Consider the following 57,671-nt stretch of genomic DNA (forward strand, 5'->3'; position numbering starts at 1 on the left):
TATGGATTTTTGAATTTTTTATACGAGGAAAAAATAATTAAGGTACCCATTACTAAAATTGGCATAATACCTAATTCCCAATTGATACCGGTATTATGATAAGTAAAACTATTTACAAATTCTATGATTGAGAAAAGTAAATAAATAAATATAGGTAACCCATCTTGATTAATGCTAAAGATAGCAAGAAATGATATTATATTTATATGCTTTAAAATCTGCATATAAAATTTACTTTTTTTACGGTGCATTTCCATTTGTGTATTGTGCATGACTCGAAATTATATTTATAACAGTATTTGGAGTGTCGATACCTGATGTAGGTGCATTAACTCCCACAACTTGTAATGCATATAGAGCAAAATCACTACAATTATTCATTAGAATATTATAGTCACTATGAGAAAAAGCAATTGAATTGCCAATAATTTGTTGGAGTTGTGTGGACGAAATAGTTCCAAGATTCCAACCAAAGGTATAGGGGAAACCTGAATTATTTCCAAAAATACCTGGTCCATTGGTATTGGCGGGAAATCCTAATTTTGGATAAAATCCATATGTTCTAACATTATTACCTTGGCTAATAGAAATAAAAGCATGACCAACACCATTGCCTCCAAACATTTTTTGAGCATAAACCGTCAGATTTGCTGATTGATGTATGTCAAAAACACTTAAAAAATCTTGGATATTAGGAATAGCTGTATGTGGAGGCGGAAAGGTAATAAACTCATTTTGAAATTGCAACCATGAAATAGTGGGGTTTTGCAACATAAAATCGAAAGCAAAATCTTGTATTGTGCTTATGCTTGTCCATTCATTTGGATTTTGATTTTTGTATGCTACTGCAGATGTGAAAATTGGATTAAAACTAGACCAAGCTATATTCTTTTTGGTAACATATTCTAAAACAGAAGTAATGAAACCTTGGTGCTTGGGAGCTAATCCATTTTGTGAAAAATAGTTGATTATATCGGTTAGTGCGCCAATGTTTTCTGTGATATAGGCATGAGAAGATGGAGATAGAAATGCTATGAAATTATTAATCTGTTCTGTAGTAGGTACATTGGGCACTGTACCACCACCTCCTCCTCCTGATGGTGGCCCACCAGTATTTCCGCCCGAAGATCCACTGCCACCTCCTGTTGTACAAATATCCATTATATAATAGGTTACTCCATTATAATCACTACATGGGCAACCCGCACCAAAACAAGGGACATGCATTTCTACCATACATGTAGTAGAATTCTTTGCATGGTTTTCTGTTTTGTTATTTCCATTAATATCCGTTATTTTTAAAACACCTTGATAATCTCCTTTTTTATTAATTATATAATTTTTTAACCATTGAGCATCTGGTATATAATTATAAATATATTCTTCTATATTGCCGTTATGTACATTAATTACAAGATTTGAAAATGTAAAGTCTTTATCATCTACTGTGTTAACTTTTAACGTGAAAGAAGTAATATCGTTATGTACAACTTTAATAATATCTGCTGTGTCAATAGCAGTAATATATTGTTTTGTATTTTTATTTAGATTATTGGGTTTTAAATAATCTGGAAGAGTATTTTTTGCATTTTTTTGAATAAAATTTTCCATTTCCTCAAAACTTACTTTATTCACTCTTGAATTTGAATGAAATTGAATTGTGTCATTAGACTCCATAAGATATTCTCTTGTACACGAGAATAAAAATAATAAAGCAAGCATTGTTAAAAAATAATTCTTTTTCATAAATTTTTGTTTTTAAAATTAATAAAATTTTTCCATTAGTTTTAACACAAAGTTTGGGAACACTTTCTGCTAACGGAAAAAGTATTGGCGAAGTGCGGGCTTAATTTGAACGAAAGTTCAAGTTCAGACCAATCGTAGCCAATATTTTTTCAATGGAACTAAGTTAAACAAAAATGTGGAATTGGAAAATATTGGCGGCTAAATATTACAAAAAGTTCAACTAAGACTTCTCCCCGCATTTTGCCAATACTATGTGCTTGTTGCACAACTCAAATATACAAATAAACTTGTATAAAAACGGGATATTTCGTAAATTGATGTATGCAAGGAAAGAAGAGTTTTACACCACAATTATTTGTTTCGGTCAATTTATTAGACCTAGTTCCAGAGGATAATTTTTATAGAAAAATGTTATCCGAACTCAATTTAGATTTCATTTATAAAGCAACTCAAAAGTATTATGGTAAGGAAGGACAGGAGAGTATAGATCCTGTTGTTTTCTTTAAGATATTATTGGTGGGATATTTAAACAATATCAATTCAGATAGACAGTTGATAGCTTTTTGTAGTGATAGCTTGTCGATAAGATTGTTTTTAGGTTATGATGTACATGAGCAGCTTCCTTGGCACAGTACCATTAGCCGAACTCGCGGTTTGTATGGCGAAGAAGTCTTTTTAAACTTGTTTAAAGAAGTCTTGAGAATGTGCGTTTCTAAAAATATGGTTCGTGGTAAACGACAAGCGGTGGACAGCGTTTTCATCAAAGCTAATGCTTCTATGGATAGCTTGGTAGAGAAAGAAGTTTTAGAAGACGCCAGTGCTTTTGTAAACGAACTAGAAGAAAACAGCGAATACAAAGTAACTACCACCCGCAAGAAACTCGTTGAACGCCACCATGATTGGAAAGCAGAAGCGTATAAAGGAATGCCAGCAAATAGCAATAGTAGACAGATAGATGAAAACGGCAATCTCATCCGTCCCAAATACCTATCTAATCACACCCATTATTCTCCCACAGATAGCGATGCTAGAGTGAGTGTAAAACCCGGCAAAGCGCGACAATTAAATTATTTTGGACAAATCGCAGTTGACGATGCGCACCATGTCATTACAGGAGCGTGTTCAGATTTTGCGGATAAACGCGACAGTCAGTGTTTAGAACAAATTGTAGAACTCACAGAAGAAAACCTAAAGGAAAACGGAATAGAATTACAAGAACTTTTAGCCGATGGTGGTTACAGCAGTGGCGAAGCATTGGCGTATTTGCACGAAAAAAACATCAACGCCTACATCCCTAACTTCGGACAATACAAATCAGAGCGAGAAGGTTTTACTTACCACAAAGAAGAAAACTATTATCAATGCACAAAACCCGAAGGTAAGCAAGCTAAACTGCTTTTCAAAGGCGAAAAAATGGATAGTAAAGGCTACACCAAACGAACGTACCGAAGCAGTGAAACAGATTGCAAAAACTGTCCACTAAGAGAACAATGCTGTGGCAAAAGCACCAAGTTTAAAAAGCTAGACGACAGCATCCACAAAGAACATTACGACCGTATGCATCAAAAACTCACCCAAAACGAGAAATATGCCAAGAAAATGGTTAGAGTGCGAAGCAAAACGGTAGAACCCGTCATTGGAACGTTGATCAACTTTACCAACATGAAACGAGTCAACACTCGAGGCATCAAAAACGCAAACAAACATGTACTGATGGCAAGTTTAACCTACAACTTGAAGAAATACATGCGTTTTACCATTAAAAAACCAAGTATTTTAGCCCAAGTTCTATCTCTAAAACAAGGGAAGAACTTTGCTTTTTCAAAACGCGCCTTTTCAGTCTATAAAAACTCGATTTTAAGCTATTCAAATTCTAGAATTTTGAACTACAACTAAAAAAAAACCTCTCTAAAATTGCTTCTAAAGAGGTCAAAATTTCATGTTTTTGAAAACTATTTTCTAAAAAAAAGGAGTTGTGCAACAGTTACCTATGTTAGCAGAAGTGCTTTTTATTTTTATTTTGATTTTCTTCTTTCATCAGTCATTTTTATTGGATTTTGTCTTCCATCAAAAATGTCATTGATGATTATTTTAGTATCCACAATTTTGTAAATGACTTTATAATTTCCACAAACAATATATCTATGCTTTTGATTTAGTTTTTCTAGATTTAATTCAATTTGGCCAGATTTAGGATTATTGATTAATTGTTTTGTCGAGGTCAAAATTTGCTTCCGAATTTTATGAGCAACTTTTTTATTTGCTTTATTTGAGTAATAATCAAAAATATCTTTAAGATTTTCTATTGCAAAATCGGTCCAAATAATTTTCATTTCTACCAATTTGCTGATAATTTTTCCAAATCTTCTTGAGATTTATATTTTCCATTTTTAAAATCTTGTTCAGATTTTTCAATTCTGTTAATAAGTTCTTCAACAGTAAATGGTCTGAATTCAGAATGATCTTCTTTTTCGAATTTTCTTAAAATATAATTTTCGATTTTTTCAAAGAAACTTTCATCCTGCAATTGAGCAAGGTATGTGATTAAGTTTAATTTTCTATTTTCTAAATCCATTGTAATAATATTTGAATCAAATTTACTGAATTATTTTTGGATTTTGAATTTGAACACGAATTTTTGTAGCATTTCTGCTAACGGAAAAAGTATTGGCGAAGTGCGGGCTGGATTGGACGAAAAGTTCAATTCAGAACCGAGCGTAGCCGATGCTTTTTTCGGATTGTTAAATTACAAAAAAAATCAATACGGAAAAGCAGCGGTGGATAAATGCTACAAAATTTTCAACTTGCGTTTAACCCCGCATTTTGCCAATACTATGTTATCGGCAGTTTTTTTCTAAGTATTCCCAAATAAATTGCATATCTGGATAAAAACATCCTTCAAGTTCTTTTTGTCTTAAATCTTTATTTTTAATATTTCTTAAATCAAAAGGACTTAAATCTGTATCGTTTAATATTTTTAAACCTATTATTATTTCTCGTTCAATTTTATCACTTTTTGTCCAAGGATAATAGTTAAAACATACCTTTAAGCAGTCCAAAGTAAACATAATTCTCTTTGTTTTTGACCAAAAAGATTTATCATATTTCTTATTCAATGCTTTTAATTTATTAATATTAACTCTATTAAAATCATTTTCAATAAATTGCGGTTCATAAAAAATATTAATTTCAATATCTCCAAAACTTAGTGGACCTTCTGCTGTTTTATTCCAATTATAAAAAATTCTAATTGTCCTTCCATTTTCTGTTTTTATTAGACCTTCATATTTACCAATTTTTTCTTTTTCAAAATTTCTTAATCTCAAATCTTTAAAGATTTTTTTTTCAAAAATTTTGTGATGAAATTTTTTCCCAACATAGTCACTTATCTCAATAAAAATTGATATAATAATACCAAAAATAATTACGCATAAAAATGCGAAAATAGAATTTTTTGTTGGAAAATATATTAATGGAAAAATTAAAATAAATGAAATAATAAAATTTATCAAATATTTATGAAGATCAAAAAAATATCTCCCATTTTCTAATTTTTTAAATGTAATTAATTTGTTTTCCACTGGTTTGTATAAAATTGCTGATAACGGAAAAAGGCTTTGCGAAGTGCGGGAATTCGAAGAACTGGAATTTCAAGAATTCAGAAACGAAGCAAATGCTTTTTCAGATTGTCTAATTTAAGAAAAAAAACAATATGAAAAGCAGCGGCGTATAAAAAAGTAGAGTAGTTCAATTTAGCCATAAACCCCGCATTTTACCAATACACTGTTATCGGCAGTTTCTTTATTATTTAAATTGATTCATATCCGTCAAGTTTTCTCCATAATATGAAAACTTATATGTTCTGTTTTCAAAATCTTTTACACTTAAATATTTGTCGGAAAGAATTACGTTGTTTTCATCATTTAGGGATACGAAAATATCTGCACCAGAATTTGACCACAATATTTCTCCATTTGAACTTAGTTTTGATATTTCTAATTCACCGTGAATTATATAATCTTCTTTATGTTTCAAGATTTCTATGCAAGTAATTTCGTCAGCTTTTGTTTTCCATTGAAGTTCTAAATTAGGAATTGAAAGACAAAAAATAGTGCAACCACAACAAATTAAAATTTCATAATCTTTTAAAACGAAAGAATTTTCATAAATTCCTGTTGCTCCTCCTTCTGAAATAATTATTGCAGATTTAATTTCAAGATGATTTTTAAAAATTTTAATTCCAATTTTTGTTAAAGGCTGATATTCTGAATTATTTGCATAAATATTTTTGTAACAATTTATATTATCCGAAGAATTTTCTTCAAATAAATTGTCAGGAAATAGCTCAATTTCGAAGTCGTTTTGTTTTATGCGCATTTTTGTGAAATTGCCGATAACGGAAAAAGTATTGGCGAAGTGCGGGAATTCGAAGAACTTCAGTTCAAGAATTCACAAACGTAGCGAATGCTTTTTCAATGAAACTAAATTACAAAAAAATGCAGAATTGAAAAGCATGAGCGGCTAAGAATTTCTGCTTTTCAACTCTGTACTTTCTCCCGCATTTTGCCAATACAATGTTACCTGCAGTCTTTTTTATTTCTTAATTTCTAACAATGTAAATCCTAAATTTTTGTCAAATTGATAAAAAAGTTCATAAGTTATTACTTGTACAATTCCATAGTCTTTAACACTTTCTTGACTTTCGTTTCTTCCCCAACCATCTGTGTTTAAAAATATTGATTTAAAATTCTTATTTGCAGTAAAAATTGCAGGTGGTGACATAAAATCTTTTTTTGCAATTTTTAGAGTTTGACCAAGTTCATAATTTATAGAGTCAAATCCTGCAATTGGAAGAGTTTTTAATTGTCCGTTTAATTTGTAATACCGTTTTTTCTTTTCACTCAAATTGTCACTGCCAAAAATGTAAATTTTATTTTCTTCTTCATTCTTTCTATTTTCAAACAAATATTTATCGTCAGAATAATAAATGTCAAAAAAGATTTTTATCATTTTATCATTTTCTTCTTTTTTTATGTATTTAAAAGAATTGGCTCCAAGATTTTGAGATTTAAATTTAGCAATCTCAAAAATATTTGAAAAAGCAGATTTTTCTCCTTCACAACTTATACTTGCTAAATATTTTAAATTTTCCACAGAAGTTTTATTGTTGATAAATTCAAAAATTTGATAATTCTTTTTTTCAGGAATTGAATCTTTAAATGTAATAATCTTATATTCCTGTCCGAAAAATATATTGTAAATTAACATTAAACTTATTGTTAGACTTCTTTTCATGTGCGATTTTTTATAAGATTGCAGGTAACGGAAAAAGTATTGGCGAAGTGCGGGCTTTCGAAGAACTAAAAGTTCAATTTTCGACCAAACGAAGCCGATATTTTTTCCGTGAACTAAATTACAAAAATATCGTGAACGGAAAAATATTCGGCGGAATATTTTTCCAAATTTTCAACTTTATACTTCCTCCCGCATTTTGCCAATACAATGTTATATGCAGTGCTTTTTTGTCTTTTGAATTGGAAATATGCAGGAGTTAGCTTGGGAAATTTATTCTTTTTTAGCGGAGGGGAAAAGATGGAAGGGAAAAGTTCTTTTGCAAACTTTGGTTTTGCGATGGGTGGAGCAGTTTGCAAATGTGCTTTTTCCTAAGCGGTGGTTTTTTTTCTTTGTTTTATGATTGTTTGTGACAGAATACTAAACTCCGATGGTAGTTTTCTAAATGTTTGTGTTAAAAAACTAAAGTGTGGTGCTATTTTTCTAAACTCCGACGCAAGAATACTAAACTCCTGCGGTAGTTTTCTAATTGTTGATGCTAAAATACTAAAGTATGGTGCTTACTTTCTAAAATATCTCGGAAGAATACTGAATACTGTCGAAAGTTTTCAAAAATATGGTGATAGAATACTATTTTTGGGCTGTTGAATGCTTTTAAATGAAAAGAGTTGTCTCGATTTTGGAAACAACTCTTAAAATTTCGATTTCAAATATTGATTATGAAACTCGGTTTGTAAATTTTATTCCACTTACTTGCTTGTATTGTGGGGATGTTGCGCCAAATATGGATTTTACATAATTTTTTACGTCTTGTGCGATTTCTACTAAACCCGTATCTTTTGCATAGAGTAGGTTGTCTCTTGAAATTCTTGCGTTGCTGTAAGCTACTTCGGAAGTGATGACATTGGTATTTGCAACCACTAAACTATCTCGGAAAGTGGTAAGCGATGCAACACTTAAATCTGCTTCGTTTGGTGTATAAGATGGAACAGACGAGACCAAATCTATTAATGATGAAAAGTTTTCGGTAAGGCTATCGTAACTTTGACGAGATACGGAAACGGTATTTGTAGGAGGTGTTCCATTTTCGGGAGTGGGATTTTCTGTAATTTCTTTTGCTCTTTTGCCTTGCAATTTATTATTAATCGTTTTGGCATCTGCAAGTGTTTGTGCAGTAGCATCGGTAACAGAAAGGGCGTTATAGACTTTTGTTGCTAATGGTTTTAGGTTTTCAAATGCTAATTGGCGGTCTCCAGTAGTGGTATCGAAAGCATTTTTTGCTGTGGTTACGTGGGCGATTTCTGTTTGTGCGGAGGTAAGTAAAGTGTTTAAAGGGGCTAATTGCAAAGCAGTCTTTGACGGATTGTAGGTGGTTCCGTAAGCAGCGCAGTACGTAATTAAATCTTGAAAATTCGCTACATTTTTAGCGTGTCCTACTTCTGATTGTGATGCCATGGTATTCGTGTTTTAAATTGTTATGAGATAAAGTTAATAAAAAATCGGATAGAAAATTCTATCCGATTTTAGAAGTTAAGCCATACTATATTAGTTCTTCATTAAAGTTTGATTGATAATGGTTTGGTTATCTTTTGAGATATTGATTACATACATCCCTGTTGGGAAACCTTGTAAATCAAAAGCATCTCCTATTTTTGAAATTATTATTATCCCCATACCATTAGCAACAGTAATCTGATATTGGTCTCCTTGCTTTGAGGTGACTGTTTTGTTTAAATTACATGGTGGTTCAACAATTTTTAATATTGCATAACTATCTGTTGTATTATCTTTTGCTAAAGAGTATGTTTCGCAAGGAAGTGTAGGAGGTGGTGTTATTGTTGTAAAATATTCTGTTGTGCCACAAGCATTAGTTACCTCAACTTTTATATCCATATTCCATGAATTATTGTCGCCTATCGCCCAAGCTTCCCGATGATTTTGCATGGCAAATAATCTTACAGTAGATGGGTTTGAAGAAATTTTCGTCCATTTAATATTGGTTATACCCTGTGATTCTATTGGAAAATTTACTCCACCATCTAAATAAAAATGTGACTCGTTATAATAATTGGGATTATCTATTTGAGTGACATCGAAAAATGGTTTTCCTATCCAGATATCTTTAGTTACCGTATTACTTGCTCCCCCTCCTGAAAGATATGCTTGAAGTTTTACAAATCCATTTGCATTGGTTTTGGGTGTGAATGAAATTTGAGGTTGGTTAGAAGGTCCATTAATATCAATAAGGTTAGAGCCGTTCAGTATAGACCATTGTATTGTTGGTGCAAAGCCTGTGGTGTAAGTTGCTATGTTACTCCCACAAAGTAGATTTTCTCCACCTATTTTTACTTTGCTACCGCATAGATAAGAGGATGTGATGGGTTGGTTTTGATTGTTACCTGAAAGTTGAGCAATGAGAAACTGTCGATTTCTTGGACTAAAATTAATATGATTGTTGTTTTCATCCCCATAACTCAATACTTGTTCGGCTACAAAATTGGCAAACGGAACGTCAAGTTTATCATCTACAGGAGAATATGATTTTTGATAATCGCTTTCTGAAAGGGCAGAATTTCCAAATTTATAATCTAATGCGCTTGGAGTCGGTACGAATGAAAAATCGTGTACATCGATGTGATTCCCAATCCATGGTGGAAGCGATGATTTTGGAAATGTAAATTTTCCACCACCATACTTATCTATAGGAAGTACATTTTGAGGTTGGTTTCTACTACCAGACAAGAGCGTATTCTGCGCAGGAATAGCCCATAGTATTTTTTTCTTATATACAATTTTGCCGTAATATAATTGTTTAGACTCATTAAGAGTTATCATAGGACGAGCAACAAAATCATAATAATATCGAGATTCTCCAGGAATAAGAGAAAGTAATATTTGCCCAGGATCTAATGTTACACCGCCAATCAGTGCGCCAAGAATATCTACAAACCAACCTTTGCTGCTGTGATGCATGGTTACTAAGTCTTCTAAGTTTTGATCTGTGCCACACTCGCTACCATTGGAGATTGCAACGTTTCTTGTTAATTGAGGATATCCCTTAGCTTTTAGTTGGCTTTGCCATGTGTTGTGAATAGAATTATCGATATTATAATTGTTGTTGACATAGTTAATTAACATTTGTCTAGATGCGGGTGTATCTGCAATTGTTGCAATTTCGCTGAAAGGTGCCCCACCTGTAAAAAAAGGACTAAACACATAGTTAAGTCCGGCAACAATTGGTGAACTTAGAAATGTCTTGGAAATATTACGCAACATATATTGTATACTAAGAGGTGTATTGGCTCCTAGATGAGGCGCATCATGAGAAATAAATAATTTGGTGTTATGATTTTCTCCTTGGTCTTCCATATCTTTAAGCGCGTATCTTGCAATGAGCCCACCCATGCTTTGTCCCATTACTACATTCTTTTCTGTACCTACTTTGTTTTGGTTTACCCAGCGGATTGCTTTTTTTAGTAGCTCTGCATTGTTTTGTATATAGTCGGTACCAATGCCCCAGTCTACGTAGATGATGTCATAATTGCCCGTAAGATATGTCCTTAAATCATAATTCATCCCATTTTTATAAAGAAAAGTTTCGATATTGTTATCTCCAGCTTCCTGTCTTGGCGCTGTAATGTGCCCTGAATCAAAACCTTCGGCAACTATTAAAGGATTTGTAATCTGTGTCTGACCGTCTTTTAATTTAATATAAAGCGTTAATTTTGGTTTGTTGACCACCATTGGCGGAAATGGAATGTAGTATTGGTATTTTTCTAATTCTACTCTCCAATAGTTGCCAGCAGTAAGATTAGTCTGAGCACTGGATTGGCTATTGACATCTACATATTTTTCTAAATCTGAAGTAACTGAGAACTTATTTTTTGAGTATAAAATCTGCCCATTAGTTAAAGTTAATTTATAGGTCTATGTATATTCGCCTGCTGTGGTATAGTGTACAGGCATCATTTGTCCGAAAGCGACTAATTGAAAACTATCGGTATCTGAGAACTTGACTTCCATTTTGGAAACTTCACTGCTGAAATTACTTAAAAACAAAGTGGGAGGAAACACAACATTGAAGTTGAGCTTATTGTGATTACCAGCGATAGGAGCCATGGCAAATACATTATTAATCTCATAAGGATTTTGCCAAACTCCGTTTGTATAGACATCCTTAATTTTATTTTGAGGTGTAAGTGTTAAAGATCCTATGGTAATATCTATTGTTCTAGGGTTTGCAATGCTTGAAGCCATATTTCTAAAGGCAGTTTGGTTACTTTCAGAAAACTGATTGTATCGGAAGTAAGCTCCGCTAATGGGAATAAGGTCTATGGTCTGTGCCTGAAACCACTCTGTTTGAAAATTGGCGGGAGATTTTAATGTTCCACCATTGGAAGAAATCCTGCTCATTACAAGCGTACTGTAAACATCATTGATGATTTTGGATGTGGTAAAAGAACTGTCCGTAGGAGTGCCATTGAATTTTCTGAGATCTGCAAATTCTACTGCTGCATCCAGTAATAATCCTGTTCCTATTTTGGTTTTGTCGAGTTCGGAAAAAGGTAATAAAATAGTATTGAGCTCTACCTGTGGATTATCTGGTTGCACTACTATCTGTTGTTGATTGATAATTTGTGCGTAGAAAGGTTTGGACAGTAAGAATATTACTGCCCACAAAAGGAGTTTTGTTTTCATAAAATATGTTTTTGATGATTAGTCGAATTTTTTATCGAAACGTCCGTCGGTGATATTTACAACATTCCCATTATGGTCGATTGCTTTGAACTCAAAAGTACCAGATACGATTTGGTTTTGCAAGTCAATGCGCGTAATTTTTATTTTTCCTGTATAATCTGAAGTAAGTTGAGTCGAATAACTGATACCTTCGTTATTCGTATAGATAGCATAATTAAAATCAGAAACAGGATTTTGGTTCAATTCATATGTTTTGTTTAACTCCAAATTTTCAATTATTATTTTTATGTCAATAGAGTTACGCCCCATATTCTTTATTTTTCTTAAATCAAGAACGATTTTTGTTTTATTACCAAAATTTTCACAAACTGTTCCGGGTGGGTAAACAAATTCAGTCGTTGCCACCCATACTTTGCCATCTACAAGCGCGCCGGCTGTGTTTTTGCCAGATTGTGTGGCTTGTGGAAGGACGTTGGGATCGGGTTCTCGGTCTTTGCAGGCAGTGAAAAGTCCTATAGTTAAGAGTGATAAAAGGAAAAGATTTTTCATTGGTTTTTATTTTGTATGGTTGTCTTGCTAAAGATAGAAATTATAATGAAATTCGCAAATTAACTTTTTGCTCAGAGAATTAAAATGAGAAAATTAGCTCTTTTGCAAAATAAGATGTTGGTCTAGCAAAGGCTTTTTGCAAATGTGCTAATGTGAGTTGGTAAAAAAGGTGCTGAAAAAAAGAATAAATTTTACGTTGGGAAAGAAATTTATGCGGTTGCTTTTTTAGTTCAATTTTGATGAATTTGACTTTTGTAACCGCGCTTGTAGCATTGCATATAACGGGAAACGCATTGGCGAAGTGGCGGATAAATTGGACAAAAAGTTCAATTTAGCGAGAACGTAGCCGATGTGTTTCCACAGAAGCTAAATTAAAGAAAAAAGCTGAATGTGGAACACATTCGGCGGCGAAATATGTAAAAACTTTCAACTTAGCCGTTAGCCCGCCATTTTGCCAATGCGATGTTAGTGGCTGGGCTTTTGTTTTCACGTTATTTGTTTCCTTTTGCTCGGTTGTGTGTTTTACAAAGCATTTCACAGTTTTTAATGTCAGTTGCTCCGCCTTTACTCCAAGCTGTTACGTGGTCTGCATCCATTTCGTTGAGTTTCCAAATTTTTGTTTTGTTAGAATCGTGCCCGATTGCACATAAAGGACAATTTGAAATTCCATTTTTTTCTGCTTCGGTTGTTTGTTTTGCGTAAACCGATTTTTTGGTTGCTTCGTCAAAAACTCGAACTTCAATAAGTTTTGTATCTGTCGAACCACCAAGAATAAACTCAAAAACGCCTTTTCTGTTTTTCACATAACTGTCAGCGTAAAGTTCTCGAACTTGCTCAGCAACTTTTTTGTGGTCGTAAGGTTGTTTTTTGTAGGTTTCGTAAAGTCGTCCCCATTCCAAACCTCGCATTTCGGTTTCAACATCTGTAAAAACGGAAGAAATCCAATCTATCACGCTGTTGAAATAATTTTTGAGTTCCGTAATGTTGTTGTCAAAACGATGTTTACTCATATAATTGTCAACGTTTCCTTTACTGACCCAATCTAAAGCTCGTTCTAAAAACTCCTGTCTGTTGGCACTTCCCGAAACATAAGCACTCCATTTTTGAATGTTAGCATTTGTACTATTGCTAAATTCTTCTTTTGCAAGCGTTACGAAAGGTCCAGAATAAACTGCATTTAAAAGTTCTTGACTGTTTAGTGGAACACCTGCAATATTGATAGTTCTAAACCATTCTTTTATTTCGGTTTCTGTTCCTTCACATTCGTAAATCAAAAGTTTTGTGTTTAAGATTTTGTCTTGTTTGTCTTTTGCAATTCCCGAAAAATATTGCTCCATTCCGTTTTGGTCTTTTATTGCAAATTTGTTGGTTACAAAACGTCCAAAACTTGTAATACGTTGCTGTCCGTCTAAAACCTCAAAATTGTTGTCTTTCACTTTGTTGAAATAAATTAGTCCAAGCGGATAGCCTTTCAAAATGGATTCTATAACTGCAACATCACGTTTTCCGTCTGCATAAATATAGTTTCGTTGATATTCAGGTTGAATGGTTAAAGTTCCCGATAAGCCAAACAAACCTTTTCCTTCCAATTCGTTATAAACAAAGCCTTCGCAAATATCTTTTATGGTAATTTCTGTTCGTAAAGTTGTTTCCATTTAGTTTCTTTTTTTTATTACAAGTCTTACATAGGTTGGTTTACCACTTATAGTTCCGTCTTTGTCTTTTATTAAACCGTGTTCTTTGAAAGGAACATTTTCATTTTTTCTAATTTCGTTTGAGCTTATGATTTCAAATTGTTCGGGCGAATATTTGTCAAGAAAACTTATAGGAACTGCCATTGCACCTTTATAATCATTTGGAATTGCATCAGTAAATGGTACATTAATGGCATTGTAATTATCAAATTCTTGATAACCAATATTTTTAACTTCTTTGTGTTTGCTGAATTTGATGTTATCAGCCATTGACATCAAAGGCAAAGGTTGATGTCGTCTTCCGTGGTCAATGTTGGTAAACCAAACAACATTTCTAAACTTTACAAGCCCTGTATCAGGATTGAAAACTCCATCAGCATAATCATTATTTACAGGCGAAGAAAAAAAAGCATTTCCTGCTTTAAAGCCATTTCCTAACCACATTTTATTTTCTTTTATTAGCGGAAAAACTTCTTTATAAGTAATAGCGTTCATACTTCCGATGATTACAAATTGTTTTTCGGCTTCCACTATCCATGTCAAAAATTCTCGAAACAAAGAAAAAGGTGGATTGGTAATAATAATATCCGATTCATTGCGAAGATTTTTAATTTCTTCACTTTTAAAATCTCCATCGCCTTTTAGATATTCCCATTCCAAATCGTTTACATCAATTTTTCCGTCTCCTGATTTGTCTTTAGTAAGCGTAAAAATTTTGCCGTTTGTTATGGTCTTCTTTTCGTCAAATTGTGGGTTGTTTTTCTCAAATAATGTAGGTTGATAACCATCTTTGAAAGTTTTACTATCTGGTGCAAAACTTGTGCTAATGAGTTTTTTTAGTCCAAAGTTTTCAAAATTCTGTGCAAAAAATTTCGTAAAGTTGCTCCATTCGGGGTCATCACAAGGAAGTAAAATTGTTTTGCCACGAAATACGTTTGGATTGTATTCCAAATACGCATTTATTTCACGTTCAATATCGAAATATTGTGTGTAAAATTCGTCGTTTTTTGTGTTTTTAGCTTTGGTTAAATTTCTGTTACTTGCTTTTTTGTCCGCCATCCGTCCCGTTAGCAAACAAAGTCTAAACGGAATTTGTGAATTTTGGCAAAATGTTGATTTTTAGCCGAGAGTTCCGTTAGCCTTGCCACTAACGAAAAAGTATTTGCGAAGTGCGGGCTTAATTTGAACGAAAGTTCAAGTTCAGACCAGTCGTAGCCAATATTTTTTCAATGGAACTAAGTTAAGCAAAAATGTGGAATTGGAAAATATTGGCGGCTAAAAATTACAAATAGTTCAATTTAGCCTTAAACCCCGCATTTTGCCAATACAATGTTATCTGCAGCCAGAATTGCGGTAAGTTAATCATTTATGTGAGATTCGACATCCATTTGTTGATGAAGTATTCTGATAATTTCTATACATTCTTCCTTAAAGTTAATTCTGTAAAATATAAAATGAGATTTTACTCGAGAACGAAAATATCCTTTCCTAATTTCGTTATAATCTTTTCCCGATTTTGGATTTTTAGAAATATATTCGATTTCATCCATAATCAAGTCAAAATAATAGTCAGCTTGTTCAATCGACCATTCTTCAAAAGTATAAAGCCAAATATTTTCTAAATCAATTTCTGCTTGTTTACTGATTTTGTAATTCATTATTCAGCAGAATATTTTTGATGTAAGTTTTGTTTGAAAGTTTCTCGATTAAAACTAGCCGAAAATCCGGATTTCTCACCTTTTTTAAGTTCTTTAATTAATTCAGATTTTTTAGCTTCCTCGTGTTCAAACATTCTTAAAGCAGCTCTTACAACTTCACTTGCGGAAGAATATTTTCCATTTTTAATTTGTGAATTGATAAAATTGTCGAAATAATCGCCCAATAAAATCGAAGTATTTTTTGCCATAACAATTTGATTTAATATTCAAAATCAAATATACCAAGTTTTGGTATTTAAACCAAATTTATTTACGTAATATTGGTCAAATCTGGTTGCAGATAACGTTTCGAGGCTTGGCGCAAGTGCGGGCTTAAATTGAGCGAAAGTTCAATTCAGACCGAAACTAAGCCAAAGCCAATTTCTATTTGCTAATATAATTAAAAAGCCAATAAAATTGGCTTTTGGCGATTGAATATACACAAAAGTTCAACTTAGCACTTAATCCCGCATTTCGCCAAGCCTTTGTGCTTGTTGCACAACTCAAATATACAAATAAACTTGTATAAAAACGGGATATTTCGTAAATTGATGTATGCAAGGAAAGAAGAGTTTTACACCACAATTATTTGTTTCGGTCAATTTATTAGACCTAGTTCCAGAGGATAATTTTTATAGAAAAATGTTATCCGAACTCAATTTAGATTTCATTTATAAAGCAACTCAAAAGTATTATGGTAAGGAAGGACAGGAGAGTATAGATCCTGTTGTTTTCTTTAAGATATTATTGGTGGGATATTTAAACAATATCAATTCAGATAGACAGTTGATAGCTTTTTGTAGTGATAGCTTGTCGATAAGATTGTTTTTAGGTTATGATGTACATGAGCAGCTTCCTTGGCACAGTACCATTAGCCGAACTCGCGGTTTGTATGGCGAAGAAGTCTTTTTAAACTTGTTTAAAGAAGTCTTGAGAATGTGCGTTTCTAAAAATATGGTTCGTGGTAAACGACAAGCGGTGGACAGCGTTTTCATCAAAGCTAATGCTTCTATGGATAGCTTGGTAGAGAAAGAAGTTTTAGAAGACGCCAGTGCTTTTGTAAACGAACTAGAAGAAAACAGCGAATACAAAGTAACTACCACCCGCAAGAAACTCGTTGAACGCCACCATGATTGGAAAGCAGAAGCGTATAAAGGAATGCCAGCAAATAGCAATAGTAGACAGATAGATGAAAACGGCAATCTCATCCGTCCCAAATACCTATCTAATCACACCCATTATTCTCCCACAGATAGCGATGCTAGAGTGAGTGTAAAACCCGGCAAAGCGCGACAATTAAATTATTTTGGACAAATCGCAGTTGACGATGCGCACCATGTCATTACAGGAGCGTGTTCAGATTTTGCGGATAAACGCGACAGTCAGTGTTTAGAACAAATTGTAGAACTCACAGAAGAAAACCTAAAGGAAAACGGAATAGAATTACAAGAACTTTTAGCCGATGGTGGTTACAGCAGTGGCGAAGCATTGGCGTATTTGCACGAAAAAAACATCAACGCCTACATCCCTAACTTCGGACAATACAAATCAGAGCGAGAAGGTTTTACTTACCACAAAGAAGAAAACTATTATCAATGCACAAAACCCGAAGGTAAGCAAGCTAAACTGCTTTTCAAAGGCGAAAAAATGGATAGTAAAGGCTACACCAAACGAACGTACCGAAGCAGTGAAACAGATTGCAAAAACTGTCCACTAAGAGAACAATGCTGTGGCAAAAGCACCAAGTTTAAAAAGCTAGACGACAGCATCCACAAAGAACATTACGACCGTATGCATCAAAAACTCACCCAAAACGAGAAATATGCCAAGAAAATGGTTAGAGTGCGAAGCAAAACGGTAGAACCCGTCATTGGAACGTTGATCAACTTTACCAACATGAAACGAGTCAACACTCGAGGCATCAAAAACGCAAACAAACATGTACTGATGGCAAGTTTAACCTACAACTTGAAGAAATACATGCGTTTTACCATTAAAAAACCAAGTATTTTAGCCCAAGTTCTATCTCTAAAACAAGGGAAGAACTTTGCTTTTTCAAAACGCGCCTTTTCAGTCTATAAAAACTCGATTTTAAGCTATTCAAATTCTAGAATTTTGAACTACAACTAAAAAAAAACCTCTCTAAAATTGCTTCTAAAGAGGTCAAAATTTCATGTTTTTGAAAACTATTTTCTAAAAAAAAGGAGTTGTGCAACAGTTACCTTTGTTATATGCAGCCATATTATTCATTCAATATTTTTACATATTTTAAGTTTTTTTCGTTGACTTTGTCTAAGTTTTCTTTTCCAATATATAAAATTGAATTAGACCAATTTACGAAGTCTAAATTTTTCAAATCCTCAATACGATATTCTCCTGAAATCTCAAAGTCAAGTAAAGCTAATTTAAAAGGATGTATTTCGTATAATTTTTTCATTAACTGTAAAAGATATTCTAACAATTCTTTTGGACAGTTACTTTTTTCGTCCCAATTCTGCGGTTCGATTTGAAATAGTTTTTCAATAGTTGTAATGTAGAAAGAGATGTCAAACCAATAAGATCCTGTTTCAATTGGATTTTCTTCTTTTATATTAAAATTTATGAATGGTATTTTTACATTTTCAATATTTAAAATCCCTTCTAATCGGTAATCAATTATTTTATTAATTGGCTTTAAGTTATTATCAAATGGACCTTCAACATTTGGTTGATTCCAAAAAAAATCAAAATATTTCTGAACAATATCATTTTTTGAACTTTCTGAAACTTGAATGCAAAGTTCAAAAAATCCACCAGTTCTTAAATCTTGATTTTTAAACATTTCAATTGTAGACGATGTTGGCATATGGTTGCATATAACGGAAAAAGTATTGGCGAAGTGCGGGAATTCGAAGGACTGAAAGTTCAAGAATTCAGAAACGTAGCCGATGCTTTTTCACTTCTGCTAACTTACAAAAAATCGCAGAATTGAAAAGCATTCGGCGGAATATTTTTACAAAATTTCAACGTTTACAAAATCCCGCATTTTGTCAATACACTGTTAGCTGCAGGCTTAATATGAAACTATATATATTATTCGTTTGTATATGTTTCTAAAGATTTATTGAATCTAAATGCTAAAAAATCTTTCTTATTATAATCTACATAATGATCCAAAGAATATTCAGTTCCATTTTTATCTATCAGATCATACACAGTCGAAGGTCCTGTTTCATCTGTCCATTTTTTTTTAACAGAAAATTCTTTAATTATATTATTATTTAAATCGCAAATTAAAATCTTCTTATCTGATAATTTTATTTTATAATTCTCGTTTTTTTCTTTTCTTGATTTTATATCTAATTCGAATTGAGTATTTTTTCTATTTTTTGCTGAATATGTCTTTTTAGCATTTGCTGTAACCAATTTTGTGGTTGAAATTACATTATAATCCTTATCTATATTTTCTACATTAATTGTATTTACAGATTTTCTACTGTTTTCATTACTACAAGCAGTTATAACGATGGAAAATATAATTAATTTGATTATTTTATTCATATTTAATATTTTTTGATTTGATTATTACGGCATTTTTGGAAAGCTTGAAGCTAACGTTTTGGGTATTGCCGAAGGCGGGGAAATCGAAGCTGAAAGTTTGATTTTGCACCGAGGAGAGCCAAAACGAATTTTTATGAGTTAAATTTAAGAAACAAAAACGAATAAAATTCGTTTTTGGCGGAGATAGAAGCACAAACTTTGAATTTAGCACTTTAGCCCCGCTTTTGGCAATACCGTGTTGGTGGCTGTGCTTTATTTTAAGTTCATACAAGTTTTTTCGATAATAAGATTTGCTATATCTAGTCTGTTAGTTTTAATGATTTTGTCAAATATTTCTTGAATAAAAGGTGCAACCCAGTATTGTGAATTTTCTTCTGGTGTCAACCCACATTCTAAAGCGTCAATATAGTCAGTCGAAGCCATATAATGTTCATTTAAGTAGAATAAATATGCCAAATGTAAAATGAAAATATTTTTAATGTCATTTTGATATTGAGATAAAGCTTTTATACGATAGGGAAGATATATTTCATTATCATTTAGTAATACATTGTGATAGAAGTTATAATGAGTGTGGTCATTACAGCGTTTTCTTATTCTTTTATATCTTTCGTCTTTGTGTAACAATTTATTTAACTCTGTAAACTTTTCAGAATTTCGGATGTATGATGACATTATTCTGTATTCAGGTATTGCTTCAATACCATTTAGCCAATTATCTATCTTTTTGACTATGAAATTTTCAAGACTTACTTCATTCTGTAGATATAAAGAAGCATAAATATTTATTATTGTTGAGTCATAGTATTTTCGCAATAAGGCATATGCATCATTTATTCGACCATTTGCTAATGTCATTTTGATAGAATCAATTGTTCCTTGCATCGAAGAAAAGGAATAGGTATCAATGTTTATAATTGATTTAGTACCCATTGTTACAAAACTCATTATTGTATAAGAAATTCCTTTATAAAATTCTTGATATTCGTCAAGTTCCGTAAAAATTCTATGCTCTCTGTATTCCTTACTTTGAACGTCCATTTATTCGATATTCTTTAATTCGCTCCGTAAAGTTCGTAAATTAATTCGTTGATTTTGTTTTCTGTGTATTCAATTCTGTTTTTTAGTAGCTCAATTCTGTTTGGTAAAGTTGTATTTTGCAGTTCTTCAATCAGGTTTAATAGTTGATTTGTTTGCTTTACAACTTCGTTGTGTTGATTCTGTTGGTTTTTGCCGATTTCGGGAATAGGTAGTTTTTCTAAATAGCTTCCTTTTATTTTTGGAAAAGTTTGGCGTAAATCCGAAAAGTTTTCAGTCCAATAATCAGCAATAAATTTCGAGTTCAGAACAGCCAAAACGAATTTTAAATCAATGTTTGTTTCAGATTTTGGAACAATCATAAAAACGGTATTCAAACAAGCATATCCTTTTTCGTCCAACGCACAAATTGGATAAGCTCCAATTTGTCGTACAATAATTTTTGGATTAGCATAGTGCATATTTTCATCCCAACATCCACCACGTTTGGCTTCACGATTGAAATATGCTAATAGATTGCTGTATTGCATATTCCATTTTTGAACATTTTTACCTGTGTAGCAAGGTCTGTGAAATTCCGTGATTAAATCATTTTGAGAATTATCAATAACATCAGCTACAAACTTTTTTCTGTCACGAAGTTGCATTCCGAATTTCACAAAATATTTTGTTCCAAGTTCAAAAGTTTTAGCGTTCAATTTGCTTTTCTTTTTCGTGGAAACAAACATTTTTCCTTCATTTTGATTGAAAACATCTTGATTGAATTCTTCGTTTGAATTTTCGTCTAATCTGTTTTTATTCCATTGCGAATGAATAAATTTTGATTTCTTTTTGTTGTTTGATTTTGCCAAAATCGAAACGGTTGTATCAACCGAAGCACCAACAAATACTTTTCCGTTAATTACATTTAGCATTTCGATATAAGAATTATTCAAAATGGTTTCACGCAATCCCAAAAGATTGTTGTTTGCAAGAAAATTGCTTGGTGTAATAAATCCTAATTGTCCATTTGGTTTTAGAAGTTCTAAACCTTTTTCAAAAAACAAATGGTACAAATCAATTTTATAGGAAGCACTTTTGTAATTCGATTTGAAGTAGCTTAATGTTTCTTCATTTCTAAATTCTCCCTCAATTACAACATAAGGCGGATTTCCAATTACACAATCAAAGCCACCATTTTTAAAAACTACGGGAAATGCCTTTTGCCACGAGAAAGGTTTTACTTTTCGTTCTTCTCCAAAGTCGATTTCGTTGTCGTAGTAATCAAGGTCTATTAAAGAATTTCCGCTTTTAATGTTGTTGTCCAAAGTCGGTAAAATACGGTCGTGAAACAGTTTAGTTTGTGCTTCAATGGTTTCTTTGGTTTCACCTTCCATACATTTTAGAAGCAACGAAAGTTTGGTAACTTCCACAGCGTTACTGTCTAAATCCACTCCGTAAATGTTGTTAAGCAAAATACGTTTTTTCTCGGCTGTCGTGAGTTCTCCAAGTGGTGTCAAAGGATTGTTTTTATTGCCTTTGCTCGGTTTTCCATTGTTGGAATAATAATCTTTGTGCCAATCCAACAAATACTGATAAGCACCAATCAAAAAACTGCCACTGCCGCAGGCAGGGTCAACGACTTTCAGTTTTGATATCTCTTTTGGTGTCTTATTTTGTATTTGTTTTCCGATGGTGTTTTCTACAATGTAATCAACAATATATTGCGGTGTATAATAGACTCCACCTGCTTTTCGTACTTCTGGTTTTTCTTCGATGATTGCCCGACCGTTTGCAGAAAGTGAAATTTGTTTTCCTAAAAATTGCTCGTAAGCACTTCCCAAAATCTCAACCGATAAAACCGAAAATTCATAAGGACAAATAGGATAGTAGAGTTCGGAAATAATGCTTTTGACAACTTTGTTATCAATGGAAATTTCTTTGCTTATTTTGTCTTTCTCGAAGTCGAAAAGTCCGGAATTATATTTTTGGTTGGCTTGATGAAAACGGAATAAAAGGTTTTGATAAAAGTCTCCACTTTTAATGTCGGTTTGCAAATCTCCATACTGCTCCACACTTCTGTCTTCCGCAATGCGAAGAAAAATAATGCGGTCAATTGTGTGCTGAACTACAAAATTAAGTTCTTCTTCAGTAATATTTTTGTTGCGTAAAGCAATGTTTAAGGCAAGTTCTTTTCTCCATTTATCAAGCGATTGCAGAAATTCGTTATCTACTGTTGAAGTTCCTTTTTTGTGTTTGTCGCTTGTTATGTATTTATCGAAACTACCACGCAAAACACGTTCTTTAGCAAATGTGTCCCAAATAAAATCAAACTCCGAAATGTAATTGTCGTATGTCAGATATTTTATTCTTCCGTTGCTGGCTTTGTCGTTGGGTTTAGGTTTTGTGTTGCAATCGTAGATGGCAAATTCTTCAAAATCGGTAATAATGGAAATCGGCATTTTGGCACTCCAACCATATCTGCGAACTTGATAGGCTGGTTGAATATCACTTTTTATGGAAACACTCGGTTTTTTTGCTTCCAAAAAGAAAAGTCTTTTTCCTCCAACCAATCGGAAAGAATAATCGGGTGCTTTGGTTGCTCCTCCAACTTTTACACGGTCTTCGTGGATTACTTCACGATAACTTTCTGCATAACCGTTTTCGTTGTCAATATCCCAACCTAACGCTTTCCAAAAAGGGTCGATAAAATCCCGTCTTGTTTGGGTTTCGTTGTATTCTGTTCGTTTGTAAAATTCTTTTTGTTCGTCAAACCTTTGCACCAAAGATTTGATTTTGTCAAGTGCCACTTGTTTTTGCATTCGCCTTTCCCGTTTTACGGTAGCGAATGATTTTCAGTCGTTTCAAATTGAAATGTTGAATTTTATCCGAAACGTTGATTTAGCATTGCCACCAACGAAAAAGTATTGGCGAAGTGCGGGCTTTCGAAGAACGAAAAGTTCAAGAAAGACTGTACGAAGCAAATTGCTTTTTCAGATTGTTAAATTACAAAAATAATCAATATGAAAAGCAAGTTGCGACTAAAAAAGTAGAGTAGTTCAACTCAGACTTAACCCCGCATTTTGCCAATACAATGTGCTTGTTGCACAACTCAAATATACAAATAAACTTGTATAAAAACGGGATATTTCGTAAATTGATGTATGCAAGGAAAGAAGAGTTTTACACCACAATTATTTGTTTCGGTCAATTTATTAGACCTAGTTCCAGAGGATAATTTTTATAGAAAAATGTTATCCGAACTCAATTTAGATTTCATTTATAAAGCAACTCAAAAGTATTATGGTAAGGAAGGACAAGAGAGTATAGATCCTGTTGTTTTCTTTAAGATATTATTGGTGGGATATTTAAACAATATCAATTCAGATAGACAGTTGATAGCTTTTTGTAGTGATAGCTTGTCGATAAGATTGTTTTTAGGTTATGATGTACATGAGCAGCTTCCTTGGCACAGTACCATTAGCCGAACTCGCGGTTTGTATGGCGAAGAAGTCTTTTTAAACTTGTTTAAAGAAGTCTTGAGAATGTGCGTTTCTAAAAATATGGTTCGTGGTAAACGACAAGCGGTGGACAGCGTTTTCATCAAAGCTAATGCTTCTATGGATAGCTTGGTAGAGAAAGAAGTTTTAGAAGACGCCAGTGCTTTTGTAAACGAACTAGAAGAAAACAGCGAATACAAAGTAACTACCACCCGCAAGAAACTCGTTGAACGCCACCATGATTGGAAAGCAGAAGCGTATAAAGGAATGCCAGCAAATAGCAATAGTAGACAGATAGATGAAAACGGCAATCTCATCCGTCCCAAATACCTATCTAATCACACCCATTATTCTCCCACAGATAGCGATGCTAGAGTGAGTGTAAAACCCGGCAAAGCGCGACAATTAAATTATTTTGGACAAATCGCAGTTGACGATGCGCACCATGTCATTACAGGAGCGTGTTCAGATTTTGCGGATAAACGCGACAGTCAGTGTTTAGAACAAATTGTAGAACTCACAGAAGAAAACCTAAAGGAAAACGGAATAGAATTACAAGAACTTTTAGCCGATGGTGGTTACAGCAGTGGCGAAGCATTGGCGTATTTGCACGAAAAAAACATCAACGCCTACATCCCTAACTTCGGACAATACAAATCAGAGCGAGAAGGTTTTACTTACCACAAAGAAGAAAACTATTATCAATGCACAAAACCCGAAGGTAAGCAAGCTAAACTGCTTTTCAAAGGCGAAAAAATGGATAGTAAAGGCTACACCAAACGAACGTACCGAAGCAGTGAAACAGATTGCAAAAACTGTCCACTAAGAGAACAATGCTGTGGCAAAAGCACCAAGTTTAAAAAGCTAGACGACAGCATCCACAAAGAACATTACGACCGTATGCATCAAAAACTCACCCAAAACGAGAAATATGCCAAGAAAATGGTTAGAGTGCGAAGCAAAACGGTAGAACCCGTCATTGGAACGTTGATCAACTTTACCAACATGAAACGAGTCAACACTCGAGGCATCAAAAACGCAAACAAACATGTACTGATGGCAAGTTTAACCTACAACTTGAAGAAATACATGCGTTTTACCATTAAAAAACCAAGTATTTTAGCCCAAGTTCTATCTCTAAAACAAGGGAAGAACTTTGCTTTTTCAAAACGCGCCTTTTCAGTCTATAAAAACTCGATTTTAAGCTATTCAAATTCTAGAATTTTGAACTACAACTAAAAAAAAACCTCTCTAAAATTGCTTCTAAAGAGGTCAAAATTTCATGTTTTTGAAAACTATTTTCTAAAAAAAAGGAGTTGTGCAACAGTTACCAATGTTAGCTGCAGTCTTTTTTTTTATTTTTTGCAGATTAAAGTGTATATATAAGTTATTGTTTGATTCCCATAAGTTATTGTTTCCCTATGTTTTAAAAACATCTCATCTTTGAAAAACTCAACATCATAATTATATGAATTTTGGTTTTCATAATTATGAAGAATAAGCTTTTTTGAAGAATTATTATAAGATCCGTTAAATTGTTCATAATTCGCACAACTTGAAAACTCTTGATAAATTACATTTTGAGCGGAAATATTAAAATTTGTTTTTGAAAGACACTCTCCCAATGTTTGAGTTGAAGTGGAATTTCCAGAACTCGAAATTTCGGTGATTTCAATAGTTTTTACGAACCATTTTCCATTATAGGAATTTTGAGTTTCAGATTCACTGTCATTTCGATTACACGAAATTACAAAGAGAAAAAGCGTAGAGAGAATGAATAAATTTTTCATCTGGATATAAGATTTCCAATTTACTTCACTTTGAAGTTAAGGACGAAAAGGAAATATGTTTTTAAATTAAATTTTACGCCCGTTAAATCCAATTCGTTAAAATTCAATTTGTTGCGAAATTTTTGGCGAGATTGTAGCTAACGGAAAAAGTATTGGCGAAGTGCGGGCTAAAAATGAACTTTAGTTCAATTTTAGACCAAACGGAGACAATATTTTTTCCAACTTTAGCTAAGTTAAACAAAATAGATAAATTGGAAAAATATTGGCGGCTAAATTTTACAAATTTTTCAACTTAGACTTTCATCCCGCATTTTGCCAATACAATGTTAGCTGTAGTAGTTTTTTTTTAGTTTTGTGGATATTTTAGTGCTTTATCAATTTCAATAGGATTGTTATTTTCACGAATGAATTTTCGTCTTGATTCGGTCAATTCTTTAAATTGACTGATGTCTTTTATATCAGTACCATTAATGCTAAAAGTCGTTTTCGGATTTTTTTTGAACTGTTCACGAGTTTCGTGATATGGATCATTATATTCATTCATCAACATTTTATTTATGTTTTCTTGGGTTGTTTTTATCGGTTTTTGACCATAAAAACTTTCAATGAATGGCGTTTTATAAGTAGAATTCAATTTAAAACTTTTCACTAATGTAAAATCAAAATTATTTTGGTCATCATATATTTGGAAAATTAGTCCAGGCAAACCACGAAATTTATATGGACCTTCTGAAATATTTATTTCTTTAGAAAACCAGGCTGTCCATTTTCTGCCACCAAAATTTGAGGTCGCTTTTTGTAACGTATAGTTTTCAAATTTTTTGGTTTCTTTATCGAGATTCCAATCAATTTTGTCTTCTGTGTCAAAAACAAACACATCATTAATCATAGTATAATTACTATTTGTATTTGAATTTTTTGATCGAACGATAACATTTGTAGAATTATCCCAAAGCTGACTGTTTTGTCCTTTTGTTATGTTTGTTGAGTCGATTTCTACATAACGGTAATTATAAAATTTCACATTTTCAGGATTTACATCTAAAGTCATATTTACTTTTTGAAATTCTGTTTGTTTTGGGTTTTGTTTATATTTGAATTCGTAGATAAAGCGATGAGTTTGAGCAGAAATTAAAGCAAAACTAAAAGTAAAAATTAGAACAAATATTTTCATAACAGTATTTTTTAACGGCATTTTGGGAACTATTACAGCTAACGGAAAAAGTATTGGCGAAGTGCGGGCTTTCGAAGAACAAAAAGTTCAAGGAAGACCAAACGTAGCGAATGCTTTTTCGATTATGCTAACTTACAAAAAATTGCAGAATTGAAAAGCATGAGCGGATTAATATTTCTGCTTTTCAATTTTCACTTTACCCCGCATTTTGCCAATACAATGTTACCTGCAGTTTCTTTATTCACGAAGCCATTTATTTATCTCGTTAAAAGTATTTTCGCTCTGTTCAATCCAGGGAAAATGACCTGCTTTGTCAATAATCACCAATTTTGAGTTTGGTAAGCGGAAGTGCAGTTCTGTTGCATATTCAGGTAAATTGTTTGTGTCATATTTTCCGTTAATTATTAAAATTTTTGTTTTTAAATTGTTAAACTTTTTCTGAAATTCCAAATATTTTTGGCGTTCTTCGGGTGTTTCCTGATAATAATTACTTCCGATTGGTTTTCTTCGTCCTGCTTTTGTAATTTCTTTCACAATTGGAATAACTTTTTGAGAGGTTTCTTCATTATAAGTCCACCATTTTGTTCTTGCAGTAGAAATGTCATTTCCATTTTTGTCAAAAATTGTATTGTTTGCATTCATGTAATCCCAATCCTCAATAACTTTAGCAAACCATGTAGATTCTTTTATCCTCTTGTTTTCAGAAATTCTTCTTCTTTCAATAGATTCGTTTTGACTTCCTGTATAACTTGTTCCTGATAAAATTATCCCCGAAACATTATTTGGATATTCTACTGCGTATTGCAAAGCAATTGCACTTTGGTCTGAATGTCCAAACAACCAAATCTTTTTTGCACCAAGTTTTTCTCTTAACAATTCAATTTCTTTTACGGAATTTGCAGGAGTGTAATCTTCAATTTTTTTTGGTGTTTCAGACTTTCCTGTTCCGCGAGAATCATAATAAACCATTGTGAATTTTTCTTCAAGTGGTTTTAAAGTCATTTCGTAACCGATTTTTCCCGAACTTGGATGTCCAATAAGCATAATTGGACCTTTTCCTCTTACTGTATAATTGATATTTAAGTTATCAATTTTTTCCGTGTAATTTCCATTCTCAATTTTAGAACTTGAAGCACAAGAAATTAAGAAAAATGATAATATTAAAATTCTGAAAATTCCTTTCATAAACGCTGTTTTGATGAAATTGCAGGTAACGGAAAAAGTATTGGCGAAGTGCGGGAATTCGAAGGACTGAAAGTTCAAGAATTCAGAAACGTAGCCGATGCTTTTTCACTTCTGCTAACTTACAAAAAATTGCAGAATTGAAAAGCATTCGGCGGAATATTTTTACAAAATTTCAACGTTCTCAAAATTCCGCATTTTGCCAATACACTGTTACGCGCAGTAGAAATTGAGAATTTTTCAACGCTGAAAAATAGTTCTAAAAAATTATGAGCAATTAAATTACAAACAAATCAAAAGAATAAAACGAAACTTAACCAGTTTTCAAACTGCATTTTTCCAACAAAATTTAAAACTCAATTATCTGAAATTTTTCTCGATGGTTTCTGCGAAAAGTAAAATTGAAAATTCGTAAAAAATAAAAGTTATTTTTATGAAAATCTTAAAAAATGGCAAAACTTTCAACTATGGTTTATGAAGTTGATATTTTCTGATTTTTTCAAATGAGAAAAATTTCAATTATAAAAAGAAAAGAGTAGAAGAAGCTTAAAAATCACGCGAAATTTTAAGCGAAAAAACCTCGAAATTTATTTGTCGAGAAAAGTGTTTTCAAGAAAATTTAAGAACTTTTTAAACCCAATATTTCTACTGAATTTTTTCTTATAAAAACCAAAAATAGCAATGTTAAAAAAAGAGAAATTATTATCCGAAAACGCGCTAATCTATTGCGTGTAACGTTTTGGGGCTTTGCGAAGGAGCGGAAAAGAAAGCACAAAAGTTTAGTTTAGCACTACCGTAGCATAAGCCATTTTCTATTTACTAAATTACAAAAAAGGAAATAAAAATGGCTTATGCGGTGATAGAATTACAGACGTTGAATTTTGCACTTAACCCGCTCTTTTGCAAAACCCATGTTATCGGCAGTTTTTTTATTTGTTAGAATGTGTTTTTCTTTTCTATATCAGGCAATGCTTCATCAATTCTTTTAGCAAGTTCGGGAAGTTTTATCGTTGGGACGGCTGGAAACAAATGATGTTCTAAGTGATAAAACATACTAAAAGTTAACTTGTTTTTCCACCAACTTCGTTGAGTTCTTGCGTATTCTGGGCTTTCGTGTGTGTCATGATGTACAGTCCAAACTGCGAAAAAAGCCATTAAAAATTCTCCTACAATCATCACTATTATGTGATAAATTAAAAAATCTATTTTGAAGTAAAAAACAATCGAAACAAATATTACTATTGAAATGAGTTCTAAAACCATATTTCTTCTGTATTTTTTGTTTCCTAATTGCCAAGTTACTTTGTGTATCAAAAACATATGCACTGGTCCATACAAAATAGCTCCGTACCAAGTCATTTTTGCAGATTTTCCTTCATAGTCGTCTTCTGATAAACAATATTTGTGGTGTCTTATATGATTAAACTTAACCGCATGTATGGACACCAACATTAAAATACTGTTGAGGTAAAGAGATAGCCAAGTCAAGAATTTGTTTGTTCCAAGTGAATTATGAAATCCGTTATGAACTTGTCTTAATCCTGTTAAAAAGAAAAAAGCAGAAAATGGTAATGCAAAAATGTAATATCCAAAATATGCAAGTGTAATTGAGATTAGAAACCAAGGAATTGTCAAATTGTTTTCAATCAACATTTCTTTCAATGTCAATTTTTTCAAATCTTTCCATTCTACTTTTCTTAAGAGTTCTTTATGTGTCATAGTTGGACGATTTTTTTTGGCAAAATTGCCTATAACGGAAAAAGTATTGGCGAAGTGCGGGCTAAATGGAACGAAAAGTTCTATTTAGACCAATCGTAGCCAATATTTTTTCAATGGAACTAATTTAAGCAAAAAAGTGGAATTGGAAAATATTGGCGGCTAAAAATTACAAAAAGTTCAACTTGGACTTTAACCCCGCATTTTGCCAATACAATGTTATCTGCAGGCGTATTTTTTATTTTTTATCCAATTTTACTGATATACCCATTCCACTTATTGAGTATTCAGGATAATCTTTTAAGTCCATATTTGGCAGTTGATATTTCATACTTTGTTTATCGATTAAATTAAATTTTTCAATTCCATAACCGATTACTTTTTTATTTTGCAATTTTAGAAACTCATTCATTTTGGTATTAAAAATTGAACTGAGAAGAAATTTGTTTAAGTCTTTATATTCAATTCTTTTTTTACCATATTTTGCGTTATATTCATTTGATAGTTTTGTAACTATATCTGGATAATAAATAAAAGTGTTTGTAAAATATAGGTAATTAAGTTTTTCAATGTTAAAATCTTGTTTAATTAGAGTTAAACAATTTTCCGTATTTTTTATTGCAGTTTTTAAATTAATGGGATTTTTGTGAAAAATATTTATGCTCATAGATTTGTCTCTTTCATATTCGTGAGCGCTTATTGCAAAATCAAGAGTGTCTTTTCCAACAATCCAATAATAACTATAAGATTTTGAATAAAACCCAACTTCATAAGATTTTTCTATTGAATTTTTGTGTTTTACAATAATAGTGTCTTGAACATTACTTTTATAATTTGTAGAGAATTTTTTAGCGTTTATCTGTAAAAAACAAATTGATGCTAATAAAGCAAAAAATATTAAGACATTTTTTCTCATTTTGTGCGGTTTTTTTGTGATACGCTTGCAGATAACTAAAAAGTATTGGCGAAGTGTGGGAATTCGAAGGACTGAAAGTTCAATTCAGACTGAGCGAAGCCGATGCTTTTTCAGATTGTCTAATTTAAGTAAAAAAACAATATGAAAAGCAGCGGCGTATAAATTCGAAAAATAGTTCAATTTAGACTTTAAACCCGCATTTTGCCAATACCCTGTTAGCCGTAGTTTTTATTTTTTAAATGTATATTTTAAATAATCATCAATTCCATCTCCATTTGAATCATAGTCATCTGAAACGAGAATTACAAGTTTATTATTTGTTAGTTCTATAATCTTCGATTCAGCATTATTAATAATTAATTTGTTTTCAGAACTTAAATAAGTATAATTTGAGACATTATTAATATGTTGACAATCTTGACCAACGTAATTATAGTCATTTACTATATATTTCCCATTTACATTGAATTCATAAGTGCTTTTTTGTTTGCAGTCATCTGGAATATACTCGCTTATTATTGTAACTATATCGCTACCTGAAATTGTAGACGTTTTTTCCATTTTCCAAATTCCAGTAATATTGTTGTCAAAATTTTGAGAATCATCATGACTCGAACTACATGCAAAAGAACTTAAGATAAGGCTTAAAAAAAATATTTTCTTCATATTAGTTAGTATAAAAGGGTAGTTTTCATAAAATTACGGCTAACGGAAAAAGTATTGGCGAAGTGCGGGCTGGATTGGACGAAAAGTTCAATTCAGAACCGAACGTAGCCGATGCTTTTTCACTTCTGCTAACTTACAAAAAATCGCAGAATTGAAAAGCATTCGGCGGAATATTTTTACAAAATTTCAACTTTTACAAAATCCCGCATTTTGCCAATACACTGTTATCTGCAGTCGCAATTATTTAGTTTTTAGTGTTTTCAAAGTATTTTCAACTTTGATCAATTCATTTTCAATTTCTTTTTTTCCTTTTAAGTTACCAACTAAAAATGAACAAATGAAAAATTTATTATTTTCTATTAAATACCAATAATTCATTTCTTCATTATTTTTAGTTTCAACGTAATAAATTCCTCTGATATTTTTCCAATTAATATTTTCTCCTTCTTTTTCAATCAATATTTTATTTAGAAAATTATCTGGATTATCGATATTGTAATTCATTAGAGTTATTCTCAAATTTCCAGTCCATTTTATTGTATCAAAAAATGCATTTGTACTTTTTTCTTCGGTTTCATATTCATTCCAATTTTCAGGAAGTTTTAGTGAATAATTATATTCAGAATTAAAATTATTTTCCATTTTCTTAGAGCAATTATTGAAAATTAGTAAAATTAAAATTGATAAAATTTGAACTATTTTCATTGTCAATTTATTATGCAGAATTTTTGTCAAGCGATTGCAGATAACTCTCAATTATCGGTAATTACTTTGTAGATGCTTGTAAATAAAGGGTTTTAGCTTACTTTATTTTTAGAAGTACAACATAAGTACAACTTTTGAGAACCTTTTATTTGATAAATATCTACTGTATAAAAATAGTTAATTACCGGCATTGGAACGCTATGTTTTTTCGCTTTTTATTCTTAATCTGCATCCTGTTTTTTCCACCAATTGCAAATTTAACCCAAACATTTTAGTGTTTTCGGTGCGTTAGCATCGTATTGCATTACATTCTAATATCCTGTGTATTGTCCGTGAAAATTGAGAGAATGAACTTTGTAATAGCTGCAGCAAAGTATTTATTAACTCTTTAATTTTTAGAAAAATGGCAAGACAAAAAGGACTTATGAAGTATGTCGGAACGATTGGCGATGTGCGACACTTCAAGATAAAAGGTCAAAAAGGATTTTTCGCCGGAATGGTTGGCGGTCCCACCGCTGAACAAATCAAAACTGCTCCCGAATTTGAACGTACCCGTGAGAATATGAACGAATTTGGAGGATGTGCCAGAGCTGGCAAATCGGTAAGAACCGCTCTTTCTTCGTTGATGTCCAAAATGGCAGATAGCAAGGTTACAGGACGTTTAACGTCCGTAATGAAGAAAATCAACTTGGAAGACGGAACGGAAGCCAGAGGTTATCGTAAAGTCGAAATTTCAACACAAAGAACCTATTTGTTAGGTTTTGAGTTCAACAAAGGAATTTCTCTGAGTACGGTTTTCAATGCTCCTTATGATGTAGAGCACACTGCAGGTCGTGAAAGTGCCGATTTCATCGTTGCACCGTTCAATCCTGTGGATCTGATTGCTTCGCCAATTGGTGCTACACATTTTCGCTTGGTTAATGCATTAGCGGTGGTTTCTGATTTTGTTTATAATGCGACTACAGGAACATATGATCCTGATGATATTGTAAACAATGAATTGAATATCGTTGAATACTCGGCTTATATTCCTTTGAATGCGGATTATGCAGGTGGAACATTAACCGCTACACTTCCGGGAACACCAACGCTTGGAGCAAACGTAACAGTTATTCAATGTATCGGTATTGAATTCTTTCAGGAAGTCAACGGTACTTATTACACGCTCAATTCTGGTAACAGCTTACGCATAGAAGATGCCTTTTAAGCAAACTAATCAAAGCCTTCTATATAAGAGGGCTTTTTATTTAACCCTTAAAATCAAAAACAATGCGTACAAAAATCATACGAGTTGCCGAAGGCAGGCAAAGTACATTAAGCCAATTATACATTGATAATATCTTTCAATGTTACTTACTGGAAGATAAGATCCGTGATGTCAAAATACCAAAGCAAACTGCCATTCCAAAAGGAAACTACACGTTAAGGCTTAACACCTGGGGAGGAATGAATGCCGAGTATCGGCAGAAGTTCCCGAAGCTCCACAAGGGAATGATTGAGATTAACGGATTACCGAATTTCAGTTTTGTGTATATCCACATTGGAAACACTTACCGACAAACGGCAGGCTGTCCGCTATGTGGTTTCGGTTTTGAAATGGTGAATGGCGATTACCAGGTATTAAGAAGTAAAGATGCTTACCAGATGATCTATCCAAAACTTTTAGCCTTAGCACAGGATAATCAAAACGGCATTAGTATCGAAAACAATTTTCAATTTTAAAATTCAAGACAATGAAAAAAGATAGTTTAAATTTAGTGGAGCGTGTGAAAGCTCCAACTCCGAAATGGTTTAAAATTATTCGGAATGTGGGAATTACATTAACAGCCGTAGGCGGTGCGATTTTGGCTTCTCCGGTAGCTTTACCTGCAACGATTGTAACCGTAGCCGGTTATGTGTTATTAGGCGGAACGGTGGCGACTGCGATTGCTCAAACGGCAATGAGTTCCGAAGATAAAGAAAAAGAAAATCCTGAGTAATCAGATCTGATTTTCTGAAGATGCAAATCCTGTCCGTTTGGGCAGGATTTTTATTTGATGTTATGTTCTTTTTTCCATTTGCGAATTCTCCCTCTTGCATTGGTATAAGGCGAAGACGTGTTAAACTGAATCATTCTTCCTAAAGTCCATTTCTCATACCAGGAAACCTCATATAATTCAGCATTAGATTTTTGCTCAATTAGATTAAGAATTTCAGAAACCGTTTCATCTAATTTACTACACGATGTATTAAAGTCAATGTCTTCATAATCTTTGTAAAACTTCTGAGCCAACTTGCCAAGTTCATTCCATTTATACCCAGTTTCAGGAAAATCTACTGGCTCATTATTATCTTTTTTCCGATTTCATTTAAGCACTAATTCTCCCCACCCAATCAAGTAAGAAATAAGATTATTGATACTCATTGTAGTATCTTTTGCGTGTCCTTCAAGATCTTTTATAGAGGTCAATTCAATAGGAATAATGGATAATTCATTTTTAAGCTTATTATAATTTGTTTCAATAGCCTTTTGTAATTCTTCTTTATTAATGAGTACAGCCATAATTTGATGAAATGTATTTTCATCAAATTTACAAAAGTGATTAAAGACTCCACTAAAATCAGGAATGATTTACTTCACCCGTTTTTCCATCAGGTGCGGTTATGTGTCCTTTATGTGGCTTTATATGTGCAAACAAAGGATTAAACGATAAAGATTATCGTTTCAGATGCCTTGCAATGTAAATACGTTTCAATTCTGAAATCAAAAGCAATTGTTCATACATTGCACGCTCTTTTTGCTCCAAAGCTTTAAACTTTTGTACATCTTTCTGATAGGCTTTTTGCTTTTCCTGCAGATGTAACATTTGCTCAAAAATGAAGTTTTTAAAATCGGCAATACGGATGAAAGGGATGACCGAACCGACAAAGAGTTTATGAAATGCTTTTGACTTCCATAATCCAAACAACAGACTGCTGTAACTGTCCTTTTCTTCCGCATTACGACACGAAATAACAAAGCAATTCGGGCAAGGTATATCTAATGGTTTGCCACTGTTTAAACCTTTGGATAAGGCGTAAAATTCAAATTCTGATTTTTGATTTTTTGGATTGTAAGTAAAGATTTTAACGGCTTTCATATCGCACAATTTTTGAGATTAGCTCCGTTTAATTCTTTGACATGGCTGAAAACCAAAACTTTTTTACAAAGAAAAAAACAGAAAAAAAAGAAAGCCGTTTCAAAGGTGGCGGGGCAAAAAAGCCAAAAGGAAACGGAATAAGTCCCGAAGGGTGGCAAGGCAATGAGAATTACTTTGCGAAGCACCTTATTTGCCTTGCCATTATGCCGTAGTCTTTTGGATTTTTTATTGAGCGTTGGCATTGTGCGGAGCCACCTACTTTTGCTTTCCTTTTTATTCTTTTTTCTTTTGGAAAACGTCCGATGACTTCCTTTTGAGCGTTGGCAATGGGGCAAACACTCCGCAGTAAAAAATAAAGCATACCATATTCTCAAGCGTTGGCAAAAAGCAAGGGTATGAGGTACGAAATACGCTTGCTGTGCGGTGATGCAATAAGGTATGCGGAAATGGAACGGAGTAAATGAAGGTAAATTTGTTTTAGCTTACCGAAATGTAATGAAGTGAAATGACTAAACACTTTATGCAGCACATTGGTAAAACAACCAATCAATGCTTTATTTTTTACTGCACCGCTAAAATGGGTGGTGGGGAGCGTGGCAAAGAAGCTTGGGCTATGCGGTGGGAAGAAAAAATACGGCTTCTGAACCCCGAAAAATATCAGCGTTGGATTTTGAGCGTAGGGATATTTTTTCGGGGTGAAGACTATGGCATTGGCTATTTTGCATAATGTTATTATAGGACATTTTAGCGTTGGCATAGTCGCCTATAAGCGTGGGGAAAATGTACTATAATGCCACATTATGTAACTTAGCTTCCGCCGATTTGCATACTGGCATAAACGGAACGGTGGTGGTGGTTGGAGTGAAGTGTCTTTTTGCTTTGTTTTTTAGTATTGGACAGCTCTTTGCCACCGCAGGAACGAGGATGGCAATGTGCTGTGGAACGTTGGCAAAAACAACGCAAAAAGTATGACAGTTGCAAAAGGCGGCAATGCCATAGAAGGCAGACGAAGCATTGGGCTTGTGCGGTTGGCGTCTGGCTAAAGCCGTATTTTTTTTGTGCGTGGGCAGAGCGAGGGGAAATATTTTTTATAGATACTTAGCTTGTATCGTTTTTAACTTTTCTTCTAACTTACCAAAAATGGTTTCTGAATAAGCCGATTTTTCTCCTTCAATCAATTCTATATACATTGCTCTTTGCAAATCAGCCACCTCAACAGCTTTAGTATTTGCCTTATTTCCTGATATTTCAAGAAGTTGATGAGATATGGGGTTGGTAAGTTTAATTTTCTTTTTCAATTGAGGACATATTCCTTTCGCTTCAATCTTCTTTACAGGAATCACCACATTCCGAAAAGTTCCCATGTTATGTTTTGAAACTTTTATTCTATTTGATTTATAAACCACTCCATCCACTTTTTGATCTGATACAACCCATTGCAAAAGTAATTGTGGAATTATGTACTCTGGTTTAAACACCTCATTAGGTTTTTTTACTATTAACGAGCATGCTGCTAAAATTGGCCAATAACAGAGATAGGGGATTAATAAGTTTAATAATTTTCCTTCGGGGCTTTTAGTTGGAAAACATTTCTTTTTAATCTCGTTTGGAGAAGTGTCAAAAAATAAAAATTTCAATTTTGATTGAGAAAGATCTGCTCTTGCTACATGAAATGTATTTATATCAGGTCTCCCAAGTTCTTCCCAACATACAAATATAGAATCGGCAAGATATAGACACGGTAAACCTGGAATGCTATATCGTTGGGTAGATACTTTTTCTCTTATCTCAAAAGGTATATGAAATAATTCTTCTTTTTTTAATGTTTTATTGTTAGAAATTCTCACACGATAAAATGGAGAATTAAAAGTGTTTAAATCTACCTTTTGTATTGGCAAATAACTAATATTATCCAATAAATTTAAGGCTTCCGATAAAGTAGTATAAGCTAAGGACGGAAAACCTTGCAAATAAGATACAAGACTTGCTTTTATCTTTGTAATTTGATCTTCTATAAATGGAATTTTAGATTTTACTTGGTTTCCCAAATCGCCATTAAACTTTTTAAGTTCATTTAAATAATCATTATAAACATTATTTAAATAGTCCTCAATGCTTTTTTCATCCCTTTGTTTAGGGAGACTGAAAATTATGTTACTAAACACCTCAGCATTAGTCTGTTTCATACTTTTCTATATGTTCATGAACTTTAGTTATTATTAGATAATCATCATGAAAATCCGTCTTAATTGTTTCATTCGTAAAAACTCCTATTGACTGTGCATAATCATGCTGAATCGCTCGAATTATCCAGGCTATTTGCTTGTCACTAACTATGTCTTCAGAATTAATTTTATTTCCCACTTGAACTAGCAGACTTCGTATCTTCTTTGTAATTGTACCTGACTCAATATTTCTTTGTCTTAAATAACTTGCTATAGATTTCAAACAATCACCAGAAATTTGTTTTACTAATTCTTCAATACTGGTATAATCACTATGCTGATCAACAATTTCTTTTAGAAAGGTTAAAGGTTGAGAAGATTTTAAAATTTCTTCAGAACGACCATACATTATTCTTCTCACTTTCTCAGGAGCTCTCACCACAATAAAAAGAAGTCCGATATCAAATCCTGTTTTATCTATAATATCAAATTCATCTTCTTCTAATTCACCTAATTCATTAAATACGGCAACTTCACTGACAGTAAGTCTAAGTTCTTGAGCCATAAATTCAATGACAACATGATTAATAGATGACTGCCAAAGCAGAAAATCATCATATCGCTTTTGAAGAGGGATAGATGTATCTAATAGTTTTAGTTTATCCTTCATCACCCCCTCCTTTTTCAGATGTTAACCAAACTAATTGCTCATCTCGAAAAGCAACAGCATCCTTCAATTCGTAACCAAACTCTTCACATAATAGCAATAAAATACAATCTGATATAGCCCAACTTACTAAAAGGGAAATAGTTTTATCATCGCTATTGCTATTAATGAGGTTTCTATGAATCGGAGACTCTTCATTAATAATAATTGCCAATTCTCTGGATTCTTTTCTAAAATGATAAATCCAAGGCTTATTTTTTTCATTTTCACCTAATTTATCTATGATAGGATCTACAATTATAAACCAATCTCCTGTTGTGAGAATAATAGCGTTTTCTGGAGCTTCAACCTTTTCTGTAGTCGTTACAGTTGGTATTACATTTGAGAGAGCTTTTTTTATGGCTCTTTTATTCTTTTGAACTTTTTTAATTGTTTCTTTTACCTTTTCATGATCACCTGCTTTAAATTCTTCAGATGCTAGCATAATGGTTGTAATCGAAGATTCTAAAATTTCAGCAGCTTCCTTCCAGCTTTCTTTTGAATAATCAAAACCAACTTTGTGAAATGAAGGCACACACATATTCAAATGAATTTCTCCATAAGTTCTACCAAATTTTGGATGTGGATTTTTAGGCATTAAACCACCCAACCTACTAGGTAATTGATGGAATCTTTCTATTACTTGATTATTTTTAAAAAGATGCAGACCCCATTTCCCCAGACCAGATGAGCTCGTTTTCATTAATCCAAGCCAACCTTTTACTTGCACAGGATTTCCAGTTACTTCATCATTGATGAATAGATTGAGTTCGTCCAGCTTGATAATTGTTTCAGGATAAACAGGTACTTCAATCTTTCCACAATTATACTCAATATCATTTTCCCTATCTATAACTTGTATGCTAACATTTTCTATTGATATCTCAGGACTAAAAATTTCTTGAAGAGAATCTCTTACAGCAACTGCTGTCAAAGAACGATGACTTAAATCTTCAATTAGAATTGAAGTTCCAGATGTCCAATCACTCAAAGGACCATTCAATAGCTCTTCAGTCGATTCACCTGTTATATTATTTCTATATTCATTGCTTACACCATCAGAATCTAATTCTCTAGTATTTAGCAAAAGTGTATGTTCTATATTTTTCTCACTTAATGATCGGGTATGAATTGTGATTTTCCATCCTAAGCTCAAGCAAGCTACTTTCATCCCCATTCCAAACATTCCTTTTCTTACACGAAGAGATGGTCGTAAATTATCATTGGCTACTGAAACCTGAATAGCATTCTGCAGCTCTTCAGCAGTCATCCCAACTCCATTATCCTTTACTTCTATCGAATTTTTAGAAATGATGACCTGAATTAGAGGCTTCGTATTTTCATTCTCAGTACGCCAATCAAGTGAGTTTGCAACTAACTCAGCAATAGCTTGTGTTGGTTCCATACCCATTGCTCCTAATCCTTTTGGTGTCCAAAAGCGATTGCCTACATTCAGATTGATTTGAAACTTATTCATAAATAATAAAATTCTTATATTAATCAGATACCAAATCGTATCAAAATTTAATTCATATCCTTAATGATGTCATTCATCCAATCATTAGCAATTGCAAATCGCCTAAATGCTAAAAAGTCTTCATTTTCGTTTATTGAATCGCGAATGAAATTTCTTGTATTAGTAGTTATAGCAATTTGTTGATCGTGTTCGTTGGCATTTATAATAAAAGCATCTCGAATATGCTCCCGAAATCGATCTAAAACACTTCTTCTACTGTCATTAAGACTTTTTCTGTCTATTTTACAAGTTTCAATAGTATATAAAAAACGAGGATTGTCTGATTTTATACTTCCATCTTTTTCAAAATAGATTAAACCATTAGGATCAGTTACTTCAGGATTAACCATTTTAGGAATCTCAATTGCGTCATATATTGCTGAACTAGAATTAATATTTCGGATGTTTAATTCTGTGTTTTCAAAATTTACTACAACACCATCTATTTCAAAATTTGTACTTTTATGTGTATTACATGTTGGACATGACATGAGTAAATTATCCCAAGAAAACGCTAGCCAATAATATGTGTCTTTTGGTCTAAAATGCTCCACATGAGTTAATTCCTCTTTTTGCTCACAGAATGCACATTTCCCTTTATATATAATGCTCAAAGCTTCTTTAACATCATCCAGTTTATATCGTGAGTTATAATTATCGTGATTGACATACTGTTCAATATCAATAACTTCCATTCTTCGTAAATGTGTAGTTCTAGATTTCTGAGGAACTGGAACAACTTTCCTCCCTATACGCTCTGGAAATAAATCAGGAAAAGCGGGTTTTAATGATTCAGGAATACTATTTAAATTTTTAGTTCTTTTTATCATTCTTATTCTCAAGTTCTTCGTTAATAATTTGCTGAATCATCGCATCTATATCAGCATCACTCAAAAATATTTTACCTGCTTCCCTTTGTTCTGCTAAAGTATTTTCTAGTTGTTGATTTATTCTATATAACAAATACGTTTCACTTGTGTCTGCATAATCTTCTTCTGAATTAAGACGGGAGTCCTCTAAACCAAATAAAGGAGAGGTAATAAGTGTATTAATCATTAATCGGTTAAGATCTTTTCTAAAATAAGGATCACTTACTTTGGTTTTCCCATCTTCCGGATTACGATAAACTCGATATAAAATTGCATCGTCTGAAGCTCCCTGAACAATTGTAGGACTATGAGTAGTGAAGATGAATTGTACATTTGGAAATATACTACGCAATTTTTTCACAACGATTCTTTGCCATTTAGGATGTAAATGCAGATCAATTTCATCAACTAGGACAATCCCTTTTAAATCTTTAATGCTTTGACCTTCTTTTGCATTTTTATTCAATCTGTAAATCAAATCTGATACGAATATTAAAATACTTTTATAACCTTCTGAAAGTTGATCAAATGTTAAGGTCGCATTTTTCTCTTTAAATGTTACTCCTGTACCATCAATTTTTATTTCAACATGTCTTTCTAATAAATCAAAAAACATTTCTTCTAGCTCAACAACTGAAAAAGAATTTGGTAAATCTTTCTCTTCAGCTATCATATTATGTTTGTCTAAACTTTTCTCTAGTTCTAGTAATTTTTGATCTTTGAGCCAAGACACTGGATTAATCATTGTTTCGTCACTATCAAACAAAGACATAAAACCATACTCTTCGGGATTATCTGTACTAACTCTACCTCTATGTGTTCCATAGGCAAAAAAGTTATTTAAAAAAAGTCCTCTTTGGGGATTGTATTCGGAGCCATATTCGTCAATGGCAGACAATTGAATTTTTTTATTGTTTCTTAAAATGTCCGAAGCTTTTCCAGTTTTTTCCTGATCTGTTTTTTCTGTAATAAAATTTCCATTAAAAGCTAAATATGTAGCCATTAATATTAGTGACTTCCCATCCCCGTTTTCACCTAGAAAATAAATTTCTTTTGAATTGTTGAAATCTAATAAAACATTTTCTACAGATAGAAAATCTAAGATATTAACTGACTTGATAAACCCTGTTTCTGATACATTTTCTCCTTCAATCCACATTTTAAATTGTTGTTCGGAAACACTCAATGCTTTATGAAAATTATTATTTAAACATACATCATAAAAATCCTGATCAGAGAATTCATCAATATTTACTAATCTTGAAATTCTTTCTAATAATACCTGTTTAAATAATTTACCAACTTCAGAATTTTGAAAAATAGGAGAAAACTCGTAAGGAACTTTATCTTTTCTTCTAAAAGAAGGATCAGCTGCACCAGACTCAACTAGTGCACTTCTAATGTTTGTGTATTGCTTATGTTTATCTTCAACAACAAATACCCCTTTCATCTCTCCCGATGAATATTTTTCCGCAAAATCATTTACAACACCTCCATGTGTAAAGAGTAGAGCAAAAAAAGCAAAAAGCTTTTTTTCGTTCGGATATTTCTGAATTTCTATCCAATAACTTGGCGTAGGATCTTCAAGTGATTTAATCCCTAAGAATGATCTCAAAATAGGTTCGTCAATTCCAGCCTCTTTTTTCTTGAATCTCTCAATAGTATCCACACTATGAATCACTTCCATAACTTGGACAATATCGTACTTCGTCCATGAAGTCTTAAGCTTAGTAAAATCAATATCAATCATTACTATTATCTTAATTTAACGATTACTAAATATTCTTTAACATCTTTGGATTTATCATCACTACGTCCCATTGTACTGTGCTTATAATCTTGTTCTTTATAACTCACATCATAGTTCTTACCAATGTTATCCTTTGCTATTTGTATTATTTCTTCCAATGATATCATTCCAGTATTACTGTAACTAAGAATTAGATCTGATTTTTTCTTCTTAATTCCCAGAAACAAAGCTTGAAAGGCTTTCTTCACTTCTGTTCTTCTTCCAAAAGGAGATTGGTGTCTATCTGAACGGTATCTTCCTTTATGATCAACTTGTGGATAATCGTATTTCACCAATGTTTCTATAGCATGATAAAATCTGGAATAATGAACAAATGCATAAGGAGGATCAGCATAAACCAAAGTTCCTGGTTCTATTTTATCTAAACATTTTCTGTAATCTAATGAAGTAACTGTATGATCAAGATTGTTATCACCCAGATGTTGTTTAAGTTGATTGAATTTTGTTTCAAAATAAGGTCTAATGTCTCTTAAACGATAAATCAATATGTCATTTTTAGAAGACTCACTTTTAGCATCGCGATATTGTGCGTAGTGTCCCGTACTTTGAGAGCAATAAGACATACTATACATAAGGCTTGAAAGAATAACATAGTAGACAGGAGTATTTCTATAATCTTCTGCAACCCTTCTCAAAGCATCAATCCATAAACATTGTTCGAATGACCAATATGTTCCAGAATAATATTTTGTAAACAAATGGTATAATGAACCATCAAAATTATGATCTAATAATTTTTGCTGTTTCTTTTCTAACTGGACGAATTCTTTAATCGTCATTTCAGCAGAATAAGTATAATTCAAATTAGCATATTTCTCCTTGAAATCCTTAACATGGTCACTTGCCGCGATCAAGATATCTTCTAATAGAGTATTACTAAATTGTTGCCAATCATAATTTGACAAATATGTCTTAGACAATACTGCTGAATATTCTTGAATGTCATTAGAATGGATTGGAACCAACTTACCTAAAGCACCAGATAAAACACTCGTACCCGCAAATAAATCGCACACTTTACCTTCTGTATATATTTCATTAATAGCACCAATCACAAAATCCAAAATACTTCTCTTGGAACCCATATATTTAGTTATATGAGGTACTTTATGGTCATAAGAAGTCAACAAGTCCAATTGACTATCCAAGTGAATTATTTCTGTTTCTAATCTATTCATTATAAGCTTTTTCTTATACAACTATTTGTATTCTTCTATTTGTTTCTCTTTGTTGGAAACAATCAGTTCTTTTACATCTAAATCAAGTATTTCGGCTATTTGATTTAATATATCCAAACTAGGTTGTCTGCGGTTTTGAACATAAGAATTAACCATATTGTAACTTTTACCAAGTTGTTCTGCCAGCCAAACCTGCTTTATCCCTTTTTGTTCTAAAACTTCTTTTATCCTATTCATGAGGAGAAACTGTTTAAAACAGTAAATATAAGTAGTTTTATAAAAACATCTCACTAAATGATATGATTTTAGACAAATAAATCGTAAATACTTTGTATGGTAATCAAATAATGCACACACTGTATGCACAATCCCTTAAGTCCTAATTTGCAATAAGCCCTTAATTTCTTCCTCTTTTGCAATCAAAAACTTATTTTTTTCTGTTGCTTCAGATTACACCTGATTAAAAAAGTAAGTAGGATAAGCTCATTTTCTGAAAAAGATTTTTTGTTATTCCGAATGAATACAAAAACGGATTTATTGGAATATAATAGTGTAAACAGATGAAGGGTTAAGATTAGTTTGCTTTGATTGTATTTGTTTTGGCTTGATTTTTTTTTCGGTACAAAAAATGAAAATGTTTGTGCTGAAAAATGCTTATCCTACTTATCCACTCCAACCGAAGTAAACCAATGCAAACTGTACCATTACGGATTATCAAACGAAATGCTTGATTGTTCGGGTGGTTTTGGTGGTGGTTCTTTTTCTTTGTTCTTGTTTTCGACTTCTTCCCAGGTCAGTTCTTTTACCGCATACACATATCCGTTCTTTTTGGACAATCGCAGATAACCGTATTTCTTTAAGGCTTTTCCTAATTTCATTACCGTTCCATCTGTAACATTGAGTTTGGCTTTGTCGGCTAACTTGGCTGCGATTTGTGTGGTGTTCAAAAAATTATTAGCGGTTTCTCTGTCGGCAATATCAAACCAGGTTAATAGCAATTCTTCTTCCGGACTTCGGATCTGGTATTGCTCGTTATTCAAATCTATTTCCTTGATTTCTTCCTGATTGAACCAATAACGGAACCCATTTTTATACAATTCGATTGCCTGTGCATACACCATATTGATGTCGATATTATGGGTATATTCGATGTGTTCTACTTCAAAACATAAAAATCTGCGTGAACCTGTGGTGTCATTCAAAAACTGAGCGGTGTTTACACTTCCTGCAAATGAGGCTCTTCGAGGTAAGGTTTCATTGTTATGTCCGTACGCTTTTCTCATTCGGATATGGGTTTTGGTAATCAGTTCTTTGAGTGTTCCGATTTCGGTACGGTTCAGGTTTTCTAATTCATCTAAGTTAATCAACATACATTCGGCTAAATGGATGAGTGTATCTTTGTTGTTCGGGTTTATCGTTCCTGAAAACATATATTCTTTAAGTTCTCTCGGTATTAATCGTTCTATCCAGGTTGTTTTTCCTACGCCTTGTTTTCCGCTGAATACAATTACGGTTTGATTGATGGCTTTGTCATTCGTTACACAGGCAACCATCGCTACAAACCATTTTTTGAAACATATCTGCCATAATTCCTGCTTCGTGGTTTTAACTGTATTGGCTAATTGATCGATATAATCAACTTCATCTTCATTGGGTTCTAAATTCTGAAAATAATCTCTGAACGGATCATATTGCTGACAATAATCGGAATGCAACAAGTTTCGTAATGTATTGATATTGCATTTTACTTTTGCTTTGAGGATTTCTCTTAGAATGGAGTTTTCGACAAAATCGGTAATGGGTTTCCAGATATTGGCTTTGATGGTTTTGTATTCCAATTTTCCCGTAACGATGTTGTACCGAAAGTTATACCGATAATCGAGAAAGGTTTCCAAACGGTCAATATAACTTGGCTTTTCTTCTTCCTCTTCCATATCATCCTCTTTGGTTTTACTGGTTTCGGACTTTGAAATGGCTGGGTTATTGTTTTTGTTGTGTTCATTGGTATTGCTGTATGCACTTTTTACCGTTGCCATTACTTCATTAGCATCATATCCATAATCAGACAAAATATATCCTGTAGCTACTGCTAATGGAACACCTTTACGATTGAGATTATTTGCCAGCAGATGAACAAAATTGTTCCGATTGCCATTGATATAACTTTCCTTCTTTTCCGTAAATCGTATGCAATGTTCATATACTGCTAAATAATCATTGTTGATAGGTTCTGTTACGAGAGCTTTCCTTGATTGATCTATATAAGGTCGTACATCTTCGGTTGAAATTACCGGATAGATTTCTGCGTTTTCATTCAGATACAAATCGTTATCGTACGAAACAAAACACAGTCTTGTAACGTCCTTTCCAGACTTATCAATAGGCAATTGAAGCAATTCTTCATAATGCTTTTGCAATATCAAAAATGCTTCTTTATGGTTTTCCTTTGATGAATTAACTTTAACTAGAATCTTCAATCCATTACCTGACGGACTTGTAAAACAGGAAAAAGTATAAGGTTCTTCTTTTGCCAATGCTTTAGCTTTCTGTAATTGTTCTTTGGAAAGTTTATCAATATCCAATATCAACAAAGGATTATAAGCGGTAAGATATTCGGGTTTTCGTCCGCCTTTAAAAGTTGCTGACGGAGTGAAAGCAGGCAAAGATTTCTTTACCCGCTCATACGCTTCAATTTTGTTTTCGGCTAATGATTTCCGCAGATAGGTAATCACATTGATGTATTTACCTGTCTTGATGTCGTGTAATACTTCAATGATTTTCTGGTTTTGCACCACTTCATTGAAGTTCTGAAAGATACTTACTACCATAGTTCTGATGTTTTGAGGTTAGCACTATTTTTTAGCGAACGCTTTGTTGTAGTGTTCCTGCAGGAGCTTTTCCACATCAGATAATTTGTAGTAAATCTTGTTTCCGACTTGTGAAAACGAAATACGACCTTCATCACGCCAGGTTTGAGCGGTACGTTTGGAAATCTTCATTAGCAAAAGAAATTCCTGATTGTCTAGGAACGTATCTTTTTTAGGTTCGTTTTTGGCATTGATACGCTTAACGAGTTCGTCCAGTTTTTCGATGATTTCGGTGTACTGGTCTTTTGATAAAATTACTGCTTCCATTTTCTAAAAATTTTATGGTTATGGAAGCAAAGGACTGCAACGATACAAAGTCAAAAAATCCCGAAATGGTCTTTCGGGACAATATTTATTTAGAGCAACTTATCAATATCTATCCGCTTATGTGGTTTGGGTCGTTTGTCGGATTTGGAAGGTGTGATAACGGTTTTGATGGTTTCGGGACTTAATTCCTGTCCGTTTTTATCTACGAATGAATTGACGATGACTGCGACAAAATCATTGATATTACCGTCCAGGATGGGCTTTCCATTTACAAATAACTCTCTATGTAACTGGTAAAATATATCCACGAGCTGATTGATGTTGCAATTGATTTTTAGTTTATTGAACGGAATGCCCTCCGCATTTTTTCTCATTTGCTGTTTAGAAAATTCATCGGTTAAACGAATTAAATGCTGTATCTGGTCTATTTCTTTCTGGCATTGATCAGAATAATCGGGTAATTTGGGGTTGATGAAATCGATACTTGCCTGTTCGTAATCAAATTTTTCATTGGTCAAAAACATTATTTTTTCGGTGTAATCTTCCATACCGTTTACTTTACTTTTTACTTCTCTGAATGAAAAATACCTTTCTTCACATTCAGCATTTATGTATTGCATTGGTGGTTTTCGTCTTGCGTGACGGTTACGTGTAATTTCTAATTCCTTTCGTTTGCTCTCAATAATGGTGTAGCATTTCATCATTCTGCCACGCATTGTTCTACTTACAAACGATTCCTCATTCTCAGAAATTAGTTTTTCAAATTTGTTAATCCATTTTATAGGATCTTCTACCAAATCGCAATGATGAGAAAAGAATTCAGGCAACTGAGCATAAGGAAGTTTCAGGATATTTCTAATTAATTCCTGACAATATGATTTATTATCCAATATATCCTCCAGTAAAATATCAAACAAAATATTATCGGACTGCTCTTTTGGAACAGCCGATTGCTCGGGAAATTGAACAGTATGTTTTATCTGATAGTTACTTGGCATATTTTTTATTTTGTTTATTTTTTTATCCAATAACAAATAATTTTTACTTACAGTTATTTCAATCAAACTCAATAACTACATCATCCGATTGGGGATAGCCTACACAGGTAAGTACATAACCATTGTTTAATTGTTCCTGTGTCAGCCCCTCTGTTGCGGACATTGTAATGCTTCCTGAAAGACATTTTCCTGCACAGCTCGTACAATTTCCGCTTTGGCAGGAATAGGGTAAATCGATTCCAGATTCCAATCCAGCAAACAGAACAGACTTACCGGTAGCTATTTTTACCAGATGTTCCTTTCCTTTGAAAAAGATTTTTACCTCATGTTCCTGGCTGGATTTAGCGGATAGGTTTTCGGCTTTTTCAGGGATATAAAAACTCTCTTTATGGATGACCTCTTTTGAAAATCCGATTTTCTGTATGGTAGAAGTTGCCATTTCCATCAATCCCTGCGGACCGCATAAGTAAAACTCGTTATTAGATTCCTTCTTTATTCCCAAATCCTCAAAAATTGCTTTTAGACGTTCTGCGTTTATTCTGTGATCGTTTTTCTTCCTGAATAGCATGGAAAAAAAGCCAATATTCGATTGTTTGGTTGCTTCATCACTCCAATAATGAACAATCAGGAAACGTGACGCATATTCGGAAGACCAGCTTCCCAACTGGTCATAAAATATCGTATGCTTCCGATCGGAATTTACGTATATCAGGGACACCGTTGAATTTGGTTCTTGGACAAGAACAGACTTGATGATGGAAAATAATGGCGTAATCCCACTTCCTCCACCAATTAATACAATATGTCGTGAAGCATCTTGGGGTTTATAATAGAAATTTCCGGTTGGAGGCAATACGGCAATTTTATCTCCGGCTTTTAGATAGTCGATTAAATAATTCGACATTTTACCGCCTTTAACCCTTTTAACCGTTAAGGATAAATGTTTATCAAAATAAGGCGAAGAGCATAGCGAATATGAGCGTCTTTCTTCCTTTCCGTCAATATTACATATTAAGACCAGAAATTGCCCGGAGTGATAGAAAAAAGGTTCTTTGGGGTGAGCAAAATGTATGGTAATCGTATCTGGGCATTCCTTAACAATTTTCTCGATTCGTAACAGGGTTTTATCGCTCATAGGGTTTTCAATTAATGATTTCGTGTTGTTGAAAAAGACGTAGTTTACTGCACCAAATAAAAAAGCGTGTCAGTTCTCTTTTACAAAATGTGTCGAAATGGAAAATTTTATGTGGAAAAGGAATTGCATCCGTATAAACACCATTTTCAGAAAAAAGAAAAAAGTTTTTTTGACGAATGGATTTTTTCAATGCAACACTATTTTGAAATGCTTTTATCGCTTTTTTAAAACAAACATTCTGATAGTTCAACATAACTATGCAATCACATTCTTGTATGATTTGTTCAAAATTGGCAGTACTATAATTGCTGCTGATATATACTTCATTACCATTATTCCAAAAGAAATCGGCAATATCGTAAAGGAATTCATTTTGTTGATCTTCTTTGTTTTCTACGACAATGTATTTCATAATCAAATTTTTGAGTTTATTCCAAGAGCAAATCAATAATTTCCTCAGCATCTGCATTGTTGCTCTTCCAAAGATCTTCAAAAGTTCGGGCACTCTCCACTGAAATACCTTTCTCTTTCAGCTTAGCGGCAGCTTCTTCGTAATTGATATTTAACGCCCTGAAAGCATCGTTCACAGGAGCTTTTACAATTCTATCCATCATTTGCAAATCGACAGGCGGATACATTCTTTCAGAAATAACAAGAACGGCAGATAGCGTTAGTACAGCGAATAATGCAGGTAAAAAAACGCTTTTTTTAAAATGGATTTTTAATGCTTTCCAATTAAGGATAATGTGAAAGATGGCACATACCACAAAAAATAAACCGAGTATTTCATGAACCACTTCGGTGTAACCGTCAAACAGATGGAAAAACATCAGTAGTCCTGAAATACCTACCACAAGGAAAACCAAGGATATGAAAGGGGTGACATAATTTCTATTCGGTTTCATAATACAAGGATTTAGTTAGTTGAATTTTGAAAATCTGTTTTCGAGATTAGTCAGCCATTTTACCCGTTTTTCGTGACTTACTCTTTTTACTGATGTAAAATTTATCCAACTGACATTTTTATAGCCCATTGTTTTGAAAACACTCTTTATCATAACTTTCTTGATTAAATTGCCAATCAGCAGTGAATACATTATCCCTGGCTTGTTCATCGTAGTAATGACGGTTACTCTTTTTAAATTATTTAATAGCGGAATTAATCCGAAACCTCTCGGATGATGGTCATATGCCAGTCCGGGAGATAGCACACGATCAATAAATCCTTTGGTTGTGGCAGGCATTATGTCCCACCAGATCGGAAAAATAAAAAGCAAGTGGTCTGCTTTTTTCAATCGCTCGTGGTAGTCAGTAACCTGCGGATCAATGGCACGGTGTTCTATAAATGCTTTAAGGTCGGCAGACGACATTGCAGGATTAAATGCGTCATTATCTAAATGCATCAGGTCAATCTCGTGACCTGATTCTTGAAGTCCTTTACTTACCGATTCTAAAATGGCGTTGCAATAACTGCCTTCATACGGATGATTGAATACGATTACCGTTCTCATTTTTTACTGTTTTAATTACAGTACAAAATTGAGAAGCTAAAGAGGTGTCGGACGATAACAATTGTTAATAAATATTACCGCCTATTTCTAATCCGGCTCAGCGAAACAGAAGTAATTCCTAAATAAGATGCAATATAATGTTGCGGTACACGCTGTACAATATGCGGAAATTGCTCTAACAATTCTTCGTAGCGTTTTTGGGGATTGTTTTTAAGATAAGAAAAAGCAAGCTGTTGCGTTTGGAATAGTCGCCTGAATAGATGTTCTTCAAAATCCTTTTTAAGTTCAGAGGAGTTTTCAATAACAGTCTGAAAGTCTTTTTGGGATAGGTTTTGAAGTATGCAAGGTTCAATGCTTTCAATATTGTATAAACTTGGCTGGTTGGTTCTGAAACTTTCTATGGAAGAAACACTGTCGCCCTCAAAAAAGAACTGTGTGGTGATTTCTTTTCCATCATTATTTACCCAGGTACGCAGACAACCTTTTTCGATGAAGTACATTGTTTTGGATATTTTTCCTTCCTCCAAAAGAATAGTTTTCGCAGGAACTTTTACCTGTTTGAAATAAGGGCTGAATATTTCCCACTTGCTTTTCATTTTTTATAGTCGCTTTACTGTTGTTACTAATTAAAACTTAAACATTACAAAATTATACAAATTTATCAATCACTTTTACCTATATATTTTTAGTTTTATTTTATGTATTTATCAACCGCATTGTCTAACTCTTCACTTACAATTTTTGCATATACCTGTGTTTGTTGTATGGTAGCGTGGTCAAGCAACTTACTTACATACTCGATACGCATACCGTTGTTCAGTGCATTTGTGGCAAATGTATGTCGGCTCAAATGGAAATGCAGGTTAAAAGGTAATTTCAAATCTTCACCCATTTTCTTTAGGTGTACATCACCTAATCTTACTTTTGAACGTATCCTTGTACTCTTGTATACTTCATCATTAAATATTCGTTCGGGATGTTCCAATACAGGAAATATGAAGGCTTCAGGATCTATTGTTTTCGGTTTGTATTTGTTGAGTATAGCAACAGATTTTGCTCCTAATTTGAAGCTGTGTTGTTTTTGTGTTTTCTGAATAACCTTTGTAATCTTTTGTGTTTTTTCATCGTAACATTTCCACTGTAACAACATTACATCGCTGATACGCAAACCGCCACCAAAGGAACTAAACAAAAACATATCTCTGTGAACTACAGCTTTTGGTCTTTGGCTTAAATCTAAGTTTTCTAAATCTTCTATTTGCTTTTTGTTGAGGTACAGGCGTTCTACTTTACTTTTTGGAATATCTATTTTGTAGAATGGGGAAGGGAATAAAGGTATCAATTCTTCTTCCATTGCATCGTTATAAAAGAAACTCAATATTCGCAATGAAGTAAAAACCGTTGTATTTCCGTTGCTTAATTTCTTTTTGCAGTAGTTAGCGTAATCGTTCAAAATACCCACGTTGATGTCAGAGAAATAGAAATCTCTATATCCCAGAAAGCGTTCAAATTTCTTAATGTAACCATCGTAAATAACCGTAGTACGATAAGAAACAATTCCTTTGAGAACCTCTAAACGTTTATCGCAATAGTCAAAGAAATTGGGATCTGCTTTTCCTTTAATAGCTTCTTTGAGCTTTCGGGCTGAAACTGATTTCCTGGTTCTTTCGTGGTCTGCTACCTGTGCCTGAGCATCCGCTACCTTTTGAGCTAAGAAAGCATTCATCCTGGCACTGTTGGGGTAGTTCTTTTTGAGTTTCTGTTTTGCGTCGTCCCATTCACTAACTTTTGCTTTAACTCCGGTAGTGACAAATTTAGCTTTGCGATCCTTGATTAACCTGATGTAGATAGGGCTTTGTCCTGTTGCATCTTCCTGTTGTGTACGTTGTACTAATTTTATTGAAGCCATAATAAAACAGTATTTGGATTGTTGTACTATTTATTTTATCCGATGCAAAACAGTGAAAATGTTTATTTTATTGATGTTTCAAAGCGGTGCAACGTGATACTAAGGTACAACTTTTAGTACAACAAAACAAGTATTTACTTGCGTTTTTGTGCTTTAATCTGCATAAGTGTATTTTATAACTGCTTAATTTACAGTATAATTAAGTGCAAATTGGGTTTTGTGATTTTATATTTCGTATAACGGAAAAGGGCTTTGCGAGGTGCGGGCTACTGCAAACCGAAAGTCGGGAGGAGAAACAATCTCTAGCAAAAACCATTTTCATTTTTTCAAATTTACAAAAAAAAATGAAATGGTTTTTTGCGGGTACTTTCTAGAATATTTCTGAGATTTCCTTCAACCCCGCATCTTGCAAAACCCATGTTAGCAGAAGTTTTTTTAAAGTGATTCTATTTTATAAATTTTGATTTGCATATTCTCCAATGGATTAACAATAACAAATTTATTTTTATTTATATCTTTTTTTACAATTTGATAATCTCCTAAATATAAAAGTTTTTGTCCTGAAATATCAACAATTCTATTTTTATATGATTCTAAAAGTTTTATTTTGTCAGAGTCGCTAATTTCAGAAGCATTTAGGTAGATGCTATCATAATTAAACCTAAATTGATTCGACATTGTTTCAGAATCTCTAGACTGCGGAATTGATTTCTTTACTCCTTCACGAAATATTACTTTTCCATTATAAACAATTTCAAAGAAATATAATTTTGAAGATTCAGAAAAATATTTTTCTACAGTTTTAATTGGGATGGAGCCAAAAGGATTGTCTTTGTTAATGAACAATTCATCCAAATTATCATTTATTAATGTTTTCTTTAAATCTTGTGAATAATAATTTGTAATCGCAAAAGAAAATACTAAAAAAGTAAAAATTAATTTTCTCATTTCATCTTGTTTTTAAGGGTTGTTTCATAAAATTTCTGCTAACGAAAAAGTATTGGCGAAGTGCGGGCTTTCGAAGAACTGAAAGTTCAAGAACGACCAAACGGAGCGAATGCTTTTTCAAGTACACTAAATTAAGAAAAAAAGTGGAATTGAAAAGCATGAGCGGATTAAAATTTCTGCTTTTCAATTTTGAACTTCTCCCCGCATTTTGCCAATACTATGTGCTTGTTGCACAACTCAAATATACAAATAAACTTGTATAAAAACGGGATATTTCGTAAATTGATGTATGCAAGGAAAGAAGAGTTTTACACCACAATTATTTGTTTCGGTCAATTTATTAGACCTAGTTCCAGAGGATAATTTTTATAGAAAAATGTTATCCGAACTCAATTTAGATTTCATTTATAAAGCAACTCAAAAGTATTATGGTAAGGAAGGACAGGAGAGTATAGATCCTGTTGTTTTCTTTAAGATATTATTGGTGGGATATTTAAACAATATCAATTCAGATAGACAGTTGATAGCTTTTTGTAGTGATAGCTTGTCGATAAGATTGTTTTTAGGTTATGATGTACATGAGCAGCTTCCTTGGCACAGTACCATTAGCCGAACTCGCGGTTTGTATGGCGAAGAAGTCTTTTTAAACTTGTTTAAAGAAGTCTTGAGAATGTGCGTTTCTAAAAATATGGTTCGTGGTAAACGACAAGCGGTGGACAGCGTTTTCATCAAAGCTAATGCTTCTATGGATAGCTTGGTAGAGAAAGAAGTTTTAGAAGACGCCAGTGCTTTTGTAAACGAACTAGAAGAAAACAGCGAATACAAAGTAACTACCACCCGCAAGAAACTCGTTGAACGCCACCATGATTGGAAAGCAGAAGCGTATAAAGGAATGCCAGCAAATAGCAATAGTAGACAGATAGATGAAAACGGCAATCTCATCCGTCCCAAATACCTATCTAATCACACCCATTATTCTCCCACAGATAGCGATGCTAGAGTGAGTGTAAAACCCGGCAAAGCGCGACAATTAAATTATTTTGGACAAATCGCAGTTGACGATGCGCACCATGTCATTACAGGAGCGTGTTCAGATTTTGCGGATAAACGCGACAGTCAGTGTTTAGAACAAATTGTAGAACTCACAGAAGAAAACCTAAAGGAAAACGGAATAGAATTACAAGAACTTTTAGCCGATGGTGGTTACAGCAGTGGCGAAGCATTGGCGTATTTGCACGAAAAAAACATCAACGCCTACATCCCTAACTTCGGACAATACAAATCAGAGCGAGAAGGTTTTACTTACCACAAAGAAGAAAACTATTATCAATGCACAAAACCCGAAGGTAAGCAAGCTAAACTGCTTTTCAAAGGCGAAAAAATGGATAGTAAAGGCTACACCAAACGAACGTACCGAAGCAGTGAAACAGATTGCAAAAACTGTCCACTAAGAGAACAATGCTGTGGCAAAAGCACCAAGTTTAAAAAGCTAGACGACAGCATCCACAAAGAACATTACGACCGTATGCATCAAAAACTCACCCAAAACGAGAAATATGCCAAGAAAATGGTTAGAGTGCGAAGCAAAACGGTAGAACCCGTCATTGGAACGTTGATCAACTTTACCAACATGAAACGAGTCAACACTCGAGGCATCAAAAACGCAAACAAACATGTACTGATGGCAAGTTTAACCTACAACTTGAAGAAATACATGCGTTTTACCATTAAAAAACCAAGTATTTTAGCCCAAGTTCTATCTCTAAAACAAGGGAAGAACTTTGCTTTTTCAAAACGCGCCTTTTCAGTCTATAAAAACTCGATTTTAAGCTATTCAAATTCTAGAATTTTGAACTACAACTAAAAAAAAACCTCTCTAAAATTGCTTCTAAAGAGGTCAAAATTTCATGTTTTTGAAAACTATTTTCTAAAAAAAAGGAGTTGTGCAACAGTTACCTATGTTATCTGCAGTAATAATAACTCTTTATTATTAATTCGTTCTAATTTTATTACAAAATGTTCAATAAATGATTTTGTATAAATTGATAAGTCTTCTTTAATATTCGGAAATTGATCTAAAGTTAGATCATAAAGTCCTTTATCCTGTAATATAGTTTTTATGTGATTTTCATGATCATAATTTATTATTGAATTTCTAATGATTCTATTTTTTTCTAATAATATTTTGTTTTAATCAAATTTTCCCTCATCACTCAAAATAAAACTTATGTCCTCTCTTAATGGTCTACCATCGTCATATAAGCATTTGTTGTATTTAAGGAATGATGAAATGTAAGTGTCGCTAAATTTATCCGTATTTTTATATTTTGTCTCATTCCTTGAATTGTCAATAAAATCTCCAACCAGAAAAACTCGATACGGACTATCTCCATCCCATTTGTACTGAATGTGGCTTTTCGTTTCAAAAGAATAGCAATCTATATATTTTTTGAAATTATGAAAGTTTATATGAACTTCTACCGATTTGAAAAGATTTTCTTTGAACGATTCTTTTTCATAAATCTTCCGCCAATTAGATATTATTCCTTCTAATTTTCGAATGCTTGTATTCTTTTCTAAAATTAAGTTCTTATGTTTTGTACTTGTTATGTTTTTATAAAACAAATATGAAACATTACTATTTTGGAGATCCTCCACATCGATGATCTTTTCTGCATAATCAAACTCCTCTAAAGAATTAATTCTCTTAAACAATATTAATGTCCTTTTAGAAATATGATTATTTTTGATTTTGTACAAAACAATTTGATTTTCTAGATCGAAAATTAATCCTTTGTTGTTTTTTTGTAAATGTTCAAAAGTGAAGCCTAATTCAAACATAATGCTGTAATATTATTGCAGATAACGGAAAAAGTATTGGCGAAGTGCGGGCTTTCGAAGAACTGAAAGTTCAAGAACGACCAAGCGTAGCGAATGCTTTTTCAAGTACACTAAAATAAGAAAAAAATGTGGAATTGAAAAGCATGAGCGGATTATTTTTTCTGCTTTTCAATTCTTCCCTAAATCCCGCATTTTGCCAATACATTGTTACGCGCAGTAGAAAATGAGAACTTTTCAACGCTGAAAAATAGTTCTAAAAAATTATGAGCAATTAAATCACAAACAAATCAGATGAATAAAACGAAGCTTAACCAGTTTTCAAACTGCATTTTTCCAGCAAAATTTAAAACTCAATTATCTGAAATTTTTCTCGATGGTTTCTGCGAAAAGTAAAATTGAAAATTCGTAAAAAATAAAAGTTATTTTTATGAAAATATTAAAATGATAAATTTTTCAACTATGGTTTCTGAAGTTGATATTTTCTGATTTTTTCAAATGAGAAAAATTTCAATTATAAAAAAAGAAAAGAGTAGAAGAAGCTTAAAACGTTAGAAAATTTTAAGCGAAAAAAACTCGAAATTTATTTGTCGAGAAAAGTGTTTCCAAGAAAATTTAAGAACTTTTTAAACCCAATATTTCTACTGAATTTTTTCTTATAAAAACCAAAAATATAAATGTTAAAAAAAGAGAAATTATTATCCGAAAACGCGCTAATCTATTGCGTGTAACGGAAAAAGTATTTGCGAAGGGCGGGCTAAATTTAACTGAAAGCTCAATTTCGACCGAACGAAGCAAATTGCTTTTTCAGATTACCAAATTACAAAAAAAAGTAATATGAAAAGCAAGTTGCGACTAAATGCAAAAAATCTTTCTACTTGGTTTCAACCCCGCCTTTTGCAAATACTATGTTATCTGCAGCCAGAATTTCGGTTAGTTAATCATTTATGTGAGATTCGACATCCATTTGTTGATGAAGTATTCTGATAATTTCTATACATTCTTCCTTAAAGTTAATTCTGTAAAATATAAAATGAGATTTTACTCGAGAACGAAAATATCCTTTCCTAATTTCGTTATAATCTTTTCCAGATTTTGGATTTTTAGAAATATATTCGATTTCATCCATAATCAAATCAAAATAATAGTCAGCTTGTTCAATCGACCATTCTTCAAAAGTATAAAGCCAAATATTTTCTAAATCAATTTCTGCTTGTTTACTGATTTTGTAATTCATTATTCTGCAGAATATTTTTGATGTAAGTTTTGTTTGAAAGTTTCTCGATTAAAACTAGCCGAAAATCCAGATTTTTCACCTTTTTTAAGTTCTTTAATTAATTCAGATTTCTTAGTTTCCTCGTGTTCAAACATTCTTAAAGCGGCTCTTACAACTTCACTTGCGGAAGAATATTTTCCATTTTTAATTTGTGAATTGATAAAATTGTCGAAATAATCGCCCAATAAAATCGAAGTATTTTTTGCCATAACAATTTGATTTAATATTCAAAATCAAATATACCAAGTTTTGGTATTTAAACCAAATTTATTTACGTAATATTGGTCAAATCTGGTTGCAGATAACGTTTCGGGTATTGCCGAAGGCGGGGAATTTATGGCTGAAAGCTTAAATTCTGCACTGAGGCTAGCCAAAACGAATTTTTGTGAGTTAAATTTAAAAATAAAAAACGAATAAAATTCGTTTTTGGCGGAATAGTAGGGCAGAAGTTGAGTTTTTCACTTTAGCCCCGCTTTTGGCAATACCTTGTTAGCTGTAGTGCGAGTTTAATATTTCGCTTAAACGCATATGATTTTCGTTATTTTCTTTTGTAAAATCTAAAAAATATCGAGTTTGCCAAATTTGAGTTTTTGCAGCTTGTTTATTTTCTGTCTTTGTCCAGTTTGGATAAACTCTAAAACCACGTTTTCCTTCTTTTGAATTTGTTGTAAGAATTT

General features: G+C 32.9%; 57 protein-coding genes and 1 pseudogene (1 of these 58 running past the window's edge). 10 read left to right on the forward strand and 48 right to left on the reverse strand.

Features of this window, described 5'->3' with window-relative positions:
- Window positions 1–240: 240 nt before the first annotated feature.
- Window positions 241–1,746 carry a hypothetical protein gene (locus tag G6R40_RS02105; RefSeq protein WP_165131108.1) on the reverse strand — a complete coding sequence of 502 codons (1,506 nt, stop codon included), beginning with the start codon at window positions 1,744–1,746 and terminating at the stop codon, window positions 241–243.
- Between the two features lie 321 nt (window positions 1,747–2,067).
- Between G6R40_RS02105 and G6R40_RS02110 the strand changes: the two genes are divergently transcribed.
- Window positions 2,068–3,642: an IS1182 family transposase gene (locus tag G6R40_RS02110; RefSeq protein WP_165131100.1), complete on the forward strand. Its 1,575-nt coding sequence runs from the start codon at window positions 2,068–2,070 to the stop codon at window positions 3,640–3,642.
- A gap of 119 nt (window positions 3,643–3,761) precedes the next feature.
- Here G6R40_RS02110 and G6R40_RS02115 read toward each other — a convergent pair whose 3' ends face one another.
- Both G6R40_RS02115 and G6R40_RS02120 read right to left on the reverse strand, forming a co-directional pair.
- Window positions 3,762–4,079: a type II toxin-antitoxin system RelE/ParE family toxin gene (locus tag G6R40_RS02115; RefSeq protein ID WP_165131110.1), complete on the reverse strand. Its 318-nt coding sequence runs from the start codon at window positions 4,077–4,079 to the stop codon at window positions 3,762–3,764.
- Window positions 4,080–4,081: 2 nt separating this feature from the next.
- Window positions 4,082–4,321, reverse strand: a complete 240-nt coding sequence (locus G6R40_RS02120; protein WP_165131112.1) for a hypothetical protein — start codon at window positions 4,319–4,321, stop codon at window positions 4,082–4,084.
- 49 nt (window positions 4,322–4,370) lie between these two features.
- Between G6R40_RS02120 and G6R40_RS02125 the strand changes: the two genes are divergently transcribed.
- Window positions 4,371–4,604, forward strand: coding sequence for a hypothetical protein (locus G6R40_RS02125; RefSeq protein ID WP_165131114.1), 234 nt, complete (start codon window positions 4,371–4,373; stop codon window positions 4,602–4,604).
- Here G6R40_RS02125 and G6R40_RS02130 read toward each other — a convergent pair.
- The 11 genes from G6R40_RS02130 to G6R40_RS02180 form a co-directional block, all read right to left on the reverse strand.
- Entirely contained in the window at window positions 4,584–5,327 is a 744-nt protein-coding gene (locus G6R40_RS02130) for a hypothetical protein (RefSeq protein ID WP_165131116.1), read from the reverse strand. The two genes, G6R40_RS02125 and G6R40_RS02130, sit on opposite strands and share 21 nt — an antisense overlap.
- Window positions 5,328–5,550: 223 nt before the next feature.
- Window positions 5,551–6,123, reverse strand: coding sequence for a hypothetical protein (locus G6R40_RS02135; protein ID WP_165131118.1), 573 nt, complete (start codon window positions 6,121–6,123; stop codon window positions 5,551–5,553).
- Window positions 6,124–6,339: 216 nt separating this feature from the next.
- Window positions 6,340–7,041, reverse strand: coding sequence for a hypothetical protein (locus G6R40_RS02140; RefSeq protein WP_165131120.1), 702 nt, complete (start codon window positions 7,039–7,041; stop codon window positions 6,340–6,342).
- Window positions 7,042–7,755: 714 nt separating this feature from the next.
- On the reverse strand, window positions 7,756–8,493 hold the full coding sequence (locus tag G6R40_RS02145) for a hypothetical protein (RefSeq protein ID WP_165131122.1): 738 nt from the start codon (window positions 8,491–8,493) through the stop codon (window positions 7,756–7,758).
- Between the two features lie 90 nt (window positions 8,494–8,583).
- The gene (locus G6R40_RS02150; RefSeq protein ID WP_165131124.1) at window positions 8,584–10,782 is read right to left on the reverse strand and encodes an esterase/lipase family protein; all 2,199 of its coding nucleotides are present in this window, start codon (window positions 10,780–10,782) and stop codon (window positions 8,584–8,586) included.
- 183 nt (window positions 10,783–10,965) lie between these two features.
- The gene (locus G6R40_RS02155; RefSeq protein WP_165131126.1) at window positions 10,966–11,736 is read right to left on the reverse strand and encodes a hypothetical protein; all 771 of its coding nucleotides are present in this window, start codon (window positions 11,734–11,736) and stop codon (window positions 10,966–10,968) included.
- An 18-nt stretch (window positions 11,737–11,754) separates the two neighbouring features.
- Window positions 11,755–12,285: a DUF6252 family protein gene (locus G6R40_RS02160; protein WP_165131128.1), complete on the reverse strand. Its 531-nt coding sequence runs from the start codon at window positions 12,283–12,285 to the stop codon at window positions 11,755–11,757.
- A 491-nt stretch (window positions 12,286–12,776) separates the two neighbouring features.
- Entirely contained in the window at window positions 12,777–13,940 is a 1,164-nt protein-coding gene (locus tag G6R40_RS02165; RefSeq protein WP_165131130.1) for an HNH endonuclease family protein, read from the reverse strand.
- Window positions 13,941–15,038, reverse strand: a complete 1,098-nt coding sequence (locus tag G6R40_RS02170; protein ID WP_165131132.1) for an adenine-specific methyltransferase EcoRI family protein — start codon at window positions 15,036–15,038, stop codon at window positions 13,941–13,943.
- Between the two features lie 299 nt (window positions 15,039–15,337).
- Entirely contained in the window at window positions 15,338–15,637 is a 300-nt protein-coding gene (locus G6R40_RS02175; protein ID WP_165131134.1) for a type II toxin-antitoxin system RelE/ParE family toxin, read from the reverse strand.
- Window positions 15,637–15,885 carry a type II toxin-antitoxin system ParD family antitoxin gene (locus G6R40_RS02180; RefSeq protein WP_165131136.1) on the reverse strand — a complete coding sequence of 83 codons (249 nt, stop codon included), beginning with the start codon at window positions 15,883–15,885 and terminating at the stop codon, window positions 15,637–15,639. Before G6R40_RS02180 ends, G6R40_RS02175 begins: the two co-directional genes overlap by 1 nt.
- A gap of 346 nt (window positions 15,886–16,231) precedes the next feature.
- On the opposite strand from G6R40_RS02180, the gene G6R40_RS02185 reads away from it, so the two are divergent.
- Entirely contained in the window at window positions 16,232–17,806 is a 1,575-nt protein-coding gene (locus G6R40_RS02185; protein WP_165131100.1) for an IS1182 family transposase, read from the forward strand.
- 112 nt (window positions 17,807–17,918) lie between these two features.
- On the opposite strand, the gene G6R40_RS02190 is transcribed toward G6R40_RS02185, so the two are convergent.
- The 4 genes from G6R40_RS02190 to G6R40_RS02205 form a co-directional block, all read right to left on the reverse strand.
- Window positions 17,919–18,497: a hypothetical protein gene (locus G6R40_RS02190; RefSeq protein WP_165131138.1), complete on the reverse strand. Its 579-nt coding sequence runs from the start codon at window positions 18,495–18,497 to the stop codon at window positions 17,919–17,921.
- Window positions 18,498–18,748: 251 nt separating this feature from the next.
- Window positions 18,749–19,216 (reverse strand): hypothetical protein, encoded by a 468-nt coding sequence (locus G6R40_RS02195; protein WP_165131140.1) that lies wholly within the window; start codon window positions 19,214–19,216, stop codon window positions 18,749–18,751.
- 252 nt (window positions 19,217–19,468) lie between these two features.
- On the reverse strand, window positions 19,469–20,257 hold the full coding sequence (locus G6R40_RS02200; protein WP_165131142.1) for a hypothetical protein: 789 nt from the start codon (window positions 20,255–20,257) through the stop codon (window positions 19,469–19,471).
- 14 nt (window positions 20,258–20,271) lie between these two features.
- The gene (locus G6R40_RS02205; RefSeq protein ID WP_165131144.1) at window positions 20,272–23,055 is read right to left on the reverse strand and encodes an Eco57I restriction-modification methylase domain-containing protein; all 2,784 of its coding nucleotides are present in this window, start codon (window positions 23,053–23,055) and stop codon (window positions 20,272–20,274) included.
- A gap of 342 nt (window positions 23,056–23,397) precedes the next feature.
- On the opposite strand from G6R40_RS02205, the gene G6R40_RS02210 reads away from it, so the two are divergent.
- Window positions 23,398–24,972 (forward strand): IS1182 family transposase, encoded by a 1,575-nt coding sequence (locus G6R40_RS02210; protein ID WP_165131100.1) that lies wholly within the window; start codon window positions 23,398–23,400, stop codon window positions 24,970–24,972.
- A gap of 116 nt (window positions 24,973–25,088) precedes the next feature.
- Here the strand turns inward: G6R40_RS02210 and G6R40_RS02215 are convergent, their stop codons facing one another.
- The 7 genes from G6R40_RS02215 to G6R40_RS02245 all read right to left on the reverse strand — a co-directional run bounded on the left by G6R40_RS02215 (window position 25,089) and on the right by G6R40_RS02245 (window position 31,882).
- Window positions 25,089–25,523, reverse strand: coding sequence for a hypothetical protein (locus G6R40_RS02215; protein WP_165131145.1), 435 nt, complete (start codon window positions 25,521–25,523; stop codon window positions 25,089–25,091).
- A 346-nt stretch (window positions 25,524–25,869) separates the two neighbouring features.
- Window positions 25,870–26,697 (reverse strand): GLPGLI family protein, encoded by an 828-nt coding sequence (locus G6R40_RS02220; RefSeq protein WP_165131147.1) that lies wholly within the window; start codon window positions 26,695–26,697, stop codon window positions 25,870–25,872.
- A 237-nt stretch (window positions 26,698–26,934) separates the two neighbouring features.
- Complete coding sequence (locus G6R40_RS02225; protein WP_165131149.1) at window positions 26,935–27,882, reverse strand: alpha/beta fold hydrolase; 948 nt, start codon at window positions 27,880–27,882, stop codon at window positions 26,935–26,937.
- A 933-nt stretch (window positions 27,883–28,815) separates the two neighbouring features.
- The gene (locus G6R40_RS02230; protein WP_165131150.1) at window positions 28,816–29,598 is read right to left on the reverse strand and encodes a fatty acid desaturase family protein; all 783 of its coding nucleotides are present in this window, start codon (window positions 29,596–29,598) and stop codon (window positions 28,816–28,818) included.
- A 235-nt stretch (window positions 29,599–29,833) separates the two neighbouring features.
- The gene (locus tag G6R40_RS02235) at window positions 29,834–30,511 is read right to left on the reverse strand and encodes a hypothetical protein (RefSeq protein WP_165131151.1); all 678 of its coding nucleotides are present in this window, start codon (window positions 30,509–30,511) and stop codon (window positions 29,834–29,836) included.
- A gap of 228 nt (window positions 30,512–30,739) precedes the next feature.
- Window positions 30,740–31,177 (reverse strand): lipocalin family protein, encoded by a 438-nt coding sequence (locus G6R40_RS02240; RefSeq protein ID WP_165131152.1) that lies wholly within the window; start codon window positions 31,175–31,177, stop codon window positions 30,740–30,742.
- 240 nt (window positions 31,178–31,417) lie between these two features.
- On the reverse strand, window positions 31,418–31,882 hold the full coding sequence (locus G6R40_RS02245) for a DUF3805 domain-containing protein (protein WP_165131153.1): 465 nt from the start codon (window positions 31,880–31,882) through the stop codon (window positions 31,418–31,420).
- 403 nt (window positions 31,883–32,285) lie between these two features.
- On the opposite strand from G6R40_RS02245, the gene G6R40_RS02250 reads away from it, so the two are divergent.
- From G6R40_RS02250 to G6R40_RS02260, 3 genes are all read left to right on the forward strand, one after another.
- Window positions 32,286–33,089, forward strand: coding sequence for a hypothetical protein (locus G6R40_RS02250; protein ID WP_165131154.1), 804 nt, complete (start codon window positions 32,286–32,288; stop codon window positions 33,087–33,089).
- Between the two features lie 62 nt (window positions 33,090–33,151).
- Complete coding sequence (locus tag G6R40_RS02255) at window positions 33,152–33,604, forward strand: DUF5675 family protein (protein WP_165131155.1); 453 nt, start codon at window positions 33,152–33,154, stop codon at window positions 33,602–33,604.
- A gap of 11 nt (window positions 33,605–33,615) precedes the next feature.
- Window positions 33,616–33,861: a hypothetical protein gene (locus G6R40_RS02260; RefSeq protein WP_165131156.1), complete on the forward strand. Its 246-nt coding sequence runs from the start codon at window positions 33,616–33,618 to the stop codon at window positions 33,859–33,861.
- Between the two features lie 50 nt (window positions 33,862–33,911).
- On the opposite strand, the pseudogene G6R40_RS02265 reads toward G6R40_RS02260, so the two are convergent.
- Together G6R40_RS02265 and G6R40_RS02270 are read right to left on the reverse strand one after the other, a co-directional pair.
- Window positions 33,912–34,424: pseudogene (locus G6R40_RS02265) on the reverse strand (ClbS/DfsB family four-helix bundle protein).
- A gap of 154 nt (window positions 34,425–34,578) precedes the next feature.
- Window positions 34,579–35,001 carry a DUF6943 family protein gene (locus tag G6R40_RS02270; RefSeq protein WP_165131158.1) on the reverse strand — a complete coding sequence of 141 codons (423 nt, stop codon included), beginning with the start codon at window positions 34,999–35,001 and terminating at the stop codon, window positions 34,579–34,581.
- 41 nt (window positions 35,002–35,042) lie between these two features.
- Here G6R40_RS02270 and G6R40_RS02275 point away from each other — a divergent pair, with 41 nt between their 5' ends.
- Together G6R40_RS02275 and G6R40_RS02280 are read left to right on the forward strand one after the other, a co-directional pair.
- On the forward strand, window positions 35,043–35,213 hold the full coding sequence (locus tag G6R40_RS02275; RefSeq protein WP_165131160.1) for a hypothetical protein: 171 nt from the start codon (window positions 35,043–35,045) through the stop codon (window positions 35,211–35,213).
- Window positions 35,214–35,506: 293 nt separating this feature from the next.
- Entirely contained in the window at window positions 35,507–35,728 is a 222-nt protein-coding gene (locus tag G6R40_RS02280; RefSeq protein ID WP_165131162.1) for a hypothetical protein, read from the forward strand.
- Between the two features lie 361 nt (window positions 35,729–36,089).
- Here the strand turns inward: G6R40_RS02280 and G6R40_RS02285 are convergent, their stop codons facing one another.
- The 17 genes from G6R40_RS02285 to G6R40_RS02365 all read right to left on the reverse strand — a co-directional run bounded on the left by G6R40_RS02285 (window position 36,090) and on the right by G6R40_RS02365 (window position 52,880).
- On the reverse strand, window positions 36,090–37,187 hold the full coding sequence (locus G6R40_RS02285; protein WP_165131164.1) for a hypothetical protein: 1,098 nt from the start codon (window positions 37,185–37,187) through the stop codon (window positions 36,090–36,092).
- Complete coding sequence (locus G6R40_RS02290) at window positions 37,174–37,836, reverse strand: hypothetical protein (protein WP_165131166.1); 663 nt, start codon at window positions 37,834–37,836, stop codon at window positions 37,174–37,176. The genes G6R40_RS02285 and G6R40_RS02290 overlap by 14 nt, the downstream gene beginning before the upstream one ends.
- A complete protein-coding gene (locus G6R40_RS02295) occupies window positions 37,826–39,349 on the reverse strand; it encodes an ATP-binding protein (RefSeq protein ID WP_165131168.1) in 1,524 nt (507 codons plus the stop codon). Before G6R40_RS02295 ends, G6R40_RS02290 begins: the two co-directional genes overlap by 11 nt.
- Before the next feature lie 47 nt (window positions 39,350–39,396).
- Window positions 39,397–40,218, reverse strand: coding sequence for an HNH endonuclease (locus G6R40_RS02300; protein ID WP_165131170.1), 822 nt, complete (start codon window positions 40,216–40,218; stop codon window positions 39,397–39,399).
- A complete protein-coding gene (locus tag G6R40_RS02305; protein WP_165131172.1) occupies window positions 40,202–42,007 on the reverse strand; it encodes an AAA family ATPase in 1,806 nt (601 codons plus the stop codon). The genes G6R40_RS02300 and G6R40_RS02305 overlap by 17 nt, the downstream gene beginning before the upstream one ends.
- Before the next feature lie 5 nt (window positions 42,008–42,012).
- Window positions 42,013–43,245 (reverse strand): DNA adenine methylase, encoded by a 1,233-nt coding sequence (locus tag G6R40_RS02310; RefSeq protein ID WP_228455898.1) that lies wholly within the window; start codon window positions 43,243–43,245, stop codon window positions 42,013–42,015.
- Between the two features lie 21 nt (window positions 43,246–43,266).
- A complete protein-coding gene (locus tag G6R40_RS02315; RefSeq protein ID WP_165131174.1) occupies window positions 43,267–43,482 on the reverse strand; it encodes a helix-turn-helix domain-containing protein in 216 nt (71 codons plus the stop codon).
- Window positions 43,483–43,949: 467 nt separating this feature from the next.
- Entirely contained in the window at window positions 43,950–46,073 is a 2,124-nt protein-coding gene (locus tag G6R40_RS02320) for a VapE domain-containing protein (protein ID WP_165131176.1), read from the reverse strand.
- Window positions 46,074–46,097: 24 nt separating this feature from the next.
- Window positions 46,098–46,379, reverse strand: a complete 282-nt coding sequence (locus tag G6R40_RS02325; RefSeq protein WP_126729957.1) for a helix-turn-helix domain-containing protein — start codon at window positions 46,377–46,379, stop codon at window positions 46,098–46,100.
- Between the two features lie 89 nt (window positions 46,380–46,468).
- Window positions 46,469–47,377 (reverse strand): hypothetical protein, encoded by a 909-nt coding sequence (locus G6R40_RS02330; RefSeq protein WP_165131178.1) that lies wholly within the window; start codon window positions 47,375–47,377, stop codon window positions 46,469–46,471.
- Window positions 47,378–47,435: 58 nt separating this feature from the next.
- Window positions 47,436–48,512 carry an FAD-binding oxidoreductase gene (locus G6R40_RS02335; protein WP_165131180.1) on the reverse strand — a complete coding sequence of 359 codons (1,077 nt, stop codon included), beginning with the start codon at window positions 48,510–48,512 and terminating at the stop codon, window positions 47,436–47,438.
- 7 nt (window positions 48,513–48,519) lie between these two features.
- On the reverse strand, window positions 48,520–48,924 hold the full coding sequence (locus tag G6R40_RS02340; RefSeq protein WP_165131182.1) for a hypothetical protein: 405 nt from the start codon (window positions 48,922–48,924) through the stop codon (window positions 48,520–48,522).
- Window positions 48,925–48,940: 16 nt separating this feature from the next.
- A complete protein-coding gene (locus G6R40_RS02345; protein ID WP_165131184.1) occupies window positions 48,941–49,417 on the reverse strand; it encodes a DUF4405 domain-containing protein in 477 nt (158 codons plus the stop codon).
- 15 nt (window positions 49,418–49,432) lie between these two features.
- Window positions 49,433–50,023: an NAD(P)H-dependent oxidoreductase gene (locus G6R40_RS02350; RefSeq protein ID WP_165131186.1), complete on the reverse strand. Its 591-nt coding sequence runs from the start codon at window positions 50,021–50,023 to the stop codon at window positions 49,433–49,435.
- A gap of 74 nt (window positions 50,024–50,097) precedes the next feature.
- A complete protein-coding gene (locus tag G6R40_RS02355; protein WP_165131188.1) occupies window positions 50,098–50,619 on the reverse strand; it encodes a Crp/Fnr family transcriptional regulator in 522 nt (173 codons plus the stop codon).
- 95 nt (window positions 50,620–50,714) lie between these two features.
- Window positions 50,715–51,932 carry a site-specific integrase gene (locus G6R40_RS02360; protein WP_165131190.1) on the reverse strand — a complete coding sequence of 406 codons (1,218 nt, stop codon included), beginning with the start codon at window positions 51,930–51,932 and terminating at the stop codon, window positions 50,715–50,717.
- A 435-nt stretch (window positions 51,933–52,367) separates the two neighbouring features.
- Window positions 52,368–52,880 carry a hypothetical protein gene (locus tag G6R40_RS02365; RefSeq protein ID WP_165131192.1) on the reverse strand — a complete coding sequence of 171 codons (513 nt, stop codon included), beginning with the start codon at window positions 52,878–52,880 and terminating at the stop codon, window positions 52,368–52,370.
- A 289-nt stretch (window positions 52,881–53,169) separates the two neighbouring features.
- Here G6R40_RS02365 and G6R40_RS02370 point away from each other — a divergent pair, with 289 nt between their 5' ends.
- Complete coding sequence (locus G6R40_RS02370; RefSeq protein WP_165131100.1) at window positions 53,170–54,744, forward strand: IS1182 family transposase; 1,575 nt, start codon at window positions 53,170–53,172, stop codon at window positions 54,742–54,744.
- Between the two features lie 326 nt (window positions 54,745–55,070).
- Here the strand turns inward: G6R40_RS02370 and G6R40_RS02375 are convergent, their stop codons facing one another.
- The 4 genes from G6R40_RS02375 to G6R40_RS02390 form a co-directional block, all read right to left on the reverse strand.
- A complete protein-coding gene (locus tag G6R40_RS02375; protein WP_165131194.1) occupies window positions 55,071–55,721 on the reverse strand; it encodes a hypothetical protein in 651 nt (216 codons plus the stop codon).
- Between the two features lie 934 nt (window positions 55,722–56,655).
- Window positions 56,656–56,955 (reverse strand): type II toxin-antitoxin system RelE/ParE family toxin, encoded by a 300-nt coding sequence (locus G6R40_RS02380; protein WP_165131134.1) that lies wholly within the window; start codon window positions 56,953–56,955, stop codon window positions 56,656–56,658.
- On the reverse strand, window positions 56,955–57,203 hold the full coding sequence (locus tag G6R40_RS02385) for a type II toxin-antitoxin system ParD family antitoxin (RefSeq protein ID WP_165131196.1): 249 nt from the start codon (window positions 57,201–57,203) through the stop codon (window positions 56,955–56,957). Before G6R40_RS02385 ends, G6R40_RS02380 begins: the two co-directional genes overlap by 1 nt.
- A gap of 280 nt (window positions 57,204–57,483) precedes the next feature.
- Window positions 57,484–57,671, reverse strand: partial view of a MepB family protein gene (locus G6R40_RS02390; protein WP_165131198.1) — the 3' portion only. Its footprint extends 319 nt past the window's final position; only the last 188 of its 507 coding nucleotides appear in the window; its start codon lies off the right edge, out of view; the stop codon is at window positions 57,484–57,486.

Source organism: Chryseobacterium sp. POL2 (genome assembly GCF_011058315.1).
Lineage (GTDB): Bacteria > Bacteroidota > Bacteroidia > Flavobacteriales > Weeksellaceae > Soonwooa.

Bases quoted from the DNA above. Each gene is read 5' to 3' on its own strand.
- G6R40_RS02105 (WP_165131108.1), bottom strand. From the start codon at position 1,746: ATGAAAAAGAATTATTTTTTAACAATGCTTGCTTTATTATTTTTATTC.
- G6R40_RS02110 (WP_165131100.1), top strand. From the start codon at position 2,068: ATGCAAGGAAAGAAGAGTTTTACACCACAATTATTTGTTTCGGTCAAT.
- G6R40_RS02115 (WP_165131110.1), bottom strand. From the start codon at position 4,079: ATGAAAATTATTTGGACCGATTTTGCAATAGAAAATCTTAAAGATATT.
- G6R40_RS02120 (WP_165131112.1), bottom strand. From the start codon at position 4,321: ATGGATTTAGAAAATAGAAAATTAAACTTAATCACATACCTTGCTCAA.
- G6R40_RS02135 (WP_165131118.1), bottom strand. From the start codon at position 6,123: ATGCGCATAAAACAAAACGACTTCGAAATTGAGCTATTTCCTGACAAT.
- G6R40_RS02140 (WP_165131120.1), bottom strand. From the start codon at position 7,041: ATGAAAAGAAGTCTAACAATAAGTTTAATGTTAATTTACAATATATTT.
- G6R40_RS02145 (WP_165131122.1), bottom strand. From the start codon at position 8,493: ATGGCATCACAATCAGAAGTAGGACACGCTAAAAATGTAGCGAATTTT.
- G6R40_RS02150 (WP_165131124.1), bottom strand. From the start codon at position 10,782: ATGGTGGTCAACAAACCAAAATTAACGCTTTATATTAAATTAAAAGAC.
- G6R40_RS02155 (WP_165131126.1), bottom strand. From the start codon at position 11,736: ATGAAAACAAAACTCCTTTTGTGGGCAGTAATATTCTTACTGTCCAAA.
- G6R40_RS02160 (WP_165131128.1), bottom strand. From the start codon at position 12,285: ATGAAAAATCTTTTCCTTTTATCACTCTTAACTATAGGACTTTTCACT.
- G6R40_RS02165 (WP_165131130.1), bottom strand. From the start codon at position 13,940: ATGGAAACAACTTTACGAACAGAAATTACCATAAAAGATATTTGCGAA.
- G6R40_RS02170 (WP_165131132.1), bottom strand. From the start codon at position 15,038: ATGGCGGACAAAAAAGCAAGTAACAGAAATTTAACCAAAGCTAAAAAC.
- G6R40_RS02175 (WP_165131134.1), bottom strand. From the start codon at position 15,637: ATGAATTACAAAATCAGTAAACAAGCAGAAATTGATTTAGAAAATATT.
- G6R40_RS02180 (WP_165131136.1), bottom strand. From the start codon at position 15,885: ATGGCAAAAAATACTTCGATTTTATTGGGCGATTATTTCGACAATTTT.
- G6R40_RS02185 (WP_165131100.1), top strand. From the start codon at position 16,232: ATGCAAGGAAAGAAGAGTTTTACACCACAATTATTTGTTTCGGTCAAT.
- G6R40_RS02190 (WP_165131138.1), bottom strand. From the start codon at position 18,497: ATGTTTAAAAATCAAGATTTAAGAACTGGTGGATTTTTTGAACTTTGC.
- G6R40_RS02195 (WP_165131140.1), bottom strand. From the start codon at position 19,216: ATGAATAAAATAATCAAATTAATTATATTTTCCATCGTTATAACTGCT.
- G6R40_RS02200 (WP_165131142.1), bottom strand. From the start codon at position 20,257: ATGGACGTTCAAAGTAAGGAATACAGAGAGCATAGAATTTTTACGGAA.
- G6R40_RS02205 (WP_165131144.1), bottom strand. From the start codon at position 23,055: ATGCAAAAACAAGTGGCACTTGACAAAATCAAATCTTTGGTGCAAAGG.
- G6R40_RS02210 (WP_165131100.1), top strand. From the start codon at position 23,398: ATGCAAGGAAAGAAGAGTTTTACACCACAATTATTTGTTTCGGTCAAT.
- G6R40_RS02215 (WP_165131145.1), bottom strand. From the start codon at position 25,523: ATGAAAAATTTATTCATTCTCTCTACGCTTTTTCTCTTTGTAATTTCG.
- G6R40_RS02220 (WP_165131147.1), bottom strand. From the start codon at position 26,697: ATGAAAATATTTGTTCTAATTTTTACTTTTAGTTTTGCTTTAATTTCT.
- G6R40_RS02225 (WP_165131149.1), bottom strand. From the start codon at position 27,882: ATGAAAGGAATTTTCAGAATTTTAATATTATCATTTTTCTTAATTTCT.
- G6R40_RS02230 (WP_165131150.1), bottom strand. From the start codon at position 29,598: ATGACACATAAAGAACTCTTAAGAAAAGTAGAATGGAAAGATTTGAAA.
- G6R40_RS02235 (WP_165131151.1), bottom strand. From the start codon at position 30,511: ATGAGAAAAAATGTCTTAATATTTTTTGCTTTATTAGCATCAATTTGT.
- G6R40_RS02240 (WP_165131152.1), bottom strand. From the start codon at position 31,177: ATGAAGAAAATATTTTTTTTAAGCCTTATCTTAAGTTCTTTTGCATGT.
- G6R40_RS02245 (WP_165131153.1), bottom strand. From the start codon at position 31,882: ATGAAAATAGTTCAAATTTTATCAATTTTAATTTTACTAATTTTCAAT.
- G6R40_RS02250 (WP_165131154.1), top strand. From the start codon at position 32,286: ATGGCAAGACAAAAAGGACTTATGAAGTATGTCGGAACGATTGGCGAT.
- G6R40_RS02255 (WP_165131155.1), top strand. From the start codon at position 33,152: ATGCGTACAAAAATCATACGAGTTGCCGAAGGCAGGCAAAGTACATTA.
- G6R40_RS02260 (WP_165131156.1), top strand. From the start codon at position 33,616: ATGAAAAAAGATAGTTTAAATTTAGTGGAGCGTGTGAAAGCTCCAACT.
- G6R40_RS02270 (WP_165131158.1), bottom strand. From the start codon at position 35,001: ATGAAAGCCGTTAAAATCTTTACTTACAATCCAAAAAATCAAAAATCA.
- G6R40_RS02275 (WP_165131160.1), top strand. From the start codon at position 35,043: ATGGCTGAAAACCAAAACTTTTTTACAAAGAAAAAAACAGAAAAAAAA.
- G6R40_RS02280 (WP_165131162.1), top strand. From the start codon at position 35,507: ATGACTAAACACTTTATGCAGCACATTGGTAAAACAACCAATCAATGC.
- G6R40_RS02285 (WP_165131164.1), bottom strand. From the start codon at position 37,187: ATGAAACAGACTAATGCTGAGGTGTTTAGTAACATAATTTTCAGTCTC.
- G6R40_RS02290 (WP_165131166.1), bottom strand. From the start codon at position 37,836: ATGAAGGATAAACTAAAACTATTAGATACATCTATCCCTCTTCAAAAG.
- G6R40_RS02295 (WP_165131168.1), bottom strand. From the start codon at position 39,349: ATGAATAAGTTTCAAATCAATCTGAATGTAGGCAATCGCTTTTGGACA.
- G6R40_RS02300 (WP_165131170.1), bottom strand. From the start codon at position 40,218: ATGATAAAAAGAACTAAAAATTTAAATAGTATTCCTGAATCATTAAAA.
- G6R40_RS02305 (WP_165131172.1), bottom strand. From the start codon at position 42,007: ATGATTGATATTGATTTTACTAAGCTTAAGACTTCATGGACGAAGTAC.
- G6R40_RS02310 (WP_228455898.1), bottom strand. From the start codon at position 43,245: ATGAATAGATTAGAAACAGAAATAATTCACTTGGATAGTCAATTGGAC.
- G6R40_RS02315 (WP_165131174.1), bottom strand. From the start codon at position 43,482: ATGAATAGGATAAAAGAAGTTTTAGAACAAAAAGGGATAAAGCAGGTT.
- G6R40_RS02320 (WP_165131176.1), bottom strand. From the start codon at position 46,073: ATGGTAGTAAGTATCTTTCAGAACTTCAATGAAGTGGTGCAAAACCAG.
- G6R40_RS02325 (WP_126729957.1), bottom strand. From the start codon at position 46,379: ATGGAAGCAGTAATTTTATCAAAAGACCAGTACACCGAAATCATCGAA.
- G6R40_RS02330 (WP_165131178.1), bottom strand. From the start codon at position 47,377: ATGCCAAGTAACTATCAGATAAAACATACTGTTCAATTTCCCGAGCAA.
- G6R40_RS02335 (WP_165131180.1), bottom strand. From the start codon at position 48,512: ATGAGCGATAAAACCCTGTTACGAATCGAGAAAATTGTTAAGGAATGC.
- G6R40_RS02340 (WP_165131182.1), bottom strand. From the start codon at position 48,924: ATGAAATACATTGTCGTAGAAAACAAAGAAGATCAACAAAATGAATTC.
- G6R40_RS02345 (WP_165131184.1), bottom strand. From the start codon at position 49,417: ATGAAACCGAATAGAAATTATGTCACCCCTTTCATATCCTTGGTTTTC.
- G6R40_RS02350 (WP_165131186.1), bottom strand. From the start codon at position 50,023: ATGAGAACGGTAATCGTATTCAATCATCCGTATGAAGGCAGTTATTGC.
- G6R40_RS02355 (WP_165131188.1), bottom strand. From the start codon at position 50,619: ATGAAAAGCAAGTGGGAAATATTCAGCCCTTATTTCAAACAGGTAAAA.
- G6R40_RS02360 (WP_165131190.1), bottom strand. From the start codon at position 51,932: ATGGCTTCAATAAAATTAGTACAACGTACACAACAGGAAGATGCAACA.
- G6R40_RS02365 (WP_165131192.1), bottom strand. From the start codon at position 52,880: ATGAGAAAATTAATTTTTACTTTTTTAGTATTTTCTTTTGCGATTACA.
- G6R40_RS02370 (WP_165131100.1), top strand. From the start codon at position 53,170: ATGCAAGGAAAGAAGAGTTTTACACCACAATTATTTGTTTCGGTCAAT.
- G6R40_RS02375 (WP_165131194.1), bottom strand. From the start codon at position 55,721: ATGTTTGAATTAGGCTTCACTTTTGAACATTTACAAAAAAACAACAAA.
- G6R40_RS02380 (WP_165131134.1), bottom strand. From the start codon at position 56,955: ATGAATTACAAAATCAGTAAACAAGCAGAAATTGATTTAGAAAATATT.
- G6R40_RS02385 (WP_165131196.1), bottom strand. From the start codon at position 57,203: ATGGCAAAAAATACTTCGATTTTATTGGGCGATTATTTCGACAATTTT.